Annotated in this window: 50 protein-coding genes and 2 pseudogenes (2 of these 52 running past the window's edge); 21 read left to right on the top strand and 31 right to left on the bottom strand. The window is 62.0% G+C overall.

The features are described 5' to 3' along the window. The 5 genes from JQ587_RS26350 to JQ587_RS26330 form a co-directional block, all read left to right on the top strand. Positions 1 to 735, top strand: partial view of a DUF1217 domain-containing protein gene (locus tag JQ587_RS26350; protein WP_212301491.1) — the 3' portion only. It extends 57 nt beyond the left edge of the window; only the last 735 of its 792 coding nucleotides appear in the window; its start codon lies beyond the left edge, outside the window; its stop codon occupies positions 733 to 735. 3 nt (positions 736 to 738) lie between these two features. After that, positions 739 to 1,467 carry a flagellar basal-body rod protein FlgF gene (flgF, locus tag JQ587_RS26345; protein WP_212427253.1) on the top strand — a complete coding sequence of 243 codons (729 nt, stop codon included), beginning with the start codon at positions 739 to 741 and terminating at the stop codon, positions 1,465 to 1,467. A gap of 36 nt (positions 1,468 to 1,503) precedes the next feature. Beyond that, the gene (gene fliI / locus JQ587_RS26340) at positions 1,504 to 2,829 is read left to right on the top strand and encodes a flagellar protein export ATPase FliI (RefSeq protein ID WP_212427252.1); all 1,326 of its coding nucleotides are present in this window, start codon (positions 1,504 to 1,506) and stop codon (positions 2,827 to 2,829) included. 718 nt (positions 2,830 to 3,547) lie between these two features. Continuing rightward, a complete protein-coding gene (locus tag JQ587_RS26335; protein WP_212427251.1) occupies positions 3,548 to 4,183 on the top strand; it encodes a MarR family winged helix-turn-helix transcriptional regulator in 636 nt (211 codons plus the stop codon). A gap of 1,127 nt (positions 4,184 to 5,310) precedes the next feature. Next, positions 5,311 to 6,375, top strand: coding sequence for a ketopantoate reductase family protein (locus JQ587_RS26330; protein WP_212427250.1), 1,065 nt, complete (start codon positions 5,311 to 5,313; stop codon positions 6,373 to 6,375). A 27-nt stretch (positions 6,376 to 6,402) separates the two neighbouring features. On the opposite strand, the gene JQ587_RS26325 is transcribed toward JQ587_RS26330, so the two are convergent. Next, positions 6,403 to 7,476, bottom strand: coding sequence for an Acg family FMN-binding oxidoreductase (locus tag JQ587_RS26325; protein WP_249154527.1), 1,074 nt, complete (start codon positions 7,474 to 7,476; stop codon positions 6,403 to 6,405). Between the two features lie 106 nt (positions 7,477 to 7,582). Beyond that, the gene (locus tag JQ587_RS26320; RefSeq protein WP_212427249.1) at positions 7,583 to 8,167 is read right to left on the bottom strand and encodes a LysE family translocator; all 585 of its coding nucleotides are present in this window, start codon (positions 8,165 to 8,167) and stop codon (positions 7,583 to 7,585) included. A 230-nt stretch (positions 8,168 to 8,397) separates the two neighbouring features. On the opposite strand from JQ587_RS26320, the gene JQ587_RS26315 reads away from it, so the two are divergent. Continuing rightward, positions 8,398 to 9,909, top strand: coding sequence for an ATP-binding protein (locus JQ587_RS26315; protein ID WP_212303838.1), 1,512 nt, complete (start codon positions 8,398 to 8,400; stop codon positions 9,907 to 9,909). A gap of 28 nt (positions 9,910 to 9,937) precedes the next feature. Here the strand turns inward: JQ587_RS26315 and JQ587_RS26310 are convergent, their stop codons facing one another. The 9 genes from JQ587_RS26310 to JQ587_RS26270 form a co-directional block, all read right to left on the bottom strand. Continuing rightward, complete coding sequence (locus tag JQ587_RS26310) at positions 9,938 to 10,996, bottom strand: HoxN/HupN/NixA family nickel/cobalt transporter (RefSeq protein WP_249154526.1); 1,059 nt, start codon at positions 10,994 to 10,996, stop codon at positions 9,938 to 9,940. A gap of 221 nt (positions 10,997 to 11,217) precedes the next feature. Beyond that, positions 11,218 to 11,958, bottom strand: a complete 741-nt coding sequence (locus JQ587_RS26305) for an ABC transporter ATP-binding protein (RefSeq protein WP_212427248.1) — start codon at positions 11,956 to 11,958, stop codon at positions 11,218 to 11,220. After that, positions 11,955 to 12,803, bottom strand: a complete 849-nt coding sequence (locus tag JQ587_RS26300) for an ABC transporter ATP-binding protein (protein WP_212427247.1) — start codon at positions 12,801 to 12,803, stop codon at positions 11,955 to 11,957. The genes JQ587_RS26305 and JQ587_RS26300 overlap by 4 nt, the downstream gene beginning before the upstream one ends. Next, positions 12,803 to 14,626: an ABC transporter permease gene (locus JQ587_RS26295; protein WP_212303835.1), complete on the bottom strand. Its 1,824-nt coding sequence runs from the start codon at positions 14,624 to 14,626 to the stop codon at positions 12,803 to 12,805. The genes JQ587_RS26300 and JQ587_RS26295 overlap by 1 nt, the downstream gene beginning before the upstream one ends. 53 nt (positions 14,627 to 14,679) lie before the next feature. After that, a complete protein-coding gene (locus JQ587_RS26290; protein ID WP_212427246.1) occupies positions 14,680 to 15,834 on the bottom strand; it encodes an ABC transporter substrate-binding protein in 1,155 nt (384 codons plus the stop codon). A gap of 33 nt (positions 15,835 to 15,867) precedes the next feature. Further along, positions 15,868 to 16,446, bottom strand: a complete 579-nt coding sequence (locus tag JQ587_RS26285) for an alkylhydroperoxidase domain protein (RefSeq protein WP_212427245.1) — start codon at positions 16,444 to 16,446, stop codon at positions 15,868 to 15,870. Between the two features lie 14 nt (positions 16,447 to 16,460). Then, entirely contained in the window at positions 16,461 to 17,060 is a 600-nt protein-coding gene (locus tag JQ587_RS26280; RefSeq protein WP_212427271.1) for a CMD domain protein, read from the bottom strand. A gap of 37 nt (positions 17,061 to 17,097) precedes the next feature. Continuing rightward, entirely contained in the window at positions 17,098 to 18,132 is a 1,035-nt protein-coding gene (locus JQ587_RS26275; protein ID WP_212427244.1) for a putative FMN-dependent luciferase-like monooxygenase, read from the bottom strand. A 128-nt stretch (positions 18,133 to 18,260) separates the two neighbouring features. Further along, entirely contained in the window at positions 18,261 to 19,055 is a 795-nt protein-coding gene (locus tag JQ587_RS26270; RefSeq protein ID WP_212427243.1) for a MetQ/NlpA family ABC transporter substrate-binding protein, read from the bottom strand. Between the two features lie 225 nt (positions 19,056 to 19,280). Here JQ587_RS26270 and JQ587_RS26265 point away from each other — a divergent pair, with 225 nt between their 5' ends. Next, positions 19,281 to 19,667: a hypothetical protein gene (locus JQ587_RS26265; RefSeq protein ID WP_212427242.1), complete on the top strand. Its 387-nt coding sequence runs from the start codon at positions 19,281 to 19,283 to the stop codon at positions 19,665 to 19,667. A 6-nt stretch (positions 19,668 to 19,673) separates the two neighbouring features. Here JQ587_RS26265 and JQ587_RS26260 read toward each other — a convergent pair whose 3' ends face one another. Continuing rightward, positions 19,674 to 21,107, bottom strand: coding sequence for an MATE family efflux transporter (locus JQ587_RS26260; RefSeq protein ID WP_212427241.1), 1,434 nt, complete (start codon positions 21,105 to 21,107; stop codon positions 19,674 to 19,676). A gap of 157 nt (positions 21,108 to 21,264) precedes the next feature. On the opposite strand from JQ587_RS26260, the gene JQ587_RS26255 reads away from it, so the two are divergent. After that, the gene (locus tag JQ587_RS26255) at positions 21,265 to 21,819 is read left to right on the top strand and encodes a TetR/AcrR family transcriptional regulator (protein WP_249154525.1); all 555 of its coding nucleotides are present in this window, start codon (positions 21,265 to 21,267) and stop codon (positions 21,817 to 21,819) included. 254 nt (positions 21,820 to 22,073) lie between these two features. Here the strand turns inward: JQ587_RS26255 and JQ587_RS26250 are convergent, their stop codons facing one another. Beyond that, a complete protein-coding gene (locus JQ587_RS26250) occupies positions 22,074 to 24,395 on the bottom strand; it encodes a molybdopterin guanine dinucleotide-containing S/N-oxide reductase (RefSeq protein WP_212427240.1) in 2,322 nt (773 codons plus the stop codon). A 368-nt stretch (positions 24,396 to 24,763) separates the two neighbouring features. Between JQ587_RS26250 and JQ587_RS26245 the strand changes: the two genes are divergently transcribed. Both JQ587_RS26245 and JQ587_RS26240 read left to right on the top strand, forming a co-directional pair. After that, entirely contained in the window at positions 24,764 to 26,551 is a 1,788-nt protein-coding gene (locus JQ587_RS26245) for a peptide ABC transporter substrate-binding protein (protein ID WP_212427239.1), read from the top strand. Between the two features lie 205 nt (positions 26,552 to 26,756). Then, entirely contained in the window at positions 26,757 to 27,038 is a 282-nt protein-coding gene (locus JQ587_RS26240; RefSeq protein WP_212303825.1) for a hypothetical protein, read from the top strand. Positions 27,039 to 27,087: 49 nt separating this feature from the next. Here JQ587_RS26240 and JQ587_RS26235 read toward each other — a convergent pair whose 3' ends face one another. From JQ587_RS26235 to JQ587_RS26215, 5 genes are all read right to left on the bottom strand, one after another. Continuing rightward, on the bottom strand, positions 27,088 to 28,518 hold the full coding sequence (locus tag JQ587_RS26235; RefSeq protein ID WP_212427238.1) for an undecaprenyl-phosphate glucose phosphotransferase: 1,431 nt from the start codon (positions 28,516 to 28,518) through the stop codon (positions 27,088 to 27,090). A gap of 660 nt (positions 28,519 to 29,178) precedes the next feature. Continuing rightward, a complete protein-coding gene (locus tag JQ587_RS26230; RefSeq protein ID WP_212427237.1) occupies positions 29,179 to 29,385 on the bottom strand; it encodes a hypothetical protein in 207 nt (68 codons plus the stop codon). 336 nt (positions 29,386 to 29,721) lie between these two features. Next, complete coding sequence (locus JQ587_RS26225; RefSeq protein WP_212427236.1) at positions 29,722 to 30,051, bottom strand: hypothetical protein; 330 nt, start codon at positions 30,049 to 30,051, stop codon at positions 29,722 to 29,724. Then, on the bottom strand, positions 30,048 to 30,731 hold the full coding sequence (locus JQ587_RS26220; RefSeq protein ID WP_212427235.1) for a hypothetical protein: 684 nt from the start codon (positions 30,729 to 30,731) through the stop codon (positions 30,048 to 30,050). The genes JQ587_RS26225 and JQ587_RS26220 overlap by 4 nt, the downstream gene beginning before the upstream one ends. 87 nt (positions 30,732 to 30,818) lie before the next feature. Further along, a complete protein-coding gene (locus JQ587_RS26215) occupies positions 30,819 to 31,103 on the bottom strand; it encodes a hypothetical protein (RefSeq protein ID WP_212427234.1) in 285 nt (94 codons plus the stop codon). Positions 31,104 to 31,464: 361 nt separating this feature from the next. On the opposite strand from JQ587_RS26215, the gene JQ587_RS26210 reads away from it, so the two are divergent. From JQ587_RS26210 to JQ587_RS26200, 3 genes are read left to right on the top strand one after another with little or no spacing between them, the layout of a single operon-like run. Then, positions 31,465 to 32,169, top strand: a complete 705-nt coding sequence (locus JQ587_RS26210; protein ID WP_212427233.1) for an alginate O-acetyltransferase AlgF — start codon at positions 31,465 to 31,467, stop codon at positions 32,167 to 32,169. 11 nt (positions 32,170 to 32,180) lie between these two features. After that, entirely contained in the window at positions 32,181 to 33,560 is a 1,380-nt protein-coding gene (locus tag JQ587_RS26205) for an MBOAT family O-acyltransferase (RefSeq protein WP_212427232.1), read from the top strand. Between the two features lie 12 nt (positions 33,561 to 33,572). Next, on the top strand, positions 33,573 to 34,640 hold the full coding sequence (locus tag JQ587_RS26200) for an alginate O-acetyltransferase AlgX-related protein (RefSeq protein ID WP_212427231.1): 1,068 nt from the start codon (positions 33,573 to 33,575) through the stop codon (positions 34,638 to 34,640). A gap of 102 nt (positions 34,641 to 34,742) precedes the next feature. On the opposite strand, the gene JQ587_RS26195 is transcribed toward JQ587_RS26200, so the two are convergent. Next, positions 34,743 to 35,414, bottom strand: a complete 672-nt coding sequence (locus tag JQ587_RS26195; protein ID WP_212427230.1) for a PEPxxWA-CTERM sorting domain-containing protein — start codon at positions 35,412 to 35,414, stop codon at positions 34,743 to 34,745. Between the two features lie 183 nt (positions 35,415 to 35,597). Here JQ587_RS26195 and JQ587_RS26190 point away from each other — a divergent pair, with 183 nt between their 5' ends. The 4 genes and pseudogenes from JQ587_RS26190 to JQ587_RS37215 all read left to right on the top strand — a co-directional run. Beyond that, positions 35,598 to 36,623 carry an alginate O-acetyltransferase AlgX-related protein gene (locus JQ587_RS26190; RefSeq protein WP_212427229.1) on the top strand — a complete coding sequence of 342 codons (1,026 nt, stop codon included), beginning with the start codon at positions 35,598 to 35,600 and terminating at the stop codon, positions 36,621 to 36,623. 193 nt (positions 36,624 to 36,816) lie between these two features. Further along, a complete protein-coding gene (locus JQ587_RS26185; RefSeq protein ID WP_212427228.1) occupies positions 36,817 to 39,411 on the top strand; it encodes an NfrA family protein in 2,595 nt (864 codons plus the stop codon). Between the two features lie 1,016 nt (positions 39,412 to 40,427). After that, positions 40,428 to 41,093: a PEP-CTERM sorting domain-containing protein gene (locus tag JQ587_RS26180; protein WP_212427227.1), complete on the top strand. Its 666-nt coding sequence runs from the start codon at positions 40,428 to 40,430 to the stop codon at positions 41,091 to 41,093. A gap of 835 nt (positions 41,094 to 41,928) precedes the next feature. Further along, positions 41,929 to 42,045: pseudogene (locus JQ587_RS37215) on the top strand (PEPxxWA-CTERM sorting domain-containing protein); the annotation flags it as partial. An 884-nt stretch (positions 42,046 to 42,929) separates the two neighbouring features. Here the strand turns inward: JQ587_RS37215 and JQ587_RS26170 are convergent. The 6 genes and pseudogenes from JQ587_RS26170 to JQ587_RS26145 all read right to left on the bottom strand — a co-directional run bounded on the left by JQ587_RS26170 (position 42,930) and on the right by JQ587_RS26145 (position 48,048). After that, a complete protein-coding gene (locus JQ587_RS26170) occupies positions 42,930 to 43,067 on the bottom strand; it encodes a hypothetical protein (RefSeq protein WP_212427225.1) in 138 nt (45 codons plus the stop codon). Between the two features lie 102 nt (positions 43,068 to 43,169). Further along, a complete protein-coding gene (locus JQ587_RS26165) occupies positions 43,170 to 43,862 on the bottom strand; it encodes a hypothetical protein (RefSeq protein WP_212427224.1) in 693 nt (230 codons plus the stop codon). Between the two features lie 211 nt (positions 43,863 to 44,073). Further along, on the bottom strand, positions 44,074 to 44,304 hold the full coding sequence (locus JQ587_RS26160) for a hypothetical protein (RefSeq protein WP_212427223.1): 231 nt from the start codon (positions 44,302 to 44,304) through the stop codon (positions 44,074 to 44,076). A gap of 315 nt (positions 44,305 to 44,619) precedes the next feature. After that, the gene (locus JQ587_RS26155) at positions 44,620 to 45,558 is read right to left on the bottom strand and encodes a PEP-CTERM sorting domain-containing protein (RefSeq protein ID WP_212427222.1); all 939 of its coding nucleotides are present in this window, start codon (positions 45,556 to 45,558) and stop codon (positions 44,620 to 44,622) included. Positions 45,559 to 45,935: 377 nt separating this feature from the next. Beyond that, positions 45,936 to 46,043: pseudogene (locus JQ587_RS37210) on the bottom strand (PEPxxWA-CTERM sorting domain-containing protein); the annotation flags it as partial. Between the two features lie 826 nt (positions 46,044 to 46,869). After that, entirely contained in the window at positions 46,870 to 48,048 is a 1,179-nt protein-coding gene (locus tag JQ587_RS26145) for a glycosyltransferase family 2 protein (protein WP_212427220.1), read from the bottom strand. Positions 48,049 to 48,223: 175 nt separating this feature from the next. Between JQ587_RS26145 and JQ587_RS26140 the strand changes: the two genes are divergently transcribed. Further along, positions 48,224 to 49,450: a glycosyltransferase gene (locus JQ587_RS26140; protein ID WP_212427219.1), complete on the top strand. Its 1,227-nt coding sequence runs from the start codon at positions 48,224 to 48,226 to the stop codon at positions 49,448 to 49,450. 64 nt (positions 49,451 to 49,514) lie between these two features. On the opposite strand, the gene JQ587_RS26135 is transcribed toward JQ587_RS26140, so the two are convergent. The 4 genes from JQ587_RS26135 to JQ587_RS26120 form a co-directional block, all read right to left on the bottom strand. Further along, entirely contained in the window at positions 49,515 to 50,204 is a 690-nt protein-coding gene (locus tag JQ587_RS26135) for a metallophosphoesterase (protein ID WP_212427218.1), read from the bottom strand. A gap of 96 nt (positions 50,205 to 50,300) precedes the next feature. After that, the gene (gene xrt / locus JQ587_RS26130; protein WP_212427217.1) at positions 50,301 to 51,203 is read right to left on the bottom strand and encodes an exosortase; all 903 of its coding nucleotides are present in this window, start codon (positions 51,201 to 51,203) and stop codon (positions 50,301 to 50,303) included. 74 nt (positions 51,204 to 51,277) lie between these two features. Next, positions 51,278 to 51,499, bottom strand: coding sequence for an XrtV sorting system accessory protein (locus JQ587_RS26125; RefSeq protein WP_212427216.1), 222 nt, complete (start codon positions 51,497 to 51,499; stop codon positions 51,278 to 51,280). Positions 51,500 to 51,553: 54 nt separating this feature from the next. Next, positions 51,554 to 52,432 (bottom strand): SurA N-terminal domain-containing protein, encoded by an 879-nt coding sequence (locus tag JQ587_RS26120; RefSeq protein ID WP_212427215.1) that lies wholly within the window; start codon positions 52,430 to 52,432, stop codon positions 51,554 to 51,556. Between the two features lie 273 nt (positions 52,433 to 52,705). Between JQ587_RS26120 and epsI the strand changes: the two genes are divergently transcribed. Both epsI and JQ587_RS26110 read left to right on the top strand, forming a co-directional pair. Continuing rightward, the gene (gene epsI / locus JQ587_RS26115) at positions 52,706 to 53,404 is read left to right on the top strand and encodes an exosortase-associated protein EpsI, V-type (protein WP_212427214.1); all 699 of its coding nucleotides are present in this window, start codon (positions 52,706 to 52,708) and stop codon (positions 53,402 to 53,404) included. Between the two features lie 11 nt (positions 53,405 to 53,415). After that, positions 53,416 to 54,177, top strand: coding sequence for a trypsin-like peptidase domain-containing protein (locus JQ587_RS26110; protein WP_249154524.1), 762 nt, complete (start codon positions 53,416 to 53,418; stop codon positions 54,175 to 54,177). Between the two features lie 43 nt (positions 54,178 to 54,220). On the opposite strand, the gene JQ587_RS26105 is transcribed toward JQ587_RS26110, so the two are convergent. Further along, complete coding sequence (locus JQ587_RS26105) at positions 54,221 to 55,009, bottom strand: CpsD/CapB family tyrosine-protein kinase (protein ID WP_349629534.1); 789 nt, start codon at positions 55,007 to 55,009, stop codon at positions 54,221 to 54,223. A gap of 35 nt (positions 55,010 to 55,044) precedes the next feature. Continuing rightward, the gene (locus JQ587_RS26100; RefSeq protein WP_212427212.1) at positions 55,045 to 56,409 is read right to left on the bottom strand and encodes a GumC family protein; all 1,365 of its coding nucleotides are present in this window, start codon (positions 56,407 to 56,409) and stop codon (positions 55,045 to 55,047) included. A 274-nt stretch (positions 56,410 to 56,683) separates the two neighbouring features. Here JQ587_RS26100 and JQ587_RS26095 point away from each other — a divergent pair, with 274 nt between their 5' ends. Then, positions 56,684 to 57,284, top strand: partial view of an ExeA family protein gene (locus tag JQ587_RS26095; protein ID WP_212427211.1) — the 5' portion only. 236 nt of this gene lie beyond the right edge of the window; 601 of the gene's 837 nt are visible here — the first part of the coding sequence; its start codon is at positions 56,684 to 56,686; its stop codon lies beyond the right edge, outside the window.

Raw genomic sequence — 57,284 nt, 5'->3', positions numbered from 1 at the left:
ACGCAAGTCGCGACGGAGCCGGATGTCAGCCGCGAGACCGACTATTTCCTGAGCCATATCGGCAACGTGAAGACGATCGACGACTTCCTGGGAGACTATCGGCTCTACTCCTATGCGATGAAGGCCTATGGCCTCAGCGACATGACCTACGCCAAGGCCTTCATGCGCAAGGTGCTGACCGAAGGCGTCTCGGACAAGGATGCCTTCGCCAACAAGCTGAGCGACTCCCGCTACCGCGAATTCGCCACGGCCTTCAATTTCGCGGCAAACGGCACCAACGCAACCTCGACCACCGCGGCCACCACCGGCACGGCCACCCAATACGTCACGCAGACGATGGAGCAGAATGCCGGCGACCAGAATGAGGGCCTGCGGCTCGCGCTCTATTTCACGCGCAAGGCTTCTTCGATCACCAACGCCTACCAGATCCTCGCCGACAAGGCCCTGACCCAGGTGGTGCAGACCGCACTCGGCTGGTCGTCCACCGTCAGCTCGAGCGACATCGACGCTCAGGCCAACATGATCACGAAGAATATCAATCTCACCGATTTCCAGGACCCGACCAAGGTCACCAAATTCGTGCAGCGTTTCGCGGCGATGTATGATGCGACCCAGGCGCAGAGTGACACTTCGACCAACCCCGCGCTGGTCCTGATCACCGGCGCGTCGACGTCGTCGGCCACCATGGATACCGACATGCTCACGACACTTCAGAACATCAAGTTCAACAGGTAAACCATGCAATCGGCCCTCTACGTGGGATTGTCGGCGCAGGTTGCGCTGGAAAAGCGCCTTCAGACGATCGCCAACAACGTCGCCAACGTCAACACGTCCGGCTTTCGCACCGACGTCGTGAAATTCGAGACGGTTCTCTCCAAGGCCGCCGCCAATCCGGTCGCGTTCTCCTCGCCCGGCGAGAACATCATCTCGCGCGAGGCCGGCAACATCACCGAGACCGGCAACCCGCTCGACGTCGCCGTGGTCGGACAGGGCTGGATCGCCTTCGCCGGTCCCAACGGCACGGTCTATACCCGCGATGGCCGCCTCCAGATCGCGCCCAATGGCGACCTTCAGACGGTGTCGGGCTTCCCCGTCATCGATTCCGGCGGCGCGCAGCTTACGCTCGACCCGAACGGCGGACCGGTCGCGATCTCGCGCAGCGGCGCGATCACGCAGGACAACAACGAGATCGGCACCATCGGTCTGTTCAACATTCCGGCCGATGCCAATCTCGATCGCTACGGCAATTCCGGCGTCACGCCCGACCGGCCCGCCACCGCCATCGCCGATTTCAGCCGGGACGGCTTCAAGCAAGGCTATGTCGAGGGCTCCAGCGCCAATCCGATGATGGAGCTGACGAAGCTGATGTCGGCCTCGCGCGCCTTCGACAGCACCAACTCGCTGATCGACGGCACCGAGAGCACGCTCCGGAACGCAATCCAGACGCTGGGCGATCCCAGCAAGTAGACTGCGCGTCGCGCGTAATTTGGGTGGACGGTTTCCTTGAACGCTCTTCGCCAACTTGAGTGGGCACTGCTCGAGCTTCAGCAGGGTACGCCGCTGGCAAGCATCAGCGGCGCGATCTCCGAGATTGCGCCAACGCATTTCCGCGTCTCCGGCCTGTCGCGTTCGGTCAAGCTCGGCGAGCTGATCGGCGTCAATTCCGGAGGCAGGCCCCAGATCGGCGAGGTTGTGCGGATCGACAGCGACGGCATCGTCGCCAAGCCGTTCGACCGGCAATTCGCCGGCGGCCTCGGCTCGCTCGCCTACCGCATGCCGGCCCTGTCGTTCGCACCGGATCCGAGCTGGAAGGGTCGCGTCATCAACGCGCTCGGCGCGCCGCTGGACGGAATGGGTCCCCTCGCCCCGGGATCGCGGGCCATCTCGGCCGAGACCGAGGCGCCGCCGGCAATGAAGCGCGCGCGCGTTCACAAGCCGCTGCGCACCGGCGTCCGCGTCATCGACCTGTTTGCACCGATCTGCGCCGGCCAGCGCGTCGGCATCTTTGCAGGCTCGGGCGTCGGCAAGTCGACCCTGCTCGCCATGCTCGCCCGCAGCCAGGGCTTTGACACCGTCGTGCTGGCGCTGGTCGGCGAGCGCGGCCGCGAGGTGCGCGAATTCATCGAGGACGTGCTTGGCAACGATCGCAACCGCTCCGTCACGATCGTATCGACGGGCGATGAAAGCCCGATGATGCGGCGGCTGGCGCCGAAGACGGCGATGGCAGTGGCGGAGTATTTCCGCGACCGCGGCGAATCGGTGCTGCTCGTGGTCGATTCGATCACCCGGTTCGCCCACGCCGCCCGCGAAGTCGCGCTTGCGGCCGGCGAGCCCGCGGTGGCGCGCGGCTATGCCCCGACGGTCTTCACCGACCTGCCGCGCCTCCTGGAGCGCGCCGGGCCCGGCGAGGAAGGATCCGGGACCATCACCGGCATCTTCTCCGTGCTGGTCGACGGCGACGACCACAATGAGCCGATCGCCGACACCATCCGCAGCACGCTGGACGGGCACATCGTGCTCTCCAGGCACATTGCCGACCAGGCGCGGTATCCTGCCGTCGACGTGCTCGCCTCGGTCTCCCGCCTTGCCCACAACGTCTGGGATCCCGAGGAGCGCGAATTGGTGAGCAAATTGCGCACCCTGATCGCCAAATACGAGGACACCCGCGACCTCCGCCTGATGGGCGGATATCAGTCGGGACGCGATTCGGGGCTCGACCAGGCCGTCGACATGGTCCCACGAATCTACAACGCGATGCGACAGGACGCCTCCGCTTCGCCCAGCGCCGATCCGTTCCGCGAGCTGCGGGACATGCTCAAGGGCGACTAGCGGCGAAGGCACGCTAGCCGAGTGCGCTGGCGGATGGCCTGCGTCCGCGCATCTTGCGCTCGATCCACGCATCTCGTGGCACAAACTGCATAGTCGCTTGATCGCCAGCAACGTTCTCCGCGCGAATCTCAACCATTGGGGTGAGCCGATCGGCCTTGTCGTGGACGTACGACATACGGATGATATTTGCGGGCACGACATCGCGACAACCGCCACGTGCAATCCCTGCAAATTCCCCCGGGCGCTTTCCTTGGCGATTTCCCTAGCGATTTCCCTGGCGATTTCGCAGGCAGATCGCGGAAGTTGTGGATGACTGTCGCGATACATATCGCCTGTCGTGCACAAGCTTCGATCAATTACATCGAGGACGAACAACAATATCCGTGCAATCAAACTGTCGTAAAGCTGCGCGCACCTAGCCCGCTAGACTACGTATGGCGTTCACCATCATGTGTCCTGAACAGTGAGATTGTCTTGAACGTTACATTCGACGGCAACGACATTCGTTCTCTACGGGTGTCTTGACTTGATTTTGTTGAGAAGCTCATTCATCGTTTCGACGGAACATAAGAAACGTCTGCGTGTAACTTGAACTCTGGGGCTTCGGTTGAACAACTCCGATCCATCGTCCGGCAGTGACGGCAGCTCGGGCTTGCACCATGGCGGAAAGCGGACTTGGGGCGCCGCACGCGCGAATCCCGGGGCGAGGTAGGAATTCATGCCGTTGGCGCGCGAAGCCGTCGAGCTGCTGGTTCAGGCGGCCAGAGCCTGGTATTTCGAAGGCAATCAACACGGGTTGCGTGATCGGGAGTGGATGGCACTGCGCTTTCTCTGCCGCGCCAATCGATTCTCGCGCACACCATCCGCGCTCGCCGGTTTCATCGGCGCGACCAGAGCGACCGCATCGCAGATCGTCAAGACGCTGGAGAGCAAATCCTTCCTGGTGCGAAAGCCGTCGCAGGAAGACAAACGCTCTGTCGTGCTGCACGTCACCCCGCAGGGTGAGAAATGCCTGAACCAGCACGATCCGATCAATCACGTGGTGAATGCCGTCGATTCGCTCGGCACCGAGGAATGCGTCAGGCTGCGCGACTCGCTCCGTGAAGTCCTCAATCATCTCGATGCGGCCCATCAGCGACTTGATGCCAGCATCTGCCGCGATTGCATGTTCCTGGCCGAGCGCAGCCCCGGCACCGGCAAGGGACGCGGCGCCGCCGAGTTCATGTGCCGGCTGTACCGCGCCCCGGTCTCGCTCGACGAGACGGAGTTGCTCTGCACCAGCTTCGAGCGCACCCGCGACCGCCCCAAGATCGGGGAGCAACTCGATCGCGAGCGCGTGGCGAGCCAGGGTTGAGGTCGCGGAGCGCGGCGTGGCAGTGCCCATCTCACCGCTCTCTCCACCTCGTCATCGCGAGGAGCGTAGCGACGAAGCAATCCAGAATCCCTCCGCGGAAAAGACTCTGGAATGCTTCGCTTCCGACTTCGAGCTTCGGCGGACAAGGCGCTCGCAATGACGCAGTAGGGCACAGACTCGTCCTCCAAATGACGCTGTCATTCCCTGCGAAGGCGGGGAATCCGGTACGCCGCGGCCTCTCGGCTCAATCACAACCGCCTCTGGAATACTGGATCGTCCGGTCAAGCCGGACGATGACAGCGAGTGTGTAGATGCGGACACGCCCTCGCGTTCTCGCGGCGCAATTCGCCCGAGCTTTGCTTGATCTCTCCGCCCTCTTATCCGAGAGGGCGCAGGGAAGGCCGGGTGCTGACCTCGCACCCGCGGTCCGCTGCGCGAATGTAGCGCAGTGAAAGACCGCACAGCAGCATACAGGTGAAGCCCAACACACGGCCTTCCCTGCGCGATGGGTTGACGGCTTATGCCGTGCTCTCCCGGGAGCCGAATTCCTTCTGGCCTCCCTCGCCTCGCGAATTGACGATGTGGTTGATCCGGTTGGACGCTCCACATCTCCGCGACGGCTTGACCGGAGCAACGACGGCCGGGACCACACGGTTTTGCCGTACGCGCATTCGCCTGATGCCACAGGGTTTTCCCGCACTGTCGACGTTGCGGTAAAAATGTTGGCGAGACGAATTTCACAGCGCCGCTCGTCTGCACGCGGTTTCGGGCTCACAGGGACTACCCGCCCTGCCCGCACCCTCTCGTGCCGACGCTGCCGCGTCCACCGCGTCCCCGGCTCGCAATTCGTGACGACGTACGATCGCCCCTCAAGGATGAGCCGGGATGGACGACACATACGCGATTTCCGAAATTCGGTAAAGCGGAATATCTTTTGCAAGGGGTGCTTGACAGCCGCCGCAGGTGTTTCGCCCGTCGGGCACCGCCCGGGTGACGGAATATCCGCCCGGCACCTTGTATGCATTATCCCAGTTGCCATTATCGAGCAGTTCGCTTTACATGCCCCCAACCCGCCCTCGGGCCACGGCCGGGGCGCAACAATCACATGACATTCCAGGGGACGAGACATGGCGCGTAACGTATTGATTCTGGGAGCCTCCTACGGCTCCCTGCTGGGCACCAAGCTGCTGATGGCCGGGCACAACGTGACCCTGGTCTGCCGCGCCAAGACCGCAGAGCTGATCAACCGCGACGGTACGGAGGTGCGCATCAAGCTGCGCGACGAGGCGGTGCACCGCGCGATCTTCTCGCGCGACCTGCCCGGCAAGCTCGACGCGGTGACACCGCAGAATGCCGACCTCTCGCGCTACGACATGGTCGGTCTGGCGATGCAGGAGCCGCAATACACCAACCACACGGTCCGCATGCTGATGGTCAAGATCGCCGCGGCAAAGCTGCCGTGCCTCTCGATCATGAACATGCCACCGCTGCCCTATCTCAAGCGCATCCCCGCGCTCGCCGACATGGATCTCGAAGAGGCCTACACCAATGCGCAGGTGTGGGAGCGGTTCGAGCCGGGGCTGGTGACGCTGTGCTCGCCCGATCCGCAGGCCTTCCGTCCGCCGGAAGAGGCCGCCAACGTGCTGCATGTCGGCCTGCCCACGAATTTCAAGGCCTCGGTCTTCGCCGACGAGAAGCACAACAAGGTGCTGCGCGAACTCGAAGCCGACATCGACGCGGTGACGCTCGACGGCCACGATGTGCCGGTGAAGCTGAAAGTGTTCGATTCGCTGTTCGTGCCGCTGGCGAAATGGTCGATGCTGCTCACCGGCAATTACCGCTGCATCACGCCGAACGAGCCGCAGTCGATCCGCGACGCCGTGCACGGCGACCTGAAGCGCTCGCAGACGATCTACGACCATGTCGACGCCATCGCCCGCCGCCTCGGCGCCGATCCTGCGGACCAGGTGCCGTTTGCGAAATACGCCAAGGCCGCCGAAAGCCTGCTGAAGCCGTCGTCGGCGGCGCGGGCCGTAGCCGGCGGCGCGCCCTTCATCGAGCGCGTCGACCTTCTGGTGAAGCTGATCTCGCATCAGATCGGCGCGCCGAATGCCGAGATCGACCGCACGGTCGAGACCGTCGACCAGAAGCTCAACGAGAAGATCGTACAGGGCGGATCGGGCGCGCAGTGACGGTGTCAGGCGCGGCCGCGCTGCGCCTCACACGATCACCTGAGTAACGGGCCGGCGCAGGGATTTCGGCAGCTCCGGCCCGGCGCCGAAACGGATCACGAGATCGGGCAGGCGCGAACCGAGATCGAGATAGGCAGCAAGCTGGCGGCGAAGCTGCGGCACTTCGACCGGCTGATTGACGAAGGCATACTTCAGTCCGAGTGCGGTCGCCTGCAGCGCAAAGCGCTGGCAGGCGCGGCCCACCTCGACCCAATGCGCCGCGTCGTCATGCTCGGCAACGAACACCGCAAGACCCGCGGAGCTTTCGATGCAGGCGCGATACTTGTCGTTCTCGCCGCGTTCGGTGAACACGAAAGGCAGCAACGGCCGCGCCAGCCATCCCGGCAAGGCCGGATTGCCTGACGCGCGCGAGAACAGGCCGTCCATCGTCGCAACCGCCTCCCGCTCGCTGAAGCGCATCCACGTCTTGAGCTCGTCCATGAACCTGGCGTCACGCATCTGGGTCGTATTGCCCTCGACCACATAGTCCGTGACGGCTGCCATCTGCCCGCGATCGGTGATGAGGAGGATCGCGACGCCTTCCCCGCTGCCGGCCCGCCCGAACTCGCGCAGCAGATCGGTCGAGACCGGCTTGCCGTCGTAGACCGCGCGCGTCGACTGACGGTGAGGGATCGCGGCCAGCAGGGGCGATCGCTCCGCCGAAGCGTTCTCGAAATCGGCCATGATGGCGTTGGCTTCGAAGCGCAGCGTCGGCCGCAGCCCGAGGGCGAGGGCCGCATGCGTCAGGTTCTCGGCCGCACAACCAAGGCTGACGAAGACATGATGATCGTTCGGGTCGACCGCAGGACAGCGTCGCGAGACATCCGGCGCGATGGCGATGCTCCGCGGCCCCACGGTGAAGCGCCAGGGCTGGGTATTGTGGCTGTTCGCGGCCAGCGTCGCATAGCGGACGATCTCACCGAGGCCCCCTTCGGCGCGCAACGGCGCCCAGGTCGCGCGCACCGCCTCCTCGTAGGTCATGGCCGCAGCGGCGCGCGACGCCTGCGGCCGCATCGCGGCCGCGCTGGCAACTCCCGCCATGAAACTCCGTCGGTCGACCATGCAAGTCCAATCCCCTGCCTCGGGGAAGATGCCGCGTGCAGGCATGCCCGACGTTGACGCCGCGCAAGCTCGGCCGGTATGGCGGGCAGGTCGGCGTCAATTCCTCTCAGGCGTTCCAGAAGGATTGAAGCCAGATCAAGCCGGTCACCGCGACGAGCGTGACCGCGCCGGTCCGCGTCACGAGATCGGGATATCCGAGGCGACGGGCACTGCGGCCGAGCGTTGCACCGAAGGCGAGCCACGCTGCTCCGGCCGTGACGATCTGAAAGGCGATCAGGGCAAGCCAAGGTGCGAGCTCGATCAACCCGGCCTGAAGCGGCAGGAGCAGGAAGGCGAAGACGATCGCCTTCGGATTCAGAAGCGTGGTGATCAGCACCTGACCGAACCTCACCGGCGCGCCGTCGCGAAGCTCGCGCGCGTTGACGCGCCAAAGCGTAGCCGCGAGGCACAGGATGTAGACGGTCACCGCCACGCGAAGCATGGCGGCTGCAATCGGGATGCTGCTCATGACGGGACCGAGCGCGATCCGGAGCAGGACAATCGCCAGCAGATAGCCGCACAGCTCGGCCACGAGCAAATGAAGCGAACGGAAGATGCCGATTCCGGCGCCCGACGTCGCAAGCAAGGTGTTCGTCGGCCCCGGCACCGCCAGCAGGAAATGGGCCGCCATCAGGAAGGTCGGAAAGTTCATGCATCCAGCTAGCAGGCCTTGGCCCTTGCGAGCTTGATCTGGGTCATTCTTGCCCCACCGATGCGCGTGGGCAACATGCAAGCCCCGAACCGGCCCGCACTTCTACGGCGTTCGAATCTCGGATGAAATCCGCCGTGGGCAACGGGCCGTGATTCGTCCTGTTTCGCTCGACGCATCCCGCTTCGATTGATAAGCCCCTTGCCGCGAATGACGGGACTTGAGTCGGGAACATGACGGTTGCAATCGAGATGGGGCTGACCACGGCGGGCGCCGCGGCGGCCATGGACCTCGAGGAACTGCTGGCGACCCGGCTCCTGGTCCAGGGCAATTCCGGCTCCGGCAAGTCGCATCTGCTGCGGCGCCTGCTGGAGCAGAGCGCGCCCTGGGTGCAACAGGCCATCATCGACCCCGAAGGCGATTTCGTCACGCTGGCCGAGCGCTTCGGCCATCTCGTGATCGAGGCCGAGGACCACACCGAGCGCGGCCTGCAAGTGGCCGGCGAGCGCGCGCGACTGCATCGGGTTTCCACCGTGCTCAATCTCGAAGGACTGGATGCCGAGAACCAGATGCGGCGCGCGGCCGCCTTCCTCGGCGGAATGTTCGACGTGGAGCGCGACCATTGGTACCCGATGCTGGTGGTCGTCGACGAGGCGCAGCTGTTCGCGCCGGCGGTTGCAGGCGAAGTGTCGGACGAAGCGCGGAAACTCTCGCTCGGCGCCATGACCAACCTAATGTGCCGCGGCCGCAAGCGCGGACTTGCCGGCATCATCGCGACGCAACGTCTGGCAAAGCTCGCCAAGAACGTCGCCGCCGAAGCCTCGAATTTCCTGATGGGCCGCACCTTCCTCGACATCGACATGGCGCGCGCCGCCGATCTGCTCGGCATGGAGCGGCGGCAGGCGGAAGCCTTTCGCGATCTCGAGCGCGGGCAATTCATGGCGCTGGGGCCTGCGCTGTCGCGTCGTCCGTTGCGGCTGAACATCGGCCCGACCGCGACGTCCCCGCGCAATTCGACGCCGCGGCTGATGCCGCTGCCGGAAGCGACGCTGGAGGATGCACGCGCGGTGATCCTGGCCGCGCCGCCGCCGGATGCCAGCCGGCCGCAGCGCCGGCCCGCCCCTGATCTGCTCGAGCAGCTCCGCGCGGCAAAGGCGGCAGCTCCCGAAATCAGCCCCGAGGTGGCCGAGGTCCCGGTCAGTGCCGAGGAGCTCGCGGAACGACGTGAGCGCGTGGATCGCACGTTGCGCGCCGTGCTGGCCGCGCCCGATGCCGGTTTCCGCGCCATCGGCGTGCTCTATCAGGAATTCGTGGTCCGCTGCCGGATCGAGGGCCTCGGCACCGCCGTGCCTGACCTCGGCGAATTCCGCCGCATGCTGACGCATGCGCGCGCCGGGCTCGGCACAGAGATCGCCGAGGACGACGCCTGGCAGGAGGTGACGCTGCGCGCCTCGATCCTGCCTGACGACATGCAGGGCGTGTTCATGATGATCGCGCGCGCCGCCAAGGAAGGCTGGCCCTGCCCCGGCGATGCCGCGATCGCGCGCGCCTATGGCTCGCACTCGCTGCGCCGGGCGCAGCGCCTGCTCGGCTACATGGAGGAGCAGGGCCTGATCGTGGTCCAGCTCGACGGCGGCGGACGCAGGTTCGTCACGCTGGTGGAACTGGCCTGGGCGACCGCGCCGGGCGATCCCAATGGCGACGATCAGCCGGCGGAGCCGGTGCCGAGCGCGGCGTCGGCTTAAGTCGCCAGATTCAGGGACACCTCGTCAATTACGCCGCCTCGGTCGCGTCCGGCAAACGGCGCACCTCATCCACAAATACGCGGCGGTAAAGCACGCTCGAGACGAGCCAAGCGATCGCGAACAGCGCGATCACAGCGAAGCCGACATGCGCAAGCGACTCGTTGAGGCTATCAACCAGCGCCCATACGCCACCGGAAAGTCCCAGCCGGTCGGAGATCAGGCCAAGCGCCTCGATGCTGCCGATCAACAGTGCGACCGCGACGGACGCGCCGGTAATGGTGAGGTTGTACCAGAGCTTGCGCATGGGATCGACGAAGGCCCAGCGATAGGCGCTCACCATCAGCGCGGAGTCGGCGCTATCGACCAGCGCCATGCCCGAGGCGAACAGCGCGGGGAAGACCAGGATATCGGCGAGCGATGCGCCGCGTGCGGCTTCCGTGGCGGAGATGCTGAGCAGGCCGATCTCGGTCGCGGTGTCGAAGCCGAGGCCGAACAAAAAGCCGAGCGGAAACATGTGCCAGGGCTTTGTCACCAGGCGGAACATCGGCCCGAGCAGCCGCGCGAGAAATCCGCGATGGGCGAGCAGCGCATCCAGCCCCGCGGCGTCGTGAACGCCATGCTCGCGCGCCGCACGAAAGGTCCGCCAGAGACCAACGAAGATGGCAAGGTTGATCGCCGCGATCACCAGCAGGAACAGCGCCGACACCGAGGTGCCGATCAGGCTGCCGATATCCTTCAGGAGGCTGTCGCCGCCAAGGCTGACCACGCCGAGCGCGAGCAGCACGGTCGCGACCACGACGACAGTGGAATGGCCAAGCGCGAAATAGAGACCGACGCTGCGCGGCGTATCGCCCGCCTGCATCAGCTTGCGCACGACATTGTCGATGGCGGCGATGTGGTCGGCGTCGACGGCGTGGCGCAGACCGAACACCCAGGCGAGCAGCGCGGTTGCCATCACCGCGGGCTGGTCACCGAACGCCGCAAAAGCCCAGGCCCATGCGGCGACATTGGCGGCGACGAGCCCGCCGAACAGCAGCACCATTCCGGGCTCGGCCGCCCGTACAGACCATCTCGTCAAGACACGCATTTCCGCCGCACGCCTATTGCGCCAACGGTATGATCTTTTCATAGGATAGTCATACTGACCAGCCCCGGCTGCTACCCGATGACCGCGTATGCGAATTTGCAGGAGGTCGCCATGCCCGGGCTTGTCCCGGGCATCCACGTTCTTGGAGCAACAAAGTAAGGCATGGATGGCCGGGACAAGCCAGGTCAAGCCCGGCCATGACGGCTTAGATGCGTCCGAGCCTACGCCGCCTCGGAGCCACCGAGATAGGCATCGCGCACGCGGGGATCGTCTTTCAGCGTCCGGGCTGGCCCCGACAGCACGATCCTGCCGGTCTGGAGCACGTAGGCCTCGTGCGCGATCTCGAGCGCGAGACTGGCATTCTGCTCGACCATGAAGACCGAGACGCCCTCCTGGTTGATGGTGCGGATCAGCTCCAGCACGCGGTCGACATAGAGCGGCGACAGGCCCATGGTCGGCTCGTCCATCACGATCAACCTTGGCCGGCTCATCAGCGCGCGCGCCATCGCGACCATCTGCTGCTCGCCGCCGGAGAGCGAGCCGGCACGCTGCGACAGCCGCTGTCCGAGTTTTGGGAACAGCGTCAGCATCCTGTCGAGATCCTGCGCCACGGCGTCGCGGTCGTTGCGCACGAAGGCGCCCATCAGGATGTTCTCGCGCACGCTCATGTCGGCGAACAACCGCCGCGCCTCGGGCACCGACGCGATGCCGCGGCGAACGATCTGCGGCGTGGTCAGCCCGATCAGCGAGGCACCGTCGAACATCACCTCGCCCGAACGCGGCTTCACCAGACCTAGAATGATCTTCATGGTCGTCGATTTGCCGCTGGCGTTGCCGCCGAGCAGGCAGACGATGTGGCCGCGGCCGACCGTGATCGACAGGTCGAAATGCACCTGCGCCTGGCCGTAGAACGTGTTGATGTCAGACAGCGCCAGCAGCGGTTCGGGTGTGCCCGTGGTCATGCCGCGCTCTCCTGCTCCGATGTCCCCGACAGACCGTGGCCCAGATAGGCCTCGATCACCTTGGGATCGTTGCGAACCGCCTCACCCGGTCCTTCCGCAATCTTCTTGCCTTCGTCCATGACGATGACGCGGTCGGAAAGGCGCATCACCATCTCCAGCTTGTGCTCGATCAGGAGGATAGTCAGTCCCTCTGCCTTCAGCTCGGCGACCAGCGCCTGCATCTCCGCGGTCTCGCTCGGGTTCATACCGGCGGTAGGCTCATCCAGCAGCAGCAGGCGCGGCTTCAGCGCCAGCGCGCGGGCGATCTCGACGCGACGGCGGTTGGCGTAGGACAGGCTGTAGGCGGGCTGGTCGATCCGCGGCAGCAGCCGCTCGCCGAAGCGGGCGAGAATGGCCTTCACCTCTTCGCGCAGCCGCTCTTCCTCGTCCCTGACGCTTGAAGGGCGCAGCAGCGCCAGGCCAAGCTCCAGCAGCGGACCGATCACCGGCACCGCCGGCTTCACGGCGCGCAGGCGGGTGTGGGCGCCGATCAGGACGTTATCCATCACGCTGAGATTGCCGAAGACGCGACCAAGCTGGAACGTGCGCGCGATGCCTTGCGCGGCCAGCCGCTCCGGCGAGAGGCCGGTGATGTCGTGCCCCTCGAAGCTGACAGTGCCCGCATCCGGCCGGTCGAGCCCGGTGACGAGATTGAACAACGTCGTCTTGCCGGCGCCGTTCGGGCCGATGATGCTGACGAGCCCGCCCTTGGCGAGATCGAGATCGATGCCGTCGACGGCCGTCAGGCCGCCGAAGCGTCGCGTCAGCCCGCGCAGGGACAACAGCGGTGCATGCGCTTCCGCCATCAGATCGTCCCCAACAGGCCTTGCGGCCTGAATCGCACGAGCAGCAGCAGCACGATGCCGTAGATCAGGATGCGGTACTCCGCGGCGATCCGGAAGACTTCGGGCAAACCGACCAGCGCGACCGCGCCGACGATGGCGCCGACGACATTGCCGAGACCACCAAGGATCACGACGGTCAACGCGAGGATGGACTGCTGCGTATTGAAGGTCTCGTGGTTGATGTAGGAATAGAGATGCGCGGCGATGCCGCCGCTGACGCCAGCGGCGAACCCGCCAAAGATGAAGGCGAGCGACTTGTAGCGGTTCAGGCTGAGTCCATAGGCGCGCGCGGCAATATCGTCGTCGCGGATGGCGCGAAAGCTGCGGCCAAGATGCGAGCCGAGCAGGCGCGCCTGGAGCAGCGCGAGCACGACCATTACGGCAAAGCTGAACCAGTATACCGAATTCGGGCTGATCAGATCGTAGCCGAACAGCGACAGCGGCGGGATACCGGAAATGCCGATCGGACCACGTGTGACGCTTTCCCAGTTCAGGATCACCAGCGACACAATTTCGCCGATCGCGAGCGTCGCGATCGAGACATAGTGGCCGCGCAGCCGGAACGACGGCGAAATCAGGATCGTGCCGAGTGCGGCACTCATCAGGCCGCCGGCGACGATGGCGAGACCGACGGGAACGGAGAGCGTCAGCGACAGCAGCGCCGAGGTGTAGGCGCCGATCGCGAGCAGTGCGGCGTGTCCGAGCGAGACCTGACCGATCGTGCCCGCCACCAGCGTGAGGCTGAGCGCGAGCATGCCGAGCAGCCAGGCGTTGATCAGGGTCTGGAGAATGTAGAACGACACCGGAAGCAGCGGCAGGATCGCGAACGCAGCGACCGCGACAGCCAGGGCCCAGCGCGGAATACGCACGGGGCGGCTCGGCGCGATGAACGTGCCGGTGAGCGGCTCGGGCGGCGCCTGCCGGGCGCTTGCGAACAGGCCGTTCGGCCGCAGCACGAGAACGACGACCAGGAGCAGGAACGCGAACAGATTGCGGTAGCTGGTGCCGAACACGGCGACGCCGTAGCTCTCGACGAGGCCAAGCAGCAGGCTACCGACGACAGCGCCCGGCACATTGCCGGCGCCGCCGACGACCTCCGCGACGACGCCTTTGAGCGTGGCCTGCAGGCTCATCGCGGTGTCGATCTGGTTGTAGTACATGCCGACCAGCAGGCCGGAGACGCCGCCGAGCGCCGCGGCAATGCCGAACACCGCCTGATTGACGCGGTTGACGTCGACGCCCATCTGCATCGCGGCGTCGCGATCCTGCGAGGCCGCACGCACCGCCCAGCCGAGCTTGCTATAGCGCAGGAACACGAACAGCAGCAGCGCGCTCGAGATGCCGACGCCGGCGATCAGGAGGTCAAGCGGACCGATCGTGCCGCCGCCGACCTGGAAGCGCACGTCCGGCAACTGGCTCGGCAGCGCGCGCGGATTGGGCGAGAAGGTCAGCATCACCAGCTGATCGAGCACGAAGCTGATGCCGATCGTCGCCAGCAGCGGCGCGATGCGCACCGAGTTCTGCAAGGGCCGCAGGCCGAACCGCTCGATGATCACCCCGACCAGCGCTGCCACTACTGCGACGAAGATGATGGTGAGCGGCAGCGGGGTGTGCAGCTGCACCACCGCGACCCAGCCGATATAGGCGCCGACGAGATAGATCGAGCCTTGCGCAAAGTTGATCAGCCGGCTGACGCCGAAGATCAGCGCGAGCCCGACTGCAACGAGGGCATAGACGTTACCGACGATCAGCCCGTTGATGGTGTAGTCGAGCCAGGAAGACACGCAGGGTTCCTAATCAGGGGAGAAAGGCCGGCGCGAGTGCTCCGGCCATCATGTCAGGTCGGCTTGCCGTCCCAAAGCGCGAACTGGCCCTTGCGCACGACGAGCTCGGCGTTCATCGCGCCTTTGACGCGACGGGTGGCGACGTCGAACGTCGCGGTGCCGAAGATGACGCTCGGGACGTCCTTGACCCTGGCAAAGGCATCGCGGATCGCCTTGCGATCGGTGCCGCCGATCTTCACCACGGCCGCGGCCATGTTCATCGCGTCATAGGAATAAGCGTTGAAGGCATCGGGCTCGAGCCCGTTGTACTTCTTCTTGAAGCCGGCGATGAACTTCTGCACCTCGGGCCGCGGGTCTTCCGGGAAGTAGCGCGTGCCGACATGGACGTCCTCGACGGCATCGCCGCCGAGCTCGAGGAATTTCGGCGAATAGACCGAGCTCGCGGCGCAGATCACCTGCTTCAGCCCGACCTGCCGCGCCTGGCGCGCGATCAGCGCACCGTCCGAATAATAGGAGATCAGCACCAGCCCGTCCGGATTGGCATCGCGCACGCGCACCAGCGTGGAGCGGAAGTCGCGCTCCTCGGCGATATAACCTTCGGTGACGACGATCTCCGCGCCATATTCCTTGGCGGCGTTGTTGAAATAGTCGCGGCTGGTGCGGCCCCAATCGGTGTTGAGATGCAGCACCGCAAGCTTCTTCAGACCGAGGCTCTTCACCGCATATCGCGCCAGGAGCGGCTGCTCGTCGGCCTGGCTCACGGACGTGCTCCACATGAAGTCGCCGCCCTTGGTGAAATCGGGGTGCGAATTGGTGAAGCCGAACTGCACGAGGCCGCCGCGCTGGTAGATCGGCGAGGCCGCCATGGAGGCGGGGCTGGAGAAATCGCCGAGCTCCAGCACGATACGGGGATCGGACACGAACTTCTGCGCAATCGCCACCGACTGGCGCGGATCGCTCTGGCTGTCCTCGAAGGTATAGGCGAGCTTGCGGCCGTTGATGCCGCCGGCGGCCTGAATCTCGTCGAGCGCGAGATCAAAGCCCTGCTTCCATTGCGTGCCATATTGCGCGTTCGGCCCAGTGAGCGGACCGCTGACGCCGAGCAGGATCGGTTCGGCGTCCGCGAAGGCAGCGCGCGAAAATGCAGTTCCCGCGATTGCGGCGGAGAGCGAGCTCTTGATCAGGGTTCGGCGATTGATGTTGCTCATGCACGGCTCCATCCACTCAGGTGTTGAAAAGGATTACTTCGAGGGCTCACCGAGCGACAGCATCAGCCGGTTCGCCCAGTTGAAGAACGAGGCGCCGTTGATGACGTCGACGATCTCTGCATCGTCGAGGCCCGCGCGGCGCAGCTCCGCGATGTTCTCGGGGCCGAACGCGACCGGCGTCGACGCCAGCGCCACCGACGCCTTGACCACTGCATTCCAGCGCTCACCGAGATCGGCGTTGACGCCCTCGTCGAGCAGCTTCTGCACGTCGTCACGGCGCTTGGAATAGGTGCTGGCGAAACGCGCATGCACCGAGGCGCAATAGATGCAGCCGTTGTAGCGCGAGGTCGCCGCCGCCGCGAGCTCGCGCTCGGCGCGCGGCAGGCCGTCGGCGACGTTGTAGAAGATGTCCTTGTCGGTCTTGGTGCGGGCTTCCAGCACCTCGGGATCGCGCACCAGCAGGCGGAAATATTCCGACTTGGCGCGGGCGCGATCGACCAGGCCGGCGAAATGCCGCTCGGTGAGTTCGGCCTCGGGCAGTGGCTCGATCCAGGAGACCCAGCCGAGCTCGTCCTGGGTGAAGACAGCCGGCGGATTGACAGCGGCGCTCATGATGCAGCCTCCTCTTATGCGTTTGCGGCGGCGAGCGTACGCAAGCCGCTAACGACCCGCACCTGAAACGACAGGAACGCGACGAGTTGGGAGAAGGTGACGATGCCGGTGTCAGACCAGCCGGCGGCCAGCAGCACCTTCATATCGCCGGACGCCGCATCGCGCGGCCGGAACACCAGCAGATGCGCGTGCTCGAGCGCCGCGACGAGCCGGGCGCCGAGCGCCGACTTGCTCGCCGCATTCACGTGATAAATCAGCCCGGCCGTGTTCTCGATCGACAGCGGGCCGGCCGGAAACGAGCCATACGGGCCCGAGGTCTTGCCGCGCGCGATCTCGGCGTCGATCGCTTCGAGCACGGCCACGCCACCCGCACTCGCCGCAAGCTTGTCCCGGTAGAAGGAAGCAACGGGGGACTCGCCATGAAGCCCGGTGACAAAGGCCGCCACCGCGGCACGTTCGAGCAGCGAGAACTCCCCGGCGTCGATCGGCTCGAACAACGAAAGATAGCTTTTCTGCGCGTTCTCGCGTGCCTGCAGGCGCCGTGCGCGAATGGCGTCGAGCGCTGATCCCGGTTCGATTCCGACAAGCATGTCGATGATATCCGTCGATGCCATCATTCAGCCTCGTGCAACGCGTTCAAATTCATGGCAATTAGCCCGCCAGCGCCACGTCAGGCGCCGTCCGGATCCAGCCCAGCGCCGGTGCGACCTTGTCAGCCACCAGCTCGATCGAGCGCAGGACATAAGGGTGTGGCGCATCGACCGAGTGGACCTGGAAGACCAGATCGGTCACCCGCTCCAGCGTCGCATCCGATCGCAGCGAGGCGATCACTTGGTCAGTGCCGCCGACATGGGTGTCAAACGCCGCGATCATCTCTTCCAGCGTTTCGCCCGGAGGAAGGTGACCGCCTTTCATGAATTGCGGCAGCGCGCGGCGCAGGCCGATATCGGCGAGCCGCATCGCCTCGCGATGATCGTCGGCGGCGAACACGCTGCGCGAGGCCATGATGCGCGGCTCGGCGCCCGGCGGCAGCGCTGCGAGATAGGCATCGATGATCGGATTCTGGATCTCGGCGAGCGTGGCGCTTGGCGCGTCCTTGTCTCGCGGCTGGGTGCGCGACAGCAGCAGGCCGTCGCCGGCCTTGCCGGCACGCGCGCCACCCGCCACGGAGAAGGTCGCCTGCCAGATGCGCTTGTCCAGTTGCGGCCGCTGCGGATAGAGCGTGTCGCCGCCATCGAGCGGCTTGCCGGTCAGCGCCTTGCGGACCACCTCGAGGTTGCGCGCAAAGATCTCATTACGCTGGGCGCCGTCGAGGCCAAAGGCGGCAAAGGCGGACGGGTTGCCGCCGGTGCCGACGCCGAGTTCGAACCGGCCGTTGCAGAGCAGGTCGAGCACCGCGGCGTCCTCCGCCACCCTCACCGCGCTCTCTAGCGGCAGGGTAACAATGCCGGTGCCGAGGCGGATGCGCGAGGTCTGCGCTGCGACATAGCCGAGGAAAGTGAAGGGCGACGGCAGCCCGCCCTCGCGCTCGTGAAAATGGTGCTGCGCGATCCACGCGGAATCGAGCCCCGCCTTCTCGGCGCGCACGATCTGCTCGGCGGCGAAGCGATAGCGCTCCGCCGGCGGCGCCTCATCGAGCAGCCGCGTGAAAAATCCCAGGCGTTTCAGGTTTGCAAAGCGTTTCATACGACCCCTGTCGGGCGAGGATGGCCGGCCGATGATGTCGGTTGCAGCGGCCGGAGACAAGCGGGCAATGCGCAAGGCTGCCCGCCGGGATCGCGCCCCTCGCGCCGGGCTCCGGCTAGGCAGAGTGCCTACCAGCTCGGCAGCACCGCTCCCTTGAACTTGGTGAGGACGAACTCCTTCACCTCGGGCGTGTGATAGCTGTCGACGAGAATCTTGACCCAGGGCTTGTCCTTGTCGGCGGTGCGCACCGCAATCAGGTTGACGTAGGGGCCCTTGGGGTCCTCGCGCAGGATCGGATCCTTGACGGGATCGAGGCCCGCCTGGGTTGCATAATTGGTATTGATCGCGGCGGCGTCGACATCATCGAGCGCGCGCGGCGCCTGCGCGGCATCGACCTCGACGAATTTCAGCTTCTTGGGATTCTCGGTGATGTCGAGCACCGTCGGCTTGAAGCCGGTGCCGTCCTTCAGCTTGATCACGCCCTTGTCGCGCAACAGCAGCAGCACGCGGCCGCCATTGGTCGGATCGTTAGGGATCGAGATCTTGCCGCCGTCGGGAATGTCGGCGAAGGCCTTGTGCTTCTTCGAATAGACGCCGATCGGGAAGTTCACGGTGAGACCGACCGACTCGATCTTGTAGCCGCGGTCGGCCTTCTGGTTGTCCAGGTAAGGCTGGTTCTGGAACGAATTGGCCTGGATGTCGCCGGCATCGAGCGCTGCGTTCGGCACCACATAGTCGGAGAACTCGATGAGCTGGATGTCGAGCCCCTGCTTGGCAGCGACCGGCTTCACCGCCTCGAAAATCTGCGCATGCGGCCCCGGCGTCACGCCGATCTTGATGGTCTCGGCGCCAGCTGCGGCCGACCATGCGGCGAGCGCGGTTGCGAGGATCAGGGCGGGGCGAAGCGACATCTTGGTCTCCATGACTCAACGAAAATGATGAGGACCGTATTCGCTTCTCCGTGAAGCGAAATCAATAAAAAGGAAATCCATATTGATTGCCTGTGAGGGGGAACATTTCTTCATTCGGGAGAGAACATGAAACGAATTCGCAACGGACGGCAAGCGTGAGGGGCGTCACGGCGAAGCCGAACCCAGCGAGCGAGACTGGCGGCGCAATCAGGCAAGAACCGCGACAGGAACCCAGCCATGACCGCCAGTCCCGCCCCGGAACTCACCAACCGGGATCACCTCGAATGTTTTGCGCTCTATGCCCTGCTCCAGGGCGTGCCATTCTATTCCGCCGTCGCATTGACGATGAAACTGATCAACGGGTCCGAGTTCATTGGCGAACCCTTCGGGGCTGCGAACTTCATTGCGATGGCGTCGACCCTCCACGCGCTGGCAACGCCGTGGCTCGGGCCGAAGTTTCCGCGTTTTTTCAGACACTGTTTTGAGCCGCTGTTCGCCGATCCGGTACTGTCCTTCTCAGAAAAGGTCACGCGCTGGCTGGCGCAGCCGGACACGTCGCTCAAGTTGCTGAGTAATCTGCTGCTGCTGTCGGCGCTGGCCGTCGGCGTCGCCGGTATGCAGTGAGCCTGCTTAGTCGGTCCGCCAGGTCGCGGGCGACAGCATGATCAGCACGCAGATCGCTGCATAGGCGGCGAGCGACACCGTGACCATGGCGGCAAGCCCGGCCATTCCCGCGCCGAAATACGCCACAGCAATCCAGCCGCCGCCGGCCGCAATCAGGATGCGCGCGACCGAGGACAAGAGCGGGCCCAGCGCCTGGCCTGTGCCCTGCGCCGCGAACGACGAGACGAAGCCAAAGCCGAGCGCGGCATAGGCGGGCGCGACGATATGCAAATAGGTCACGCCCTCATTCACGACGTCGGCGTCGTGGCTGAAGAGATGCAGCCAGGCGGTCGGAGCGATCGCGACCAGGAGGCCGATCGAGCCGGTCATGATCATGCCGGCGGCGCCGCTGACCCAACCGATCCTTCGCGCCCGTGCGGCCTGGCCCGCGCCCATATTGACGCCGACCATGGTCAGCGTCGCCGTGCTGATGCCGAACAGCAGCGGGATCATGATGTAGTCGAGTCGCGAGGCGATGCCGTAACCGGCGAGGGCCGAGGTGCCGAACAGGCCGACCGCGCCGGTGACGAGAATGACGGTGAGGTTGGTGAGCACGGCGTTGAAGGCGGTGGGAATGCCGACCTTCAACATGTCGCCGAAGATTTTTGCGCGCAATGGCACGATGCGCAGCCTCAGACCGGATGCCCCCGAGGACATGTAGCGCAACAGGAACAGCATCGCCGCGCTGTAATAGAGGCCGAAGGCGACGCCGGCGCCGCCGATGCCGAGGCCTGGCACGGGTCCGTAACCGAAGATCAGCAGCGGCGAAACCGGGATGGTCACGATGGCGCCGATCAGGGTCACCAGCGCCGGCACTTTGACGTTGCCGGAGCCGCGCAGCGCGGCGGCCTGGAGGTTGACGATCCACGCCGGAATCGCGCCTGCGAAGAGGGAGTTGGAATAGATGGTGGCAGCTTCGAGCGCGCCGTCGCGGCCGCCGAGCGCGCGGAACAGCGCCGGACCGCCGAGATGCGCCCCCAGCGTGAACAGCGCGCCTGCGATGATCGCCAGCACGATGGCATGGAACAGCGCCGCATCCGCATCTTCGCGGCGGCCGGCGCCGACCGCACGCGCCACCGACGAGGCGACGCCGGAGCCGAACCCACCATTCGACATCATGGTCATCAGCATGAAGATCGGGAACACCAGTGCCGCGCCCGCCAGCGCATCGGTACCGAGATAGCCGACATAATAGGCCTCCGCGATGTTGACCGCGGTCTGCGCCACCAGCACGGTCACCGTCGGCAGCGCGAGCTGGAGCAAGGTCGGCAGGATCGGTGCGGTCAGGAGCGCGGCGCGGCGCCGGTCGGCCGGGGTCGGCGCAGGACGAGGCGCCGCCGCGCGGCGCGCAGGGGCCTCGATGACGGACAAGGGCGGCGCGGCAACGTCCTCAACTGACATTTGTTGGTGTCCCGTTGGTTATCGTGACTGCTGAAGATCCGGCAGCCATTGCATTATGCTCATAATTTATTATTATGATCGTAATGCAATGGCAAATCGATCACGATCCCGTGGCGATGCCTCTTCCAGGCCGGGCATCGGGAAGGAGTTGAGGCCCATGCGCTACGACAAGGGACACAAGGACGAGACGCGCCGGCACATCCTCGATGTCGCCTCAGCCCAATTCCGCGAGAGCGGAATAGCGGCGGTCGGCCTCGCCGGCATCATGTCGGAGGCGGGCCTCACCAACGGCGCCTTCTACTCGCACTTCGCCTCCAAGGAGGACCTCGTGCGGGAGGTGCTGACCGACGCGCTCACAAGACGCGAGGAGCGGCACAAGGCCAATCTGGAGAACGGCGTCGCGCTCGGGACCACGATCCGCGACTATCTTTCGGCACGGCATCGCGACCGCGCCGGCACCGGCTGTCCGACCGCGGCGCTGGCCGCCGAGATCGCGCGGCATCCGAAGGCGACGCGCGAAGCCTTCACCGAAGATCGCCGACATCATCGTGCTGATGGCGAAGCAGATCGGTCACGGCTCCGCGCAAGAGCGGCGGCGCAAGGCGATCACGATCTATTCCGACCATGGTCGGCGCTTTGCAATTGGCCCGCGCGGTCAATGACAGGCAACTGTCCGACGAGATCCTGCAGAATGCCGTGGAAGCGGCGGTGACAATCGCGAACGAACGCTGATCTATTCGGCGATCCGGCCGCCATCTGTGGCGGTTTGGAGGCGGCTGAAATGATTCTCTGGCTGCTGCAACACAGCGAAACTTGATGTGCCCGGAGCAGCCGGGTTAGCGTCTGCGCGCGGCCTTACAACTTCCCCAAGTTCACTGAGTTCGCACTGGACCGTCGCCTGAATCTGCTGTCAGGCGACGGTCCAGATTTCACTTCCGCAAAGCGGCAAGCTTGCGCCTGCGATCGTTACGCCGGATCGAACGCCCGGATCGGCGGCAGATTGCCGGTGAACTTCTCGACCTCCACGGTCGTGAGCTGGCCGGTGCAGCCTTGCGCGAAAGACGAAGTGCCGACGTCGCGCGTGAGCACGTTGGGATTGCCGTGAACGCAGAGCGGCACGTCGTCGTCCGGATCCATCGGATCGTACCAGGCGCCGGTCGGCAGCTGCACCACACCGGGCGCGATGCTGTCGGTGACATGCACCGCGGCAAGGCAGGCGCCGCGTTCGTTGAACAGGCGGATGATGTCGCCATCCGCAATGCCGCGCGCGCTCGCATCGCGCGGATGCATGCGCGCGACCTCGCGGCCGCGATGTTTGGCGCCAAGTGAATGACCGCCGAAGTCGAGCTGGCTGTGCAGCCGCGTTACCGGCTGGTTGGCGACGAGGAAACACGGCGCGCCGGGCTTCGGCATATCGCTCTTCTCGAGCCAGACCGGATGACCCGGACAATCCACATCGCCGTGGCCGGCAATCTTCGCGGAGTAGATTTCGATGCGTCCGCTGGGCGTCGGCAGCGGGTGTGCGACCGGATCCTCGCGAAAGCTGCGCAACCGGCCGCCATCGTCGGGCTGCTGCGGCACGACCAGGCTGCCGCGCCGCCAGAACTCCTCGAAGCTCGGGGCCTCCAGGCCGCGCTTGGCGAGCGAGGCGCGGGTCGGCTCGTAGAGATGCTCCAGCCATTGCCGCGAGGTGCGTCCTTCCGTGAAGGGCTCGCGCGCACCGAGACGATCGGCGAGATCGGCAAAGATTTCGTAGTCGTCGCGCGCCAGCCCGAACGGCTCGGCGATGCGATGCATCGCGACCATCAAGGGATCGTTGCTGGAATAGCCGATGTCTTCGCGTTCCAGCGTCATGGTCGAGGGCAGCACGATGTCGGCGTGGCGCGCGGTTGCGGTCCAGGCGAGCTCGTGCACGACCAGCGTGTCGACCTTCGCGAACGCCTTGCGCAGGCGGTTGATGTCCTGGTGATGATGGAACGGATTGCCGCCCGCCCAATAGACCAGGCGGATGTCGGGATAGGTGCGCGTCTCGCCATTGTAGCGATAGGTGCTGCCGGGATTGAGCAGCATGTCGGCGATGCGCGCCACCGGAATGAAATCACGGACGCCGTTGCGTCCCTGCCCCAGCGTCGGCCCCGGCACGTCGTTGACGCGGCGGCCGTAATAGCCGATTGCGCCGAGGGAATAGGCGTAGCCGCCGCCGGGAAGACCGATCTGGCCCAGCGCTGCCGCCAGCACCATGCCCATCCACACTGGCTGCTCGCCATGCTCGGCGCGCTGTAGTGAATGCGAGACGGTGATGAGCGCGCGCCTGCCGACCAGGCGCCGCGCCAGCGTACGGATCGCCTCAGCGCTCAGGCCGCAGATCGCCGCGGCCCACGCGGCATCCTTGGCCTGCCCGTCGCTCTCACCGGTGATGTAGCGCAAGAACACCGGCCATCCCTCGGTGTAGCGATCGAGGAAGGCCTGATCGTGCAGGCCTTCGCTGACCAGCGTGTGGACCATGCCGAGCATCAGCGCGGTGTCGGTGCCGGGGATGCACGTCACCCATTCCGCGCCGGCCTCGACCGGCAGGTCCTCGCGCAGCGGGCTCATCAGGATGAACTCGCAGCCGCGCCGGCGTGCCGCCGCCATGGCGCCCCGCTCGACATGCTTGCTGATCGAGCCGCCGGCCACCATCGAGTTCTTCAGCGCCATGCCGCCGAAGGCGAGCACGATCTCGGTCTCGGTGGCGATCTGCTCCCAGGTGACGTTGCGCTTGGTGATATCCTCGTAGCCCGCCATGATCTGCGGCAACAGCACCGAGGACGCGCCGGAGGAATAGGAATTCACCGAGCGGACATAGCCGCCCATGGCGATGTTGAGGAAACGGTGCACCTGGCTCTGCGCGTGATGAAAACGGCCCGCGCTCGCCCAGCCATAGGAGCCGCCGAACACGGCCCCGGGGCCACGCGTGTCGCGGATGCGCGTCAGCTCGTCACCGAGCAAGTCGAGCGCCTTCTCCCAGCTGACCGAGACGAATTCGTCGCGGCCGCGCTTGTCATCGGGACCGGGACCGCGTTCGAGCCAGCCACGGCGGATCGCCGGCTGGGCGATGCGCGCCTGGTGGCGTAACGCGCCGGGAAAATTATCGATGATGCCGTTCGGATCGGGATCGCCGGCATAGGCCCTCACCTCCAGCCCGGCGTCGCTGTTGCGTGCGGAAAACACGCCCCAATGCGAGGTGTGCGGCTTGAATCCATCAGACAAGTCGAGACCCGGATCGGGGAAACCAATCGTATCGTCCATCGCGTGGCCCTCATCGCGGAACGCCGTACAGGCGGCTCCGGTCGCAATCATCGCGCCAATATAAAGAGGCGGCCTCGTGAAGGGCAACGGATTACCGATGGCTGGAACCGAGCGCATGGCGGCATCCCGCGCCGTGCAGTCCTTGAGGGCGGAGTTCAAGCCTCGTCGTTGCGTTCCAGTGAACCGTCATCCCTGCGCAACGGCTAAGCCGTTGCGCAGGGATGACGGGGACGGAGTTGCGCTCGTTGTCCTTCATCCGCCATTTCGCCGCAGGGCCTTCCGCCTTTGTCGGCATTGCCGCCTAGTCTCCGATGCAACATGATGGGGGGCCGGTGACGACTGTTCTTGTGGCAGGTGGAGGTCATCTGATGGACGAAAACGACATCCGCGGATTTGTCGCGGAGGTGAAGCAGGGCACGCTGTCGCGACGCTCGTTCATCCGGACCATGGCTGCAGTCGGGATCGCCGCTCCAGTCGCGAGCCAGATCCTGCTCTGGAACGACGTGGCGATGGCGGACGCTACCCTTGCCTACAAGCCGACGAAAGCCGGCGGCGGCGGTCCACTGAAGATGCTGGTCTGGCAGGCGCCTACCCTGCTCAATCCGCATTTCGCACTCGGCACCAAGGACCAGGTCGCCTCGCGCGTCTTCTTCGAGCCGCTCGCGGGCTGGGACAGGGAGGGCAACCTCATCCCCTGCCTCGCCGCCGAGATTCCGACCAAGGCCAATGGCGGCCTTTCCGCCGACGGCAGGAGCGTGATCTGGAAGCTGAAGCAGGGCGTGAAATGGCATGACGGCAAGCCCTTCACCGCCGACGACGTCGTCTTCACCTGGGCCTACGCCGCGGATCTCGCCACCGCCGCCTACACCACGGGGTCCTACCAGAACATCACGGTCGAGAAGATCGACGACCACACCGTCAAGGTGATTTTCAAGGCGCCGACCCCGTTCTGGGCCGACCCGTTCGTCGGCTCTGTCGGTCAGATCTTGCCGAAACATCATTTCGGCGACTATGCCGGCGCGAAGTCGCGCGATGCGCCGGGCAATCTGAAGCCGGTCGGCACGGGTCCCTATACGTTCGTCGAGTTCAAGCCGGGCGATCTGCTTCGCGCCGAACGTAATCCCGACTATCACGTCAAGAACCAGCCCTATTTCGACACGTTCGAGATCAAGGGTGGCGGCGATGCCGTCTCCGCGGCGCGCGCGGTGCTGCAGACCGGCGAATACGACTATGCCTGGAACCTGCTGGTGGAGGACGAGATCCTCAAGCGCATGGAGGCCGGCGGCAAGGGCAAGGTGGAGTTCACGACCGCCGGCGGCATCGAGTTCATGATCCTCAACACGACGGATCCTTCGATCGAGGTCGATGGCGAACGTTCCAGCGTCAAGACCAAGCACCCGACGCTGTCCGATCCGGCCGTGCGACGAGCGATCAACCTGCTGATCGACCGCGACGGGATCCAGAAATTCATCTACGGCCGCGCCGCCGTCGCAACGGCGAGCTTCGTCAACCAGCCCACTCGATTCAAGTCGGGCAAGCTGAAATATGAGTTCAACCTCGACAAGGCGAACAAGATTCTCGACGAGGCCGGCTGGAAGATGGGCGCGGACGGCATCCGCGAGAAGGACGGCAAGAAGCTCAAATACGTCTTCCAGACCTCCACCAACTCCCCACGACAGAAGACGCAGGCCATCATCAAGCAGGCCTGCCAGAAGGCCGGCATCGAGATCGAGCTCAAATCGGTCACCGCGTCGGTGTTCTTCTCGTCGGACGTCGGCAACCCCGACACCTATTCAAAATTCTATTGCGACATGGAGATGTACAACGCCACGCAACCGCAGCCGGATCCGGAGCGATTCCTGAACCAGTGCGTCTCCTGGGAGGTCGCCAACAAGGACAACAAATGGCTCGGCCGCAACGTCTCGCGCTGGTCAGATCCAGAGGCTGACAAGGCCTACAAGGCCGCGCAGCAGGAACTCGACCCGATCAAGCGCGCAGCGCTCCTGATCAAGGTCAACGAGATCTTCTGCGAGGCCAACGTGTTCCTGCCGCTGCTGTCGCGTTACATCGTCGGCGGCGCCGTCAACAGCCTCGTGACTGATATCTCGGGGTGGGATGTCACGACGTGGAACTTGGCGAGCTGGTATCGGAACTGACACCGCAGTCCATGGACAGGCCCCTCACGCACTGCCCTGCCGGCGCTCGATCTCCGTATTCGTCCGGAATTCGCAAGATGCAGCGCCTGCCCTAGCGTGAAGCCAGGATTGACGCCTCGACTGCCAAAAATTTGGGCATCTTGTCTTCCGGGTTCCGAGAGGTTAGCTTCGATCCTATTTCTTCGTTCATTTCCGGTGGCTTAGGATGCGGATCGTCCTCACAATTTTGGCTATTTGGGTTCTGCTCAACATTCTGTTCGTGTTGCTCGTTATTCGCCCGCGCAAGCCTCTACCGACGTCTCGCGCGAAAACGCTCTCGCCGGCGGTCATCGAGCGCAGCCAGAGAGAAGCGGACCAGGACGAACCGCTCTTGCTTCGGCACGTCATCGTTTCCGTCGCGATGGGCGCTTTCTTCGTCCTCGCGCCGCCGCTCATCGCGCTCGGCGATACGATCATGCGCTTCTTTCGGAAGCCGCCGCCCAAGTGAAGCCGGGGCTGATTGGTGCTCCCCTGCTGATCCGCCTCAAGATGCTGGCTCAATAAGCTTCCTGGAACAGCACAGCCGAGGCCGTGCGCGCCATGATCTTGAGATCGAGCCAGATGCTCCAATTGCCGACGTACCAAACGTCATACTCGACCCGCTTTTCCATCAGGTCGATCGTCGGCGTTTCGCCGCGGAATCCGTTCACCTGAGCCCAGCCCGTCAGGCCCGGCTTCATGTGATGGCGATAGACATATTTGCTGATCAGCTCGTCATAGTAGTTGTCATGGGCGAGCGCATGCGGACGCGGCCCGACCAGTGACATGTCGCCCCGCAACACGTTCCAGAGCTGCGGCAGTTCGTCGATACTCGTCATGCGAAGGAAGCGCCCGATCCTGGTGATCCGCGCATCCCTTCTGGTTGCCTGCCTGATCGTCTCACCATCCTCGCAGACCGTCATCGTGCGAAACTTCCAGATCTCGAACGGCTTGCCATTAAAGCCGCGGCGTGACTGCCGGAAAATGATGGTTCCAGGGGAATCCAGCTTGATCAGAACGGCAACGGTCAGCACCAACGGCGTCAGGAGCACCAGCGCAAACAGCGCCACTCCCACGTCGAGACAGCGCTTTTGCAGCCGTTCGAAGATGCTGAGGGGCGGTCGCTGAATCTCGATCGCGACGCTTCCGCTGACCGGGAGAAACGGACGGGCCACCAGATCTGCGATCGGATCGTCGGGCAACAGGCGTATCGGCTGCGGCACAGCGCGCAAATAAGGCCCCAGCTTGCGCAGCAGCGGCAGCTCATTCCAGTCGATCGCGAGCAGATATTCGTCAACATCGGCCGAACGCGATTGACGGATGACGTCGCGGATCGCTCGCTCCCAGTGATCATCATCGCAATCGCCCCCAAGGACAAAATGGCGAACGACATCAAAGCCGTTCCGCCGCAAATCCTTGAAGCGGCTAGAGGTGAAATCGAGCGGCCGCAGACTCAGCAAGATCACCTTGCGATCAACCAGACGACTTCTCGCAAAGCTCGTACCGAACACGGCCTGCCAGACGAAGCGGAGACTGATCAGGCCGGTGCCACCGATAGCAGCGAAGACGAGGACAGTTCCTCGGGAGAGGTTGTCCGTCGACTTCAATAAGAAGGCCACGACGGCCAGGATGGTGAGCGACGTCAACCAGATGAAGAGCGCCTTTCGAAGCTGCCAGACCAGATTGAGCAGTCGGTGCGTCGCATAGACATCCCGAAAATAGGCGACCGTGACGAAAACGACTCCGACGAACAACCCGGCTCCTACCGACACGCCATCTGCGGGTGAAGCAACTGCTGCACCGTAGAGGGACGCCCCAATCACATAACTCAGCAGGATCAGCAGGAAATCGGCAGCTATGATCACGATCTGAAACGGTCTCTGAAGAGCACTGCCGCGCGCGGACAACAGCGCATGCGCGCCTTCATAACCGTAAGTTGCAACAGCCATTCGAACCTCTGCGTGTCGAGGAGTGCCTGACGCTCATCGTGATGCTGAAAGACTCGCCTCATCCCCGCGCGACAAGGTGTTGAGTGATCGCAGCGAGATTGTGGCGCCGCACGCAAAACTTTCGCGACGCAAGGATTGAACGGGTGTATTATGATGGATTTGCAACTGAGCAAGCATTTGTCACAACCTCGACACACGAATGCGCTGGTTGCCGCATTTCCAATCAAGTTCCGCTTCGAAATTGCGCGCGCGCAGCTGCGTAGATGCGCACGTCAGGCAACTGCGCTCGGCGAACAGCCGTCAGTTACGAGAAGTTCATCGGATTGCCATCTGAAGGTGCATCACGACAAGAGAGCGTCGGCATGCAACTCTGCCATGAATTTTGCTTCAGCATTGCAGCTGGCGTGGATTTGCCGCAGTCGTCGAGCGCGACGAAGAACCGATTCGGCAGAAAAGCTGCGCCGTTCGCCAAGTGCAACCTGGCAGAGAGAGCCTGGCACATTTCGGGACGCTCGACTTGGACGCAAGCCCTGCGAGAGCTGATCGTCTTAGAGGTTCTCTTACACCGATCAACGACACGCATGTTATGTCGTGGCAGTCGAAGGCCATAGCTGCCGAACGACGCGTAAAACCCCGAGGTCTCGGAGCGCGAACGACGCCTTAATTCGCCAGGCGGCCCCGCACCGCGATTTCGAAGTTGGACATGCAGGTTTCGAGACTGCGACCGGGGCTGTCATACAGATTCTTTGCCAGGTCGCGAAGACGCGTATGGGAACGTCCTTCGATTTCATCGAGGTCGGACGCGATATTTTCCAGCGCTTGCTGGAGACGCCGCAGATCGGAAAAATGAAGTTCTGCTCGGCCCATAGATTGCCCCACGCGAAAAACTCGGCGAGGAATCGAGTCTCGATGGTCTAGAGGGATTCGACATCCGGCAGAAACGGGACCGCGAAGGACAGCACCTTCGATTTCGGCATGTCGTTGCCCCAACCGCCCCCTCGCCAAGGGAGATAAAAAGTCGATTTAAATAATTGCCAATGTTGTTGATTTTTTAATCGCGGTCAATACCGAATTAATACGGCTCATTATATAGGCAAGGGTACAGTCCAAGGGTAGGTTGCTTGCGGCGCCCTGCGAGCCTGTGCCGAGACGGAGCGAGCCTGCCATAGCGCCGCCTCCAGGAGGCAGGCCCTTCTCTCAGTCTCACGATTGCACGGAGCAGCGAAGACCGCCATTTGCCGCCGCTAATGTCACGGTCACCATCCGATTCTTTCGGACCGCGAACTCGCAGAGTTTTCGGCTTGTCTCACCCCGTCTGACCTGCAGACCGGCCGTGCCGGTCGGCTGCTGGATAACGAGGCTGCTGCGGGTGCCGAAATCGAGCATCGTTTCATTGAGGACCAGCGTGTCGCCGACGGCCAAGCTGGCAAAGCTTTTCTTCACCTCGACGAAACCTGTTTCCTCGCGCCAGTCACACCCAGCCAGTCCAACCGCGAGCGCAGCCAAAACGGCGCAAGTAAGCTTCAGCCTCATGACTCCGGCGGCGTGAGGCTTCGGATGAAGAGCTTCAATCCTTCCGAGGCTCCCCGCACGTCACCGGCGAGATTCCGCACCACCCTGACCATCTCGTCAGCGTTCTCGACCTCCAGCACCTCGGAAGCATAGTCGCCCCGCGTCTGGACGGTCTTCAGGAGCTGCGCAAATTCGCCGCTGGCCTTGGCCAAATCGTCCGTCGCCTTCACCATTTCGGCAACGTTCTGATCCCAGCGCTTCTGCAGGGCTTGCCGTTCGGACGGCGTGAATTTGGTGTCGTTGCGCATCTGCTCCTGCTTGGAGCGAGCATATCCCAGCGCGCGGGCACCAAGCTTCGCAATCTCGCCGTTGTCCACGACCAGCCCCAGCGTCTGGGAAATCAGGGCCTGAAGCTCCTCGACCTGCTGCTTCGCAGCGTCGGGCCTGGACAGGGATTCGATCGTTTTCGCCTTTTCCTCAATCCTCGCGTTCACCCCTTCGAGGCTCTTGCGGACATCGCCCAGCTGGGTGCGAAAATCGTTGAGCGGGGTGGAAGGGGCCGCTGCGGACGCCGGTGACGACGGTCCGTTCTCTGCGGCGCGCACCGGGATTGTCGTGACCATGGCAGTGCACAGCAACGCGGCACAGATGGCCCCGCGCAAGGACAAGCTCAGCTGTCTGGGGGTGAACAAATCAGTCATCGCAAACCTCCAGGACCGTTAGCAAACCAATTGAACATCCGGCGGCTCGACAAGCGAGTGCCGATCATCCATGCCGATCGCAGCGCATTACCACCAGAAATAGGGAAATACCCGATACTTCAGCCGCGGATTACCGTAGTAGCCAGGGCCCTCATACGGGCCGTAAAAATTGCCGTCCCCATAGACCCAGCGTGCGACCGGCTTGCGGACCGGGGGACGATAGCAGCGCCCGCCCTCGTCGCAGATCACTTTGACTTGCTCGACCGCCAGATTGGAATGAGGCACCGCGGTTTGAGCCAGAAGCGGCGCCGCGGACGCCACACCTGCCAGCATCATCGAAAGACCGGCGATTGCTCCAGCCAGTTTCAGCATTGTCTTGCCCCTCGGATCCGCCCGATTCAAATTCCACAGAGTTAATAGTCTTAATAGTCTCTTATCCGCAGGACAAGGCCACAAGGCCGGCCCTGGGCCGTCTGGCTCTCGCCGAACCGCCGTTGCGATCTATCTGCCACATCGGCCGCCGATGGGCGGCGCGGCAGCCCCGGGGAATCAAGGCTAGCCGGGGCGGCCAGAGGGGTGACGAGCCAGTTCGTTGGAGGCGAGCGCCGCCGCCCAAGGACATTGCTAACCAATTCCGTTTGCCATGCGAGGAGCGGTCGCGCTTGCACTGATTTCCGCTCGATGAGTTGGATGCTATGTCTGGGCTCAATTCAAACCGCACCCCAATCCCGGTATGGCCTTTCCGTCAACTTTCCGCAGTCGCTCTTGCCTACGGCTCATGGGCCTTGCGACACTGCTATTGTCCCTCCCGATCGCCATGGCCCCCCGGAGCCAGGGACAAGAGATCGGCCGCCTGTACGCGACCAGACCGCCGCCGGGATATGCCTTCATCAGGGTGACCACATTGTCCGACGGGGATCGCCCTCAGGTTCAGGTCAATTCGGCGGATCTGCAGATCAACGAGGCCACAGGCGCGAGCGCCTATCGTGCCGTTCCGGGAAAGAAGCCGCTCAACCTGGCCGTCAACGGCTCCACGATCTCGAAAGATGTTGTGCCGGGCGCCGAGGCCTATCTCACCCTGGTAATCTCGAAGACGAACTCGAGCTGGGCCGTCCAGTCCATCGACGAGGGCCAAAGCTCCGGCGATGGCCTGAAAGCCAAGCTGCGCTTCTTCAATCTCGTACCCGGGTGCACGGCCACGCTGAAAATTGCGGATGGACCGACGATCTTTCAGCAAACTCCGTTTGCCACCGTACAGTCTCGCACGATCAATCCCGTAACCGCAAAGCTCGAAGGCGCCTGCGGCGAAGCCAACGCGTCCCTGACGCTGCCTCAGCTGCGCGCCGGCGATTACTACAGCCTATTCCTTCGCAAGGATTCCGAACGGCTTCGTCTGACCGGTCAATTGGATGAGACCGAGCCCTATCGAGAGCGCTAGGCCGCACGCCGATGGTGTTCGTCAGCGACTCCTTCGTCTTTCTTTTTCTGCCTGTATTTCTGCTCGTCTATGCGATCGTCCCTGCCCGCTTCCGAAATGCCTCGATCCTGCTGTTCAGCCTGATTTTCTATGGCTGGTGGCGGTTCGACTTTCTCCCGCTCCTCATTGTCATCGCCTGCTGGTCGTGGGCGACGGGCCTCTGGATCGTCCGAAGCGCAGGAAGAGAACGTCGGATCGCGCTGCTCGCCGCCATCCTTGTGCCTCTCGCGAGCCTGATCTGGTTCAAATACGCAAACCTGCTCGCTGAAAGCCTGCTGGCTCTGGGAGCGCCGATTGGACATTGGACGGCAGTGCCTTTGCCAATCGGCCTCTCGTTCTTCGTCTTCGGCGCCATCTCCTATTCGGTGGACGTCTTCAGAAAGACCGTCGCCGCCGAGCCAAGCCTGGTGAATTACGCCACCTATCAGGCCATGTTCGGCCATCTCGTCGCAGGTCCCGTGGTGCGCTACCAGTCGGTGGCGGAACGCCTGACGTCGCGCTCCTTCGATCTTTCGGAGTTCACCGAAGGATGGCGCCGCTTCATGCTCGGATTTGCCCAGAAGGTGCTGCTCGGAGACACGCTCGCGCCGCTCGTCGATGCCGGCTACTCGCTGCCGAACCCTGGCATGGCCGATGTCGCCTTGACCGTCACCGCCTACACGCTGCACCTCTACTTCGATTTTGCCGGCTATAGCAGCATGGCGATCGGGCTGGGCCTGATGGTCGGTTTGAAGTTTCCGGAGAATTTCGACGATCCCTATCTGAGCAAATCGATCACCGAATTCTGGCGCCGTTGGCATATCAGCCTGTCCAGCTGGCTCCGCGACTACCTGTACATACCTCTCGGCGGAAACCGCGTCGGCATGGTTCGGTCCTATTTCAACCTGCTGGTGACGATGGCCCTTGGCGGCCTCTGGCACGGCGCAAGCTGGACTTTTCTGGTCTGGGGCATTTGGCATGGGCTGGGGTTGATCGCGGCGCGGCTCTGGAATTCAGCCCGTGCGCCCGCAATCCCGGCACTCGTCTCACATCTCCTGACAATGATTTTCGTCATGATCGGTTGGCTGCTGTTTCGCGCTCAGGACTGGCAGGTGGCCCAAACGATGATGTCGGGGTTGCTGGGATTTAACGGGCTATCCTTTTCGCCGCCGATGATCGCGACGGCGCGGCCGACCGAACTGCTGACGCTCTGCCTCGGTCTGTTCGTGGTCTACGCGCCGGCGCTGCCCGACCACCCGTTGCGGCGCTACGTCGCGCGCCCACCGTTCGAATTGGCACTGCTCTTGTGGCTCTGCGCCTTGTGGACGATGCAAAGCCGCACGGTGATTCCGTTCCTGTATTTCCAGTTCTAGGGAGCACGCGCGATGATCAGGGCTCTCCTCGTGCTCGCAGTGATCTTCTCAGGACTGGCCGCGGTGCTGACCAGAGGCCACGACGCGCTCGGCGAAGTGCTGAGAACGACGACCGTGAATGATCTCACCAACGGCCAATTTGCCCAGCACATCGACAAGGCGATTTTCAATGCGGTGCCGCGGAGCTCCACACTCGACGGACTGGTGATCGGCGCGCAATATCGCCTGCTGCATGATGCAGGCCGCCAGGTTCACGCGGGATGCGGTGATTGGCTTTACTCGATCGAGGAACTGAGGGCCGATAGATCTGACGCCGACAACATGAAGGCGCGCGCAGAGTTGCTGCCCTATCTCGTGCGCTCGGTGTTGCGGCTCGGCACTGCCCTCGTGATCGTGCCGGTCCCGGACAAGGCCGAGCGGGTCGAAGAGCAATTGTGCGGCATGCGAGCGCTTCAGTCCCGGAGTCGCGATCACTTCCGGGAGGAGCTTGCGCGCATCGACGGCGCCATCATCGTCGATGTGAGACCGGCTTGGCCCCGCCCGGGCTACTGGCACGAGGATACGCATTGGGATCAATCGGGTGCCCGATTTGCAGCGGACAAGATCGCGCAAGCGATCACGGTGACGATCGGACCCGGCGGCGACAAGGTTCGACTGTCCGAAGGCGCCTGGCGCAACCGGACAGGTGATCTGGCCCGGCTCGCAGGCCTGACCGAGGCGCCGATCCGGCTGGCACCGGCGCCCGAGCAGGAGCGCGACGTGAAGGCCGAGATTCAGCGCGGCGGCGGCTTGCTTGACGATGCCGAGGACGCGTCCGTCATTCTTGCCGGCTCATCCTTCTCGCTGAACTCGGCATTCGCCGACTATTTGCAGGTGGCCCTGTCGCGAGAAGTCGCACAGGTCAGCGAGCCCGGAGGCGGCTTTGCGGGAGCTTTGCTGGGACTGCTCGAAAAGAACCCGAGCGGCCTGGCAAAGGCCAAGGTCGTCATATGGGAATGGCCGATGCGATCGTTGACCGCGCCGCTCACCGATGCGGAGCGGCGCTTTCTCGAGCGGTTGCGCAAACAGGCTGCGCGATAGACCGTTCAGCCGCACAAACATTTCGGGGCGATGGACGTCAACGCCAGAAAGCAAGAAGGCCGCCTCACGGCGGCCTTCGCGTATTGAGATATTTCGCGTCGCTCAGGCGAGCCGCACGTTTCCAGCAGAGCGGCGATAGGCAAGGAAGCCGACGCCGAGGAAACCGAAGATCATCATCGCCCAGGTCGAAGGCTCCGGAACGGCGGAGATCGTCGTGGAGAGGAACATCTCTCCGGTCAGATCCGGGCTCGACCAGATCCACTGCGCGCTCGTCGAGATATTGCTCAGCGGCTGGCCACCGTTGTTGTTGGTCCAGATGTTCGAACCACCATTCGTGCCGTAGCTGATCGGGGTTCCCGACGGCGCAGACCAGTTAACCGCTCCACCGGTGGCGTCGGACGCGCGCCAGTTGGTGGTGTTGGTCAGGAGGGATTGGGAGCCGTTGGAGAAGACATAGTTGCCGGTCAAGGAGAACTGACCGAGGAAAGCATCCGGATTGCCGCCGGCCATGTTGGCCGGACCAAAGAAATTGTCACCGACGACATGAAGATAGTAAGTGCCGGACGTGAGGTTGGTCGAGAACGAATAGGTCGTCGGCCAGTTGTTTCCCTGCGTCAGCAGCGTGCCGATAGACGAGTCGTTCGTGCTGATGTAGACCGAGAACTGGTTGTCGGCGGTGAGATTACCCGTCAGCGTCGCAGCCTGGGATGCCGTTGCACCAAGTCCGGAAAACGCCAGCGCGAAGGCCACAGCCACCACGGATTTAATATTCATCAGCTCACCTCCCTTTAATTAATTAAATTTTAATTGACGGTAATCCATAGCGCCTGATGCACCTCCCTGTCAATCGAGCAAGAACCAATCAGACTAAGTATTAAGTCACGAGCTGATGGCCTCTTGGCGCCGGGCCAGTTTCAGCTATCGTTGCCGCGAACCGCCAAAACAGCCCTGACTTGCATGATTTTTGCCCAGCCTGCGCCGGACGCACCGGTTTTTTCCCCCATCAGCAGCCGTCTGATTAAATTCAAAAAAATCGTGGCGGCGACAGGCCTCCTTCTATGTCTCGCGGCGATGCCGGTTCAGGCCAATGACGCCGTCGTGGAAGGCAGGTCCAACTGGCTGTTCGCGGGTTGGGAGAGCCTGACGACGGCAAAACCGGATGCCGAAAGGGCCTCGCTCCGGCTGATCTCGGAAACGGCAACCCTGCTGGCCGAGAAGAACGTTAAATTGGTCGTCGTGGTGGTCCCCCTGAAGCCACGCTATTACGAAGCCCTGCTCCCCGACGGCGCAGCCATGTCCGACCTCGTGCGGGCGCGCTACGACCGGCTGCTTTCCGGGCTGCGTGCCGAGGGCATCAAAGCTCCCGACGTCCGGGACGCGCTCCGAACCGTGCTGGCTGCGAAAAAAGAGGTGTTTTACCGCACCGATTTCCACTGGACGACTTTCGCGGCGGAAGCCACGGCGGATCTGGTCGCCGATGTGACCACGGCCGAAGGACCGCTGCCGGGAAAGCCGGGCACCGGAGCCCCGTTGGGCGAATGGATGAGCGACCGGCACCTGGGCGATCTTGCCGCCAACTTCCTGCCTCCGGAACGAAAACGAGCGATCGGGCCCGAAGCCTACGTCATCCGCGCGGCGGCTCCCCCTGCAGCCGGGCTGCTCGACCCAGACCCGTCTCCGGTCGCCGTCGTCGGCAACAGCTTCGTGCAGCCCTATTTCGGGTTTCCGCAGCGCCTGTCCAACAAGATCGACCGGCCCGTCGCCTTGAAATGGAATCCCGGAGATGTCGGGCCCTGGGCGACGCTGCTGCAATATCTCCAATCGAGCGAATTCACGACGGCCTCCGTCAGGTACCTCGTCTGGCAGTTCAACGAAGCGCAAATCCAGAACGGGCCCGACGCCGTTGGCGAATGGGCACCACAGAGTATTTCCACTTCTGCCGCGTGGCGCGGCAAGGTTGCAGATGCCTTAAAAAATCGATGAAAAGCTTAATTTTCTCTGATGAGCGGCCTGCTACCTGAAACTGCAGAACAATTATCGAAGCAATTGCGCAACACACCGCGGAAAATCATGACTTTTGAAGGCCTTGTTGCGGTCGGAGATCAAATTCCGGTTCCGCCAAATCGCCCCCTCCGCTAATCTCTGGGACGTAAGTTTTATCCGCCTGTTGGGGGCCATGTTTATTTGGGGTGCTGAACGTCCGGGACGACGTAAGCTGCGGGCTGCCATCGGCGGTCTTCTGCTTTCGCTTGTCTTGGGCTGCCCGGCCGGCGCCCAAAGCGCTGACCCGGATCGTCCGCTCGAGGGCGAAGCCTACACCTCTGCCGAAGAGGCCTATAAGGCGTTTGGACAAGGCAACTATCAAGCGGCCGCGGCGCAGGCTGCTGCATCGGTCGCGCTGCGGCCCGACATCCTCCGCTTGCGATTGCTGTTGATCGACTCGCTGGTTGCCGCAGGAAATCTCGCATCGGCTGAACAGACGACTGCGGAGGCGCTTGCGACCTTCGCCTCGAACCAGGAACTCGAGTCCCGGCAAGCCAGCATTCGCCAGCGCCTTGCACAACAGCCGGCTGGCGAGGGCTACAAGGCGCTCGAACGGGGTGACACGAAGGCCGCCATACGTGCCGCTCGCAAGGCCGTGGAGTACGGACCGGACGTGATGTCCTATCGGCTGCTCTTGCTCGCGGCCCAACTCGCCGACAACAGCCTTGCAGGTGCCGCCGAGACCGCATCGGAGGCGATCAAGCTCGATCCCGGTAACTACGTGCCGGTGGTCTGGCGGGCTTATATCTACCAGAAGCTCGGCAACCGGACCCTCGCCGCCGCCGACTTCAATGCGGCACTTGGTCTGCCCGATCTCACCGACACCGAGAAGAAGCAGATCCGATTGATTGCGGCCGACGCAGCCCTTGCGTCAGGCGACGCTCGAGCGGTCCAGAGCCTGCTTCAACCCTATCCCAAGACGGACCCGCTGGTCGTCACACGGATCGGCGACGCTGATGCCGCTGCCGAAGGCAAGGCGACGCTGAAGGGCGACGGCAAGCTCATGCCGATGCCCGTGCAGGATTGCCGCGATACGCCCTATGGCTCGGTGTGCAGTCTGCAGGCGCCGCTCGTTCAAAGCGTTGCCACGCCCATCGACAAAAAGGCCGAGGGCATTGAAGCGGCTGGAAAGGCCTACGAGGCCAGCCGGGCCAAGAACTACGGCGTAGCGATCGAGGAGGCCAAGAAGGCGATCGCGGACGCGCCCGAGATCGCCAGCACCCGGCTGCTGCTGATCAATCTGCAGCTCACGGCCGGCCGGCCGGCCGAAGCTGAAGCCACAGCCAACCGTGCGATCGCTGACGGCCTCGCCAATGCCGAGATCTACGCGCAGCGCGGGTTTGCACGGAGCCGCAACGGCAATGACCGAGGCGCGATGGCCGATTGGGAGACCGCACTTGCGCGAGGGCTTCCACCCGAGCAGGTGCGGAATGTCCGTCTCGCGCTGGTCGACACCGCGCTCAAGACCAAGGATCTGCAGCGAGCACTGCGCTCCATTCCGCGCGCAGGCCTTGACTATGAATTCACCATCCGGCGCGCCTACGCTTATCAAGGCCTGGGACGGAAGGATGAGGCCTTGCGGGACTTCAGGTCCGCTGAGCGCCTGTCGCTGACCAACGTTCAGCGGGATGGCGCCATCCAGGCGCAGATCAACACGCTTCTGGAGCTGGATCGGAAGCCCGAAGCACGGGCGATCTTCGATGCGGCAATCGCGCGCGGACAACTCCGGTCGATCAGGGACGCGGACGTGGCCTATATCGGCGTTGCGGTCGGCAACGATAAGGTGGCGCTGGAGCTGTTCGATCGGGCGAAAGCCAATGGTGCACTTCCTCCCCGGGCGACCATCGATGCCGGGTACACGGCGATGCGGCAATTCCAGAATCCGAAGGCCGTCGCCTATCTGATGGAAGGCATCGATGCGAAGGCGGACGGGCGCATCAATATCGACGACCAGAAGCTGTTCGAGACACGGCGGACGGTGGCGGATCTGACACGCGTCTGGGGGGTCAATAGCTCGATTTCCTACGGCAAGGTTGGATCGGCTCCCAATCCCTTCCTGACCATCAACTCGCCGGCAAGCACCTACACCTCGCAGTTGGGATCCGAGATCTATTACCGGCCCGAGGAATTCGGAAACCGCAACGGCGCGCTGTTCGAGGTTTTCGGTCGGGTATTCGAGACACTGTATGACCAGGCTGGCGGCCCCACCGGACTGCGCACGACCCAGGGCATGGCCGGCGCGCGGTGGAAGCCGTTCTCCGACCACAACCTCGTCCTCGAGGTCGACAAGCTGTTCCGGCTCGGCGACGCGGCGCGCGATGATACGCTGCTCAGAGCAGCCTATTCCTACACGGTCGGGACCGACTTGCGGGCGATCGATACTCACTGGCCGACCTGGTACATCTACACGGAGGTCGACCGCTTCTTTGAGAAGACGCAGCTGGTCGGGCTGTTCGAGGGACGCTTTGGTCACAGCTTCCGGCTGGATCCGATCAGCAGAAACCTGGTGTTCTTCCCGCACGCCGTCATTGCGGCCAGCTACGACGATTCATTCGCAGTTCGCGACGCTTACTCCGCCGGCCTCGGCGGCTCCATCCGCTACTGGTTCGGCGAGACAAAGTATATTGCGCCTCCCTCTTATTGGGAGCTGACGTTGCAATACCGGTTCAGGGTTGCCGGCGACAAGCGCGCCGAGGGCATCTTCGCGCAGACGTCCATCAACTATTGAGCAGCCGTCGTCTGAAGGCGCTCGCTCAATTGGGGCGAGTCGTCACGTCCGTTACTTTGCGGAATGTGCTTTTTTGCCTATCGAAGCCGCAATCGACCGGCCCCGAGCGCGATCTGATGAACCAGGCAATGATTCGTCTTCCAAGACCGCCCTCGGGCGGTCCTTGTCTGGTCGCTGGTCTTATGCGCCAAAGATCCACACGATTCCCGTGGTGATCGCCCAAAGCCAAGCAACCATCCCGACCACGAGTGACGTGACGTAAAGCGAGCGCATCTTCCAAATCCTTAGTGACGATCGAGGCGCCAGGTATCCGCCTCGAGGACACGCTGCCTGAGCCGCAAGACTTCAAGGTAGCGCTCAGCAATAGTTTCTCCGACCGGAGGCCGCTTTGGCACCCGCTTGGCCTTCTTCAATTCACGGGGTTTCCGTCCCTTCGGAAAAGCACCTTTCATGAAAATCTCCAAGGTCTAACAAGAAGCAAAACGTGTACCAATGCATTGAACCACAACGACCGAAGCAATGTTGGTCACGCGACGTGCAGCGTGGTTCGATCAACGTCCCGTAGACCCGCTCAACATGCAAAAAATTCCAAGCCAAGCAAACAACCGCAGCAACACCACTCCACGTGGGGAACGCAGCGCACGAAAATTCGGGCGTACGTGACGAGATTCTTGCTGCGGTATTGCGATGAAGCCTAACGCCCTGGCTGAGTTTTCGTCAATTCGATTCTGGTCAACGACGCAAAATGCATGTTGGAAATGAATGGCCGTTTATGAAGATGAACAAAGTCGACGACGTTGATCACGTGCGAGGGCTGCAAGGACTGCTCGGACTGAAGCCTGCTTGCTACGAAAGTTGAGTCCCGCGAGATACGCGTGACCAAGCAAGCCTGCGTCACCAAGCTCCGAATGAGGATGCGGCAAATAGCCCGGACGTCCGTTGCCTCACTGTCATCAAGGCATCGGAACCGTCGTGCGACGTCTCCCTCACTCTAAGAAAAATAGGAGCCGTCTCTTATGTTTCGTAAAATAACTGCACTTTCCATCGCAGGATTTCTGGCCCATGCGGCCCCTGCGTCAGCTGACGTAATCAGCAATCCGACCAACACTGACAGCTTTATGTACCTCTCCGGCGCTTCGGTCGGCGGTCAGCAAACGCAATTCGTGGGACAGACGTTCACCGCTTCGACGACGGGCGCACTTACCGATTTTCGGTTCACGCTGAACAGCTCGACCATCCCTTCGCTGTATGGCGCGGTGTACCTGTGGGACGGCTCCAAGCCGACCACGCTGCTCTGGCAGAGCCCCGTCGTGTCTGGCGCAGCCGGCCTTCTCGACTTCTCTCCCGTGGGTGCCAACGTCACGCAAGGCCAAACCTATGTTGCGTTCCTGAGCACCTACGGAATCGCCAACGACAGCGGCCTCGCGACCGTTGGGGATTGCTTGTCGTTTGGCGCCTGCAACTCCAACGCAATCCCTAACCTTGGCAACATGGTGTGGGCCAATGTTCTTGCCGACGGTCCCAGCTGGACGTCCGTGACCTTCAGGGACGCCGCCTTCTCGGCGACGATCACAAGCCCCGTACCCGAACCGTCAACCTGGGCGATGATCATCCTGGGCTTCGCCGGCTTCGGCTTGCTCGCCAGCCGTCGCAAGCAGGAAGGCGCACTCGGCGCAGCTTGAGCACTTGCCCCGACGCATGTCGCACGGAAGACCGCCTTGGGCGGTCTTCTTTTTGTCCTCAGAAGAATGACGACCAGGCTTGGTGATTTCCAACCGAGACGACCAACCAGCGCAAATTTAATCGAGGAGCACCCGAAACCGGGCCCCCGCGGCGCAACATGACCAGAGGTTCACACACCGTACATATAAACAAGGCGGTCTCGAATATTTTAACACCGTCTTAGCGTTACACGTTGACCGCGCTACGAAATCGGCTTACGCCGAAAACGCGAGTTAAAAGAAATTAAATCAGAAAATACCAACAGGGCAGAAAATGAAGATTAAGAACATTGTCTTGGCTGGCCTGGCTGCTACGCCCATCCTCTGGAGCGCGCCAAGCCAGGCTGCGCTTGTCTATAGCTATTCCACGAGCGGATGCTTCACGAGCGGACCGAGCTGCACGGCCGCCGCGACTGCCTCGACTGGCGGAGCGGTTCACGGCGAAGGCGGGCTCAACTTCAAGGGAACGACGGCTACGAACAAGTCGGGGCCGAGCCTCAACCTCGGCAGCATGTCGCTTCAGAACTTCCTGTTCGACGACCCATCGGCAACGACGTTCGACCTGAAGGTCTCGTTCACATCGCCGACCGGCGCCGGCTCGAGCATCTTTACCGCGGACCTCGTCGGCCTGATCTTCTTCGGCCTGGGCTACGTCGAGATCGATTTTGGCAAGCCTCAGACGATTAAGTACGACGGCGGTTCGTTCAAATTGGCGATCGATGACATCTATCTGTTTTCGCTTGATGCCAAGGATCCGATCACCGGGCACGTCTCGGACGTGACGTCGAACCCGCCTCCCGTCGCCGGCGCGGTGCCCGAGCCTTCCACCTGGGCCATGATGCTTCTGGGCTTTGGCGGCCTCGGTTTCGTGACCTATCGTCGCAAGCGGGCGATGGCGACCGCTACAATCTGAAAGGCTCTCAGAAGGCATGCGAGCCTGACTTCATCGCGCGATGATCTGCGCAGTCCGGCACGAACACACAACGCTCCTTGATGAACTTAGCTAGCGCCCCAGCTCCGATCCGAACTCGGAGCTGGGGTCTTGTGTCTGTGCCAGACCACATTGGCTGCAGGAATTGGATTGCTGGCAGGATCGACTTTTCGTTCGAGCTCATGACGGAGCGCGCAGCCAGCCTGGATGGCACGCCTTAGCCCAGCCCCGACACCCCGCGGATTTCGACGGTCAGAGCCCCTGGGAAATTGACGACAGTGAACGCATGGTCATCATTCTCACTGGCGGGTGGACCGCGAAGCATGCGCCTCGAGCAACCGCTGTCTTAACCGCAATACTTCCAGATATTGCTCCGCGATACTTTCTGGAGTCGGCGCCTTCTTACGAATGCGCTTCGGCTTCGTGGTCTCGCGCGGCTTCCGTGCCTTCGGCAATATCTCTTTCATGAAAATCCCCGCCCAAAAAAACCAAGCAGACTGGATCCGAGCAGATCGATTGTCCGCTTTCCCTGCGTTGGTCACAGGCCGATGCAAAGGAGTTCGATCAAGGTTCCGTGACACTCTTCGTACCGCGAGCTGCAAAACGTGCCCAAGCATCAATGCTCATGTGCTCGCAACATGAACACGGCGCCTCAGCAGCGGGATCGCGGCTACCAGGCAGCTCCGAAAAAGTTTCGCATAAGCTAGAATCGGGGACAGCCGCCGACAAAGCGCAACACACGTTGGCCAATGAATATCGTGCGCATCGCCATGGCTCGATACGTCTCGCCACGGCTTTCGACAACGAGAGTACGAGCGCTGGGACATGCATGTCAGAGGGCAGAACCGCAACACCAGAGGCGCGCTTCAATCGCGCTGAACGTCGAGCCGGCGCAAGCGATCCCAGACGACGCAAATGCTCAAGATAGTCGCCGCGGCCACCCCATTCACGCAAAACGCGCCGTATTCCGGCAGGCAATTCAGACAGGTTCCGACGATCTGCATGGGCAAGCTCCCGAGGCCGTGAGCAGCTTACGCCACCCCGAGGGCCTGTCCAAGCCGGGAAGATTACCGGCTGTCTGCGCTCGCAGTTGAGCTGGCCAGCGTTCAGCTAAGAGCTCTCAATCGACGTCCTCGGCGCAGCACCATTGCGATTCCGAGAAAACCGAAGATCAGCATGGCCCAGGTGGGCAGTTCCGGCACCGCGCCGACCGCGCTCAATTCAAGGGTCCCTAGCTCGCCGGGAGAATAGAGCGGCCCGGAATCGCCGCTTGTCGTCGAGGTTGGAGGATTCGGCAGGAAGGCAGAGAAGCCCGGGCTCGCATTGGGAAACGGAGGAAGAAAAGTGGAAAGCGCAGGATCGTAGGAGAACAAATTGCCGTAATTTCCGGTCCCGAACGAAAACAGGATTCCGTAGAAGGAGAAGCCTCCCGCGGCAGGATCGAACTTATTGTCGACCACGAAGAAGGGCAGATTGTTGGAATCCACTGGGGAAGCAACGATGCCATGGATTGCACCGCCAAATCCCGCAGCAATGCCGGTTGCGAGAACCGTCCCGGTAATGTTTTGGACGTCATGCGTGGCGTTGTCGTACGTAAACTGTCCCTGAATGAGGTAGGAATCGCTCTTGAAATTGAACTGCTCGGTCACGACGCCGGCGTTGGCGGATGTCACCGCAAGCATGCCGCCAAGCAGAGCAGCCGACGCAATCTTCAAAATGTTCACGAACTTGTCCTCGTCAATTGAAGCGGGAATGAAAACAGCTTTGCCGGCGAGCCCTTGCTGAACGTCGTCATCCACCGAGGCGAATCGCAAAGGCCAGCCGCGGGAGAGCACTCTCGCGTCGCTAGATCTGTCTTGCTGGGATTTTCGGGATACTAAATCGAACGCTTACTGATTCGTGAAAAAATATAGCCGAATCGACAATCCGCCGCGCGCGAGAAATGCCCCTGCCAACCGGACAAACCGACTCACGCGCCAGTGCGATGAGGCCTCCGAGATCGCAGTCCGATCAAGACGCCGATTTGAATTTTTCCATGCTCAAACAGATGGTGGCCGCAAACCGGTTCGAACGGTCTTCTGCAAAATCCGGCATCGACAGCTTGGCAAAATTGGCCAGGGCCTGCGCGGCGGGAGCGGCTTCAGCGCTGATCGGTTCGGTCAGGGTCGAATCACGCTCGACTGCCTCGTCTGCCGCGTTGAGCGCGGCGAGCAGCACGCTCGTGATCGAGTCAGGCAACATCACATGTCTCCGCCAAAGGTTGCGCGCCGCAACCTCCCATATCATCTCGGCCAACGAGTCGACAGATCGACTCCCAAGCGGCGGAGGGATTTCTCGGTGGCGTGACATCGTTGCGTCAGGGCGCGACAACAAGTAGCAGTCGCTCGCCCTGATGAGATCGCCTCAATGGGAATAAAAACCCTGCTCGCCTATTCGCAAGGCAAGACAGTTCGGCTCGGCCGACACAGATACATCGACTCTACCAACTCGACCCTGTGGAAACGGCCCGTACGCCCTTCAGCGCGCATCCTGCTACTGAAGGAGCGCCAAGAAAGATCAGGCGGACGCCAACTCGCGCCTGCGGCGATAAGCAAGCGTGCCGATCCCGAAGAAACCAGCGATCATCATGATCCACGTCGAGGGCTCGGGAACAGCCGACGAGAAGAACTGCACTTCGCTCAACATGATCCAGGGCTCGTAGCCCAAACCATTATTGCCCAACGCCGCATTTTCGTAGAAGCCGCTAACGTCATCGACGAAACACATCGGATCACATACCTTGCCTGCGTTTGGTCCGACGACGTGATTATCCCGGTAGTTGATACCGTCCTGCTGCAACGCTCCCCGCTCGAGCGTCAGGCTGAACAATGAACTCGAGGACAACGAGCCGAACCCGCTCAGCGTGATCATGGCCGTAAACGGATTGAGCAGGGTTTCCGCCATGCTCGCTGCTACGGACTTGCCATCGACATTCAACAGCACATTTTGCGGCGCCGCGACCAGACCGTTGAGATTCCCAATGGCAGGGTTGTTGGCTGCAACATAGAGGTTGATCGAACCAACCTGACTGCCGGGCTGCAGGTGAAATACGATGGTCGGATCCTGGTATTTCCACCCGACATACTGGGTGGGCTGCCCATTCAGATACGTACCATTCTGAATCGTTCCGGTCGCACCTGTCACCAGTGAATAGACCTGAGTTGCGATCGTCCCGTCGGCCAAAATGCCCTTGCCACCCGTTAACAGTGCATCCTTGGGCGCAGCATTATTAGGGACCGGCTGGTTCGAGCCATTTTTGCTGGCGTTCGGGTCAACCGTATGCGTCACGTTATTCGTGTAGCTGAAGTCGAAATAGTTTGGGCCGAACGTGTACTGCGTCGCCCCATTACCATTGTTCATGTCGTAACTCGTCACCGTAATCTCGGAGGCCAGGGCCGACGACGAGGCGAGGCAGGCGGCAATGAAAGCGATGGATGAAAATGACCTAAACGACATTCCAATTCTCCGGCTGGCCCGACGATTAAGTTGGGACCATTTAACCTGCTATTTATCTTAGATTTTACCGTTTGTCGTCATCAATGATGGGGGTAAGCCCAAAATCACTCAACTGTGCGTGGCAGGGTTAACGTCAGCGCACCCGCCTTAGCTCCGCCATCGTGCGGGCTTAGTCGCTTCGGAGGTGAAATGGGTTCAACCCTGCGCCCCACGCTGCGCACCCCGGAGCGCTGATCAAATCGAACTCGGCACAGCTGACCTCGCCAAAAATCAAAAGCCGCCTGGCGGCGGCGCAGAAAATTCTGGCTCGGAGGATCGCAGACAAAAGAAAAGCCGCTTTGCAGCGGCTTTTCCAAGATCAGGTCGGTCGTTTGGTATTAGGCCAGACGAAGCGAGGATCCAGCGCGACGGCGATACGACACGAAGCCGACGCCCAGGAAGCCGAGAACCATCATCGCCCAGGTAGCGGGCTCCGGAACGGCGGTCACGAGCGGGCCATCGCCAGAGCCGGTGTAGTGGTGTGTCGCGGACGCGCCGGGATACGTCGCGTTGAAATCATAGGTGTAGGACGTCGGATACTGGCCGGGCGGCAGGCTGAAGGCCGAATACGAGAAAGTTTCCGTAACCGAGCCGGTGTTCTTGTTCACGTTGACCGTCATCGGGCCGACGACCTTGACGTCGCCGTTGCCGTCGAGGAACGAAACAGTGCCGTCATACTTTTCGAGGTTCTTCGGACCCGTGTCGTAGGTGAAGGTCAGCTGCAACGAGAAGGTCGGGCTACCGCCGGCTGCAACCGTGGTCGGGGTGACCGTGAACGAGTCCACAATGACCGACGCATCGGCCTGGCTGGCCGAGAAGCAAATCAGGCTCGCAGCGGCAATAAACAAAGACTTAAATCGTGTCATTTTCGACAACTCCTCCGACCTGATGGTCCACAATGTCTGGTGGGTGGAACTGTTAGCGGCTGGTTAGGGGCAACGCAATATCAATCTTCAAATAAATTCGATTAAGTTTTTAGCAGAATAAAGCCATTATTTAATCAATCATCGATCGCGGGGAGATCTCGATCCAAATTCCTCAGGAATTTCATTGCTTCGGGACTACGGCGCCGCTGCCGGCTCAATTAACCAAGCCGGGATTTTAAATAGAGCGGCGTTGTTGCGCTGCATTCACATTCCGCAGAAGCGGGCAAGAATCGGCCTCCCGAGGGCCGCTGAATAAGCTCAAAACGACGAATCGGCTGTAATTAATTCATCGGGTGATATCAAGCGAAAGAGCCTCGAGAAAATGCTCCGCCTTCGGCGGGATCGCTCATTCCGGCTTTTGGCGGTCCGTCCGGACCCATTCTGATGCCCGCCCCCGCGCAAGGCCTCGAAACAGGCGCAACCGCTGCGGGATCTGACTCATGACCGAGAGGACTTTCCCGCCCGGCAGGACATCACGGCCAAATCTGCTCCAGGCGAGCATGATCGAGACGGCAAGCAAGACGAGGTTGAGAAAAGCCAGCGCCGCCGGAAGCGGGTCCCCCGTAAGCAAACCGAATGCAGTCGCGACCACCAGAGCACCGCCCGCGATCATCACCAGCAGCGAGAGCGGAGGCACCAGCAGATCGAGCGCCAGCGCCAGCAGATCGACATTTCCCCTGACGAGGGCGGTTGCGAGCAGACGCGGGACGTAATCGGCGATCATGGCCAGATGCCCCTGAACCCAGCGCTGCCGTTGCGTTTCAGCGCCGCGCTCCGTCGCGGCAAATTCGCTGGTGACGCGAACCGAAGACAGAAAACAGGCCGGACTGCCCGAGAGAGCCAGATCCAGTCCGAGCTTCAGGTCCTCGACGATGTTGCCGCTCGCAAGCGGCGCAGACCGGATCACGCTCCAGGGAAACATCATGCCGGTGCCCATGAGCTGTACCGGACGCCCCAAGAAGGTCAGGCCGAGCGGCCGAACCCAGTTCTTCAGACGCCAGGCGAATTCGGCGACGCTCTGGCTATCACTGGGAGGCTCCGGCGCAGTCATGAGGTAGAGTGCCTGAACTGGCCTCGCCCGTTGGCTGCAGTGGCTGAGCACTCCGGTCACGAAATCGGACTGCAAGCGGCAGTCCGCATCCACGAAGAGAACGAAATCCGGCGGATCGTTCGCCAGATGCCCCACGGCCCAGGCCATCGCGTAACCCTTGCCGCGCTTGTCGGGTTCGTTCCGAACGAGGATCTGCGCCCCGTGAGCTGCTGCCACGGCCGCTGTGTCGTCACTGCAATTGTCCGCCACCACGATGAGGCGGTCGCGCTCTCGCAACTGAGGCACGATGTCTCTCAGCGTCGGAACGATGCCGGCACTCTCGTTGTGAGCCGGGATCACCACTGCGACCGTGCCCGCGACGAGGCCGCCGTCGGAGGCTGGCTCGTGGCCTGGCGCAATCGCTGCCAAGACCTCGACGAAAAGCGTGAGCGTCGGAATTAACGCCAAACCGATTATGAGGGTCAGAAACACCATCTGCCGTTGATCATTCAGCCGACTGCGGGATAGTCATTGGCGCACATCCAGCCTTGCGCCGAGGAACTTCGATGGAAGGCTGTATGAGTGCCTTCAGGTCGGCAAAACTACAAGCAGCCTCGCCACCCAGTCAAACCGGTCGGCCGAGCAGCGAAAGCAGCCCGAGATCGAACCGATGAAAATTGCTTATCTGGTTAATCGGTATCCTGCCATCAGCCACAGTTTCATTCGCAGGGAAATTCTCGCGCTCGAACGCCAAGGTCACGAGATCCTGCGGATATCAATTCGGGGAGACGGCACAGATCACCTCGGCCCCGAAGACCAGTCGGAAGCACGGAAGACACGCTTCGTCCTCCAACGCGGCACCAAGGCCCTTCTTCTCGCTTTCTTCAAGATGCTGGCGAGCCGACCGGCCGCCATGTTGAAAGCACTGGCACTGGTTTGGAAGCTGGGGCGACGCGCAGAACGGCCGCTGCCTGTGCACTTCGTCTATCTGCTCGAAGCGTGTCTCGTCTCCCAGTGGATCACCGCTGAAAAGGCCGAGCATCTCCACGCCCACTTTGGGACGAACTCGGCTGAAGTCGCCATGCTGGTTCATGCATTGGGCGGGCCGCCCTGGAGTTTCACTGTTCACGGCCCCGAGGAGTTCGACAAGGCTCAGTTCATTGCCTTGCCGGAGAAGATCAGGCGCGCGAACTTCGTCGTTGCGATCAGCTCCTTCGGACGCAGCCAGCTTTTCCGACAGGTGGCCCACGATCAATGGCACAAGATCAGGATCGTGAGGTGCGGCCTCGAGCCTTCGTTCTACGGACACACCGACGTCACCTCCCTCCCCGCGGCCTCTCGGCTCATTTGTGTCGGCAGGCTTTGCGAGCAGAAAGGCCAGCTGCTGCTGCTCGAGTCGGCCAAGCAACTCATGGACGCCGGCGTCAAGTTCGAGCTCGTTCTTGCCGGCGATGGCGAGATGCGTGGCGAGCTCGAAAGGCTGATCGACGCCTACCAATTGCGATCCGTTGTGAAGATCACGGGCTGGATCGAGAGCGCCGAGGTCCGAGCACAGATCCTCGCCTCCCGGGCCCTGGTCTTGCCCAGCTTTGCCGAAGGACTTCCCGTCGTCATCATGGAAGCGATGGCGTTGCAACGCCCAATCATCAGCACGTTCGTTGCTGGCATACCGGAGCTGGTTGAGCCCGATCAGCACGGATGGCTCGTATCAGCCGGAGACGTCGATAGCCTCACCGCCGCGATGCGTGCCTGCCTGGAAAGTCCTGGCGAGCAAATTCAGGCGATGGGCGCGAAGGCTCGAATGAAGGTGCTTCGCTTCCACGATATCGATCGTGAGGCAGCCCGTCTGGCCGAACTTTTCCAATCTGCCGGGAAGGCACCCGCGACTGCTGCCTAGGTTGAAACCCGTCGCGGGGGGACTCTCGCTGTCCGCCGAAGAGGTTCGCGGGTCCGGCCTCCCGTTATTCCGCGTGAGGCTTTCCGCAAGCTTCCAGAAACTCGACACTGCCTCCAGGCGTATCGTCACGAAATATCCCAACGACAAGTCGCCCTGTCCTCCACGCCATGGCGTCGAGATTGGTCTTGCCCTTGGACACGACCGGACCACGCTCATCGGCATGATGTCCATGAACCACATGGCGCCTGCCATGCCCTGAACTGAACCCTTTTGGATATCGCTTCCAAAGCAAGGTCTGCTCGCGCTGCTGATTGAGCGGGACTAGCGGGTCCACGCCGGCATGGACAAATACCCGGTGCGTGTCCGCATAGATGGTCGGCAGCTCACCGATCCATTGCAAATGCCGCTCGGGAATGAGGCTTCGAATCGAATCGCCCGCACGAAATTCGCCATACGACGCCAGCGTCGCGTCACCACCGTTCGCGAGCCAGTACTCGCTCTCAACGAGATTGTTGCACGCCTCCCACATCATCGCCTCGTGGTTACCCTTGAGAGCCACGAGCCGCAGGCTCGGAAACGGCCAAGCCATCAGCAATTCGATCACCTCGCGGCTATTGGGTCCGCGATCGACATAGTCTCCGAGGGTTACGACGCGCGCATCTTGGCCACCTGCGTGCTCCAGAATCTGCGACAATGCCAGGTCAAGCAGATCGAAGCGGCCGTGAAGGTCCGGAATGGCGTAGGTCAGGGTCATGCTCGCCTACAACGGCGAGCACCATGCCGCCGCTCCAACTCCGGAAATCCCGCTTGCAAATCGAAGCCACAGCGCAATCTCGGCATTGAGCCCGCATCAGGCCGCGGCAGCGCCGCGTCCCAGTTTGGCGACCAGCCTGATGATCATCCCCAGAACTCCATCGAAGATGAACAGCAGAAGCAGCGCCACGACGAACAGGCTGATGCCGGTGAGATCGTGAACGACGCCCTCGATCAGATCAGGCCCACCGTAATAGGCCATCAGGACCAACGCAAAGACGCGAATGAAGTTGGAAAGAATCGTGATCGGAACGATCGACAACAGGAGCAGGAGACCGCGCAACTTCTCCTTCCATCGAAAGGCGTAAACGTAGAACACGCCAATGGCGGACAAAGCGAAAATCGAATTCATGCCGGAACAAGCGTCTTTGACCAGCAGTTGATAGGTTCCGATCATGATCATGACGCCGTTCTGGGCGACGGGGAAACCAGCTGCATAGAGAACCCTGGTCACCGTGTCGGAAATGAACACTTTCAGCGGGACCGTCATCGAATCGACGAGCCAGTCGGGCATCGGCACTGCGAAGATCAGGAAGCCGATCGGAAAGGCCAAGCTCCGAAGCATCGGCCAGCCGGCACAGATCAGGATCGACCCAACAATAACGGGAAGGACCGACCCCATCTCGACGGTCAGCAACCCTTGCTGCAACCGCGAGAGGTACAATAGCACTAGCCCGGACAGCAGGACCGCCCAACCGGCAACCGGCGCCGGCGCAACTTCGACCCGCTTCAGGCGATCCCGCGATTGCCAAACCAGCCACAGCGTCGCGGCAATAATGAGAGGTCCGTGCCCCTCCTGCTCGGTCTGCCAGGGGCCATTGATCAAGCCACGGATCGTCGGCGCATAGGCGCCAAGGATGGCCACGCCAACCAGCACGGGCCCCAAAAGGGATGCCGACAAACCCGCTCCGAACGATTTACGGATATGAATATCAGTCATCAATTTGAGCTCTGCGACAAAATATCAATTCTCATTTAACGGCAGAAACTACCATTGCCCGCTCCAACAATCGACTATCTTTTAATGACCAGCGCAGCGAAGACTATTCCCGCCACGACCAGAACCGACGCAAGAATAAAATGTCCGGCATTCCCGACCTGATTGGCGACGGCAAAGACGACGCCTGCCAACATCAAGTACACGAGCGTCCGAATCTCGCGATCTGAGAATTGAAAGAAGGCGATCACCAACCCGACAAAACTCGTGACGGTAACGACGTCAAATACGGTTGCCATGTTCCATACACTGAACAAAAGAGGAGTGGCTTGGACGGCGGCCGCGTCGGCAGCCTATTGTGACTTGGCGTCACCCTGCTTCATGAGGTCGGCATACTCGCCCTCATATTTCGCCTCGAGTCGTGCTGAATAAGCGGCCAAGCCAAGCTCCGCCGCGATTGTGTCCGCCCGCATCGCCTGTCGTGCCGTGTTCAGCGCAGCCTCCCCTTCCAGCGGGCGCGTCTCTTCGCTCTTCACCTTGAAAAACATCCCGTTCGAACCCACGCGGGTGAAGAAGATGTCGTCGTCCTTCCGCCTCTGGACCAGCCCCGCGAGCTCCTCCGAAAAATCGCTGCTCGAGAGCACGCCGGCTTGGCGCGCATGGGGGATTCCATTTGCCGCCAGTTGTTGCTGCACTTCGTCGAGCGTCTTGGCGTCCTTGTTCGCGCTCACGAAAGCCTGCGTGGCGGGAGTCATCGGAATGATGACCTCTTCCACACTGAACAACTTTCGATCGCCGAACTTCCATGCGTTCTTTGCGATGTAACGATCGAGATCGGTCCTGTTGGCCGCTTTGGCGTTCGCGGCGCGATTGAGCGTCGCATTGCCAAGAACCTGTTCGCGAGCCCGCAACAGATCCAGAAGCACTCCGGGTTCGCGATCCAATTTCGCCGTCATTGCCTGCTGCATAAGGTATTTTCGCACGACGATCTCGCCGAGCACCCGCTTCAGCACCTCGGGATCCTTCTGCTTGTCCGGCGGGACGTTGGCGAACCTGAACTCGTTTTCGAGCTCCTGCGTGGTGATGACTTCGTTTCCAACGTGGGCAACGACCTGGCCTTTGGCTGCAGTCGGCTGCTCTCCGCTCTTCTGTCCGCAAGCACCGAGAACCAAGCCGGACGCCGACAGGAACAACACCACACGAGCAATGTACAAGTTGCGAAGCCTATTCACCCGACGCTCCGTTCTTCAATTCAGAATAGTTAAGGGTCCAGGAGCAACCAAAGTCCGCCCCGGCTTTGAGCATGGAAGCATCAGTAAAGGCCCGATGGGCAGCCGTCGAGACGGCCGAACGCGCCCCGTCGAGAATTCGCTATTTAGCTTAATCCGGGAATTCGGGGTTGCGGCCCGTCCGTGACACTTTTGTGAGGTAAGTCAGCAGCATCGGCCCTTTATCCGACTGGCGAGAACGGCTAACAATCAAACCGTCGCAACAGGAGCCGCACGATGAAGTCCAGCCGGGTTGGAGTTGTTCTCGCATCGATCGCGATTGCTGGCACGGCCATAGCAGGAGAGGTCTTCGCACCACGTCAATTGATGGCGCGCACGACAGCGTCCCAGAGCCTCGAAACCGTCATTCCGAAGCAGTTTGGCACCTGGAAGCTGGTGCCCGAAATCAGCCCCGTCAAGCCGGTCGATCCGGAAGCCTATGTCCAGCCGCCGGACCCTCTTTCAGCCAAGGTCTACAGCCAGGAAGTCGCGCGGGGCTACACCGACGGCGAAGGCCATATCGTGATGCTGCTGGTCGCCTACGGCCCAGTTCAGAACTACAAGCTGAAGGCTCATCGGCCCGAGATCTGCTATACCGCGAATGGCTTTCGCGTGTCCGAGAAGAACGCCTCGACACTCGCCGTTTCCGACGGCGCGCTGAAGATCACGCGGCTGATTGCGGAACGAGAATCGCGTTACGAACCGATCACCTATTGGATGAAGGTCGGCAACGAAATCTCCAACGGTGTCGTCGACAATCAGATCAGCCGCCTTAAATACGGGTTGCGGGGCATCATTCCCGATGGCTCCCTGATCAGGGTATCGACAATCGGCCTCAACAAGGAGGCGTCCTTCAAGCTGCAGGACCAGTTCATCCGCGATCTGCTCACCGCGTTGCCATCTCAGGAGAGGGAATTTTTCCTGGATAGGTCCTGATCGGATTTCGAATGGCGGCAAGCGTGATAGCTTCGGCTGACGAACGCAAAGGCACCAAGCGATATATCGATCGTGGTAGAGAGAGCGCCAGCCATCCCATTCGGGTCACCTCATGGATGGCGTTGCTGCTGTTGGCAACCGTCAAGGTTGCCACAGCCCAAACGACCGACGAGACCCTGCTCGCATACGCCGTGAATATTCATCAAACTCCCATGCAGACATGGGGGCCCGGCTATGGAATCTATCTCGGACACGGCTACTTTCTGACCGCTGCGCACGTCGCCGGCCGGACATGGTTTACGCGACCAAAGGTCACGATCTCGGGCCAAGAGTTTCCGACGCGGGTCATCAAAGAAGGCCAGCTTGAGGCAACCGACCTGACCCTGCTCGCGGTCGAAGAAAACCTCCTGCCAATGCGGCTGAGGCTCAGACGCATGCGTCTTTGCGACACTCCCCCGCGGCCGGGCCAGGAAGTCGTCACGGTCGTGCCCGAAGCGGTTGTCCGTTCCCGCATCATCACCCCGGAGCGTATTCCTGCGGCAGTTCGACGATTCAATACGGCGATTGTCGACGTCGCGAAAACCGGCAATTCCGGATCGGGCGTCTTCGATGTGAAGCAAAGGTGCCTACTCGGCATCATGAGCCGGAAGATCAGTCAGAAACGGACCAATCTGGTGACCCGAAAGGAGGAGACGTACGACATCGCCAAATATTTCGTACCTGCGGCTGAGATCGCGGCGTTCGTTCCTGCAGGAACGTTTGATGCACGATAGGATCTCGATTTGACCGTCGGCCAAACCGAGCGATCCCGCACCCCTAGTAGTACCCGTAATAGGTATCGATCTTTTCAGACGCCTTGTTGACGACAACGCGCACAACGGGGACACGCTCGAGGTGCTTCTGACATTCCTTGACGTCGGCCACCGATGAGCTTCCCACGCCGGTCACCAGCAGGACCGCATCCATGCGCGGCAGGATCGAGATCACGTCATCCCCGAGCAGCATGGGCGGCAAATCGAAGATCACGGTATGGGAACGGAACTCCCGTTTGATCGCCTGAAGCAACACCGTCATGGTCTGTGAGGCCATCCACTCGGACGAACCGTGCGTTGGCGCCGAGCCTGGCAACACAAACAAGCTGTTCGGCCCGACCGCGGCCTTTGTGACCGCCGCCGAAACCGGGATCTGTCCATCGAGCACACTGAGAACGCCGCCGCTCCGTGGCAATCCGAAATAGTTCGCGACCATAGGCTTGCGCAAATCGAGATCGACGATCAGCGCCGACCGCTCGGGAAGCCTTGCAATGCTCATCGCGAGATTGCACGCAGTCACGGTTTTTCCGCATCCAGCAGTGGGCGAAGTGACAGCGAGAAACTGCCAGTTCTTCTTGTCCATCTCCTGCAGCACCTGGGTGCGCAACATGTCGTAGTAGCGGCCGCTTTCGCCACCGGTCGTGAAAGCCACGATACGATTGGCCTCGAGATGATCCGGATCGAGACGGACTTCTCGTACCAAGACCGGCTCGCGCTGCCCTGCAGCGATCGGCTTCGATCCGCCGATGAGCTCCTGCTGTACGAGACTGTCGCTGGAGCGCGCCAGCTCCACGGCCTGCTTGATCGAGTCCATCAGAACCTCTCGGATTAGCGGAACAGACCCGCCCGCGCCTTCGCGAGCATGAGATCGAGCGGCGGCATGAAGAAGTAGGCGCCTCCAAGGAGGGCGACGACGACCAGGACCACGACCACGACGGCAGCGATGCCGCGAACCTTCTGCCGGCGCAGCTCCGCCTTGGTCGCAATATAAGGCACCGGAACAATGAGACGGTTATCGACGATCGCAGATAAATCGCTGCTTCGCCGAATCGCCTTGTCGGTCAGCTCGAGAACAAACGTCAGGCCCACGCCAGCTGCAAACGCGAGAGCCATCGTAAGGGCCAAGAGCTTTGGACGATGCGGCTTGATCGGCTCCTGAGGCGCGGTCGGCTGTTCGATGACCTCGAGCTTTTCGGACTGCTGATCCTTTTCGAGGTTTTCGCCCAAGCGTGCGGCCATCAGCTTGGCAGTGGCTGTTTCGAGGTTTTTCTGCAAGCTTTCCTGCTGAGCGACAAGAGCATCGAGGCTCGCCGCTGCCGCGGCGTCATTTCCGGTTGAAGTCTGAGCCGGCGCCTGAGCTACGCTTTCCATCGCCTGAATCTGGCGCTTCAGCGACTGGATTGTCGGATGCTTGTCCGAATAAAGCGCGCTCTTCTGAATCAGCTCTGCCTTCAATTGAGCGAGCGTGCTCGTCGGCTGGTCCGGGCCGGAGGACGTCGTCGCCGGTTTACCCTGGGCAATGCGAAGTTGGGCAATCTTTGCATCGAGTGCCGCATTCTCGGTCTGCAGCCGCTGAACTTCGCGGGACAAGAACCGCGACGTGTCTGTCGCGCGGCTCGTCCGATCGCGCAGATCCTCGTTCAGAATTCGTGTCATCAGTTCGTTGGCAACACGAGCTGCAACGGCAGGATCGCCATACTCAAAGCCAACCGAAAAGACGATCGTCGGATTTTCCAGGGCGGCCCTCGTCCGCTGCTTGAAATCGAGGATGGGATCGACCGGCGAAATCTTGGTCGATTTCTTCATCAGCTCGACCAGCTCGGTCACCGACATGAGCGTACGCTTTTCGGGAAAAAGCTGGAACTTGTCGGCGATCGCGATCAGGTTGTCCCGTGTCATCGTGCGCTGTTGAATGACCTGGATTCGCTCCTGCGCCGCGCTGGTGACGGTCGGCCGCACGAGCTCCGTGGGAATCTGCTGCGACTGGACGAGAATCTTGCCCTCGGAAAGATAGGTCGGGGGCCAGATCAGCACTGCAGCGGTTCCGGCAACGGCAATCAGGATGAACGGCAGGACAAAGAAGGGCCAGCGCCGTTTGATGATATCGAGATAATAGGAAGGCCGCAGCAGATGAGACCGATCCTGCTCGACCTGACCGTCGAAACTGTCTTCAAAATCAATCTTTTGCAGCATGCGTTTTCAGAAACCTGGTTGGTGCGACCTGCAAAGCGCGAAAACGTAATTTTGTAAGTTCGGCCAGCCTGCAATCTTCCAAATGGATTTTAGCATCGAAATTGCATAGAGGCTCATTAATTATTGCGCCGCGAGAAGGATTTGAATTGTCAGCCTTAATGACGATCGTGAGTCGTTCTTTAGGCAATTTCGTTCAATACTCGCGGCGGCCCGGATAGCTGGTTTTGCGAGAGGTGAGCTATAAGGCGGCGAAGGCAGGCTAGAGAACGGCAGAATGTACGAGTCATATTATCAACTGCGCGAGAAGCCATTCTCGATTCTGCCCGACCCAGACCTGATCTACTGGGGCAAGATGCACTCGATGGCGTTCACGATGCTGGAGTTTGGCATCATGAACAATGCCGGGTTTACTGTCATCACCGGGGAAATCGGCTCCGGCAAGACGACCCTCGTGCGGCACCTCCTCAAGAAGCTCAGCCCGACATTGACGCTCGGTCTGATCTCAAGCTCACCGCAGGGGCGCGAGGAGCTGCTTCAATGGATCCTGATGTCTTTGGGACAGCCATTCGACGGAAATTATCCACACCTTTTCAAGAACTTACAGGATTTTCTCCATGGCCAATACGCGACTGGCCGGCGGACGGTTCTGATTATCGATGAAGCGCAAAATCTCGAGCCGGACGCACTCGAGCATTTGCGGATGCTGTCCAACATCAATGCAGACAAGTTCCAGGTGCTGCAGCTGATCCTTGTAGGCCAGCCGCAGTTGCGCGACCTGCTGTTGCTGCCCAAGCTGCACCAGTTCGCCCAGCGAATTTCGTCGGATTTCCATCTGCGGCCGCTGGATACAAGGGAAGTTGCCAATTACATCGCCT

Origin of the sequence: Bradyrhizobium manausense, from assembly GCF_018130615.1 — a bacterium.
Classification (GTDB): Bacteria; Pseudomonadota; Alphaproteobacteria; order Rhizobiales; family Xanthobacteraceae; genus Bradyrhizobium; species Bradyrhizobium manausense_A.
This window is presented reverse-complemented; position numbering and strand designations above follow the sequence as displayed.

Excerpts from the sequence above, each read along its gene's own strand:
- flgF (WP_212427253.1), top strand. The coding sequence starts at position 739 with ATGCAATCGGCCCTCTACGTGGGATTGTCGGCGCAGGTTGCGCTGGAA.
- JQ587_RS26335 (WP_212427251.1), top strand. The coding sequence starts at position 3,548 with ATGCCGTTGGCGCGCGAAGCCGTCGAGCTGCTGGTTCAGGCGGCCAGA.
- JQ587_RS26330 (WP_212427250.1), top strand. The coding sequence starts at position 5,311 with ATGGCGCGTAACGTATTGATTCTGGGAGCCTCCTACGGCTCCCTGCTG.
- JQ587_RS26325 (WP_249154527.1), bottom strand. The coding sequence starts at position 7,476 with ATGGTCGACCGACGGAGTTTCATGGCGGGAGTTGCCAGCGCGGCCGCG.
- JQ587_RS26320 (WP_212427249.1), bottom strand. The coding sequence starts at position 8,167 with ATGAACTTTCCGACCTTCCTGATGGCGGCCCATTTCCTGCTGGCGGTG.
- JQ587_RS26315 (WP_212303838.1), top strand. The coding sequence starts at position 8,398 with ATGACGGTTGCAATCGAGATGGGGCTGACCACGGCGGGCGCCGCGGCG.
- JQ587_RS26310 (WP_249154526.1), bottom strand. The coding sequence starts at position 10,996 with ATGCGTGTCTTGACGAGATGGTCTGTACGGGCGGCCGAGCCCGGAATG.
- JQ587_RS26305 (WP_212427248.1), bottom strand. The coding sequence starts at position 11,958 with ATGACCACGGGCACACCCGAACCGCTGCTGGCGCTGTCTGACATCAAC.
- JQ587_RS26300 (WP_212427247.1), bottom strand. The coding sequence starts at position 12,803 with ATGGCGGAAGCGCATGCACCGCTGTTGTCCCTGCGCGGGCTGACGCGA.
- JQ587_RS26290 (WP_212427246.1), bottom strand. The coding sequence starts at position 15,834 with ATGAGCAACATCAATCGCCGAACCCTGATCAAGAGCTCGCTCTCCGCC.
- JQ587_RS26285 (WP_212427245.1), bottom strand. The coding sequence starts at position 16,446 with ATGAGCGCCGCTGTCAATCCGCCGGCTGTCTTCACCCAGGACGAGCTC.
- JQ587_RS26280 (WP_212427271.1), bottom strand. The coding sequence starts at position 17,060 with ATGGCATCGACGGATATCATCGACATGCTTGTCGGAATCGAACCGGGA.
- JQ587_RS26275 (WP_212427244.1), bottom strand. The coding sequence starts at position 18,132 with ATGAAACGCTTTGCAAACCTGAAACGCCTGGGATTTTTCACGCGGCTG.
- JQ587_RS26270 (WP_212427243.1), bottom strand. The coding sequence starts at position 19,055 with ATGGAGACCAAGATGTCGCTTCGCCCCGCCCTGATCCTCGCAACCGCG.
- JQ587_RS26265 (WP_212427242.1), top strand. The coding sequence starts at position 19,281 with ATGACCGCCAGTCCCGCCCCGGAACTCACCAACCGGGATCACCTCGAA.
- JQ587_RS26260 (WP_212427241.1), bottom strand. The coding sequence starts at position 21,107 with ATGTCAGTTGAGGACGTTGCCGCGCCGCCCTTGTCCGTCATCGAGGCC.
- JQ587_RS26255 (WP_249154525.1), top strand. The coding sequence starts at position 21,265 with ATGCGCTACGACAAGGGACACAAGGACGAGACGCGCCGGCACATCCTC.
- JQ587_RS26250 (WP_212427240.1), bottom strand. The coding sequence starts at position 24,395 with ATGGACGATACGATTGGTTTCCCCGATCCGGGTCTCGACTTGTCTGAT.
- JQ587_RS26245 (WP_212427239.1), top strand. The coding sequence starts at position 24,764 with ATGGACGAAAACGACATCCGCGGATTTGTCGCGGAGGTGAAGCAGGGC.
- JQ587_RS26240 (WP_212303825.1), top strand. The coding sequence starts at position 26,757 with ATGCGGATCGTCCTCACAATTTTGGCTATTTGGGTTCTGCTCAACATT.
- JQ587_RS26235 (WP_212427238.1), bottom strand. The coding sequence starts at position 28,518 with ATGGCTGTTGCAACTTACGGTTATGAAGGCGCGCATGCGCTGTTGTCC.
- JQ587_RS26230 (WP_212427237.1), bottom strand. The coding sequence starts at position 29,385 with ATGGGCCGAGCAGAACTTCATTTTTCCGATCTGCGGCGTCTCCAGCAA.
- JQ587_RS26225 (WP_212427236.1), bottom strand. The coding sequence starts at position 30,051 with ATGAGGCTGAAGCTTACTTGCGCCGTTTTGGCTGCGCTCGCGGTTGGA.
- JQ587_RS26220 (WP_212427235.1), bottom strand. The coding sequence starts at position 30,731 with ATGACTGATTTGTTCACCCCCAGACAGCTGAGCTTGTCCTTGCGCGGG.
- JQ587_RS26215 (WP_212427234.1), bottom strand. The coding sequence starts at position 31,103 with ATGCTGAAACTGGCTGGAGCAATCGCCGGTCTTTCGATGATGCTGGCA.
- JQ587_RS26210 (WP_212427233.1), top strand. The coding sequence starts at position 31,465 with ATGGCCTTTCCGTCAACTTTCCGCAGTCGCTCTTGCCTACGGCTCATG.
- JQ587_RS26205 (WP_212427232.1), top strand. The coding sequence starts at position 32,181 with ATGGTGTTCGTCAGCGACTCCTTCGTCTTTCTTTTTCTGCCTGTATTT.
- JQ587_RS26200 (WP_212427231.1), top strand. The coding sequence starts at position 33,573 with ATGATCAGGGCTCTCCTCGTGCTCGCAGTGATCTTCTCAGGACTGGCC.
- JQ587_RS26195 (WP_212427230.1), bottom strand. The coding sequence starts at position 35,414 with ATGAATATTAAATCCGTGGTGGCTGTGGCCTTCGCGCTGGCGTTTTCC.
- JQ587_RS26190 (WP_212427229.1), top strand. The coding sequence starts at position 35,598 with ATGATTTTTGCCCAGCCTGCGCCGGACGCACCGGTTTTTTCCCCCATC.
- JQ587_RS26185 (WP_212427228.1), top strand. The coding sequence starts at position 36,817 with ATGTTTATTTGGGGTGCTGAACGTCCGGGACGACGTAAGCTGCGGGCT.
- JQ587_RS26180 (WP_212427227.1), top strand. The coding sequence starts at position 40,428 with ATGTTTCGTAAAATAACTGCACTTTCCATCGCAGGATTTCTGGCCCAT.
- JQ587_RS26170 (WP_212427225.1), bottom strand. The coding sequence starts at position 43,067 with ATGCAGATCGTCGGAACCTGTCTGAATTGCCTGCCGGAATACGGCGCG.
- JQ587_RS26160 (WP_212427223.1), bottom strand. The coding sequence starts at position 44,304 with ATGTTGCCTGACTCGATCACGAGCGTGCTGCTCGCCGCGCTCAACGCG.
- JQ587_RS26155 (WP_212427222.1), bottom strand. The coding sequence starts at position 45,558 with ATGTCGTTTAGGTCATTTTCATCCATCGCTTTCATTGCCGCCTGCCTC.
- JQ587_RS26145 (WP_212427220.1), bottom strand. The coding sequence starts at position 48,048 with ATGGTGTTTCTGACCCTCATAATCGGTTTGGCGTTAATTCCGACGCTC.
- JQ587_RS26140 (WP_212427219.1), top strand. The coding sequence starts at position 48,224 with ATGAAAATTGCTTATCTGGTTAATCGGTATCCTGCCATCAGCCACAGT.
- JQ587_RS26135 (WP_212427218.1), bottom strand. The coding sequence starts at position 50,204 with ATGACCCTGACCTACGCCATTCCGGACCTTCACGGCCGCTTCGATCTG.
- xrt (WP_212427217.1), bottom strand. The coding sequence starts at position 51,203 with ATGACTGATATTCATATCCGTAAATCGTTCGGAGCGGGTTTGTCGGCA.
- JQ587_RS26125 (WP_212427216.1), bottom strand. The coding sequence starts at position 51,499 with ATGGCAACCGTATTTGACGTCGTTACCGTCACGAGTTTTGTCGGGTTG.
- epsI (WP_212427214.1), top strand. The coding sequence starts at position 52,706 with ATGAAGTCCAGCCGGGTTGGAGTTGTTCTCGCATCGATCGCGATTGCT.
- JQ587_RS26110 (WP_249154524.1), top strand. The coding sequence starts at position 53,416 with ATGGCGGCAAGCGTGATAGCTTCGGCTGACGAACGCAAAGGCACCAAG.
- JQ587_RS26100 (WP_212427212.1), bottom strand. The coding sequence starts at position 56,409 with ATGCTGCAAAAGATTGATTTTGAAGACAGTTTCGACGGTCAGGTCGAG.